The sequence below is a fragment of the Shinella lacus genome, assembly GCF_010994755.1.
Lineage (GTDB): Bacteria > Pseudomonadota > Alphaproteobacteria > Rhizobiales > Rhizobiaceae > Shinella > Shinella lacus.
The window spans coordinates 265,755-321,281 of sequence record NZ_WHSB02000005.1; the positions used below are offsets into that span (position 1 = coordinate 265,755).

57 protein-coding genes and 1 riboswitch (2 of these 58 running past the window's edge) are annotated in these 55,527 nt (G+C 64.8%); of the genes, 35 read left to right on the plus strand and 22 right to left on the minus strand.

Going from position 1 to position 55,527, the window contains the following annotated elements:
* From GB927_RS15705 to mutM, 5 genes are all read right to left on the minus strand, one after another.
* Window positions 1–322, minus strand: partial view of a GNAT family N-acetyltransferase gene (locus GB927_RS15705; protein ID WP_256118107.1) — the 5' portion only. It extends 179 nt beyond the left edge of the window; the window shows 322 of its 501 coding nt (coding positions 1–322); its start codon is at window positions 320–322; the stop codon falls past the left edge of the window.
* A 94-nt stretch (window positions 323–416) separates the two neighbouring features.
* Window positions 417–1,865 carry a chromosomal replication initiator protein DnaA gene (gene dnaA, locus GB927_RS15710; RefSeq protein ID WP_369431659.1) on the minus strand — a complete coding sequence of 483 codons (1,449 nt, stop codon included), beginning with the start codon at window positions 1,863–1,865 and terminating at the stop codon, window positions 417–419.
* Between the two features lie 977 nt (window positions 1,866–2,842).
* On the minus strand, window positions 2,843–3,109 hold the full coding sequence (gene rpsT / locus GB927_RS15715) for a 30S ribosomal protein S20 (RefSeq protein WP_256118109.1): 267 nt from the start codon (window positions 3,107–3,109) through the stop codon (window positions 2,843–2,845).
* A gap of 191 nt (window positions 3,110–3,300) precedes the next feature.
* The gene (locus GB927_RS15720; RefSeq protein WP_256118110.1) at window positions 3,301–4,074 is read right to left on the minus strand and encodes an enoyl-CoA hydratase; all 774 of its coding nucleotides are present in this window, start codon (window positions 4,072–4,074) and stop codon (window positions 3,301–3,303) included.
* 85 nt (window positions 4,075–4,159) lie between these two features.
* Window positions 4,160–5,053 (minus strand): bifunctional DNA-formamidopyrimidine glycosylase/DNA-(apurinic or apyrimidinic site) lyase, encoded by an 894-nt coding sequence (gene mutM, locus GB927_RS15725; RefSeq protein ID WP_256118111.1) that lies wholly within the window; start codon window positions 5,051–5,053, stop codon window positions 4,160–4,162.
* Window positions 5,054–5,234: 181 nt separating this feature from the next.
* Between mutM and ubiE the strand changes: the two genes are divergently transcribed.
* The 6 genes from ubiE to coaBC all read left to right on the plus strand — a co-directional run bounded on the left by ubiE (window position 5,235) and on the right by coaBC (window position 13,904).
* The gene (ubiE, locus tag GB927_RS15730; protein ID WP_256118112.1) at window positions 5,235–6,011 is read left to right on the plus strand and encodes a bifunctional demethylmenaquinone methyltransferase/2-methoxy-6-polyprenyl-1,4-benzoquinol methylase UbiE; all 777 of its coding nucleotides are present in this window, start codon (window positions 5,235–5,237) and stop codon (window positions 6,009–6,011) included.
* 37 nt (window positions 6,012–6,048) lie between these two features.
* Window positions 6,049–7,623, plus strand: coding sequence for a 2-polyprenylphenol 6-hydroxylase (gene ubiB / locus GB927_RS15735; protein WP_256118113.1), 1,575 nt, complete (start codon window positions 6,049–6,051; stop codon window positions 7,621–7,623).
* Between the two features lie 81 nt (window positions 7,624–7,704).
* Window positions 7,705–11,322 (plus strand): FecR domain-containing protein, encoded by a 3,618-nt coding sequence (locus GB927_RS15740; RefSeq protein ID WP_256118114.1) that lies wholly within the window; start codon window positions 7,705–7,707, stop codon window positions 11,320–11,322.
* A gap of 45 nt (window positions 11,323–11,367) precedes the next feature.
* A complete protein-coding gene (locus GB927_RS15745; RefSeq protein ID WP_256118115.1) occupies window positions 11,368–12,171 on the plus strand; it encodes a potassium channel family protein in 804 nt (267 codons plus the stop codon).
* A gap of 137 nt (window positions 12,172–12,308) precedes the next feature.
* On the plus strand, window positions 12,309–12,536 hold the full coding sequence (locus tag GB927_RS15750) for a hypothetical protein (RefSeq protein WP_256118116.1): 228 nt from the start codon (window positions 12,309–12,311) through the stop codon (window positions 12,534–12,536).
* Window positions 12,537–12,698: 162 nt separating this feature from the next.
* Window positions 12,699–13,904, plus strand: a complete 1,206-nt coding sequence (coaBC, locus tag GB927_RS15755) for a bifunctional phosphopantothenoylcysteine decarboxylase/phosphopantothenate--cysteine ligase CoaBC (protein WP_256118359.1) — start codon at window positions 12,699–12,701, stop codon at window positions 13,902–13,904.
* On the opposite strand, the gene GB927_RS15760 is transcribed toward coaBC, so the two are convergent.
* On the minus strand, window positions 13,897–14,718 hold the full coding sequence (locus GB927_RS15760) for a class II glutamine amidotransferase (protein ID WP_256118117.1): 822 nt from the start codon (window positions 14,716–14,718) through the stop codon (window positions 13,897–13,899). The genes coaBC and GB927_RS15760 overlap by 8 nt on opposite strands.
* Before the next feature lie 245 nt (window positions 14,719–14,963).
* Between GB927_RS15760 and GB927_RS15765 the strand changes: the two genes are divergently transcribed.
* The 3 genes from GB927_RS15765 (at window position 14,964) to GB927_RS15775 (ending at window position 16,859) form a co-directional block, all read left to right on the plus strand.
* Entirely contained in the window at window positions 14,964–15,368 is a 405-nt protein-coding gene (locus tag GB927_RS15765; protein ID WP_256118118.1) for a GFA family protein, read from the plus strand.
* A gap of 2 nt (window positions 15,369–15,370) precedes the next feature.
* The gene (locus GB927_RS15770; protein WP_256118119.1) at window positions 15,371–16,171 is read left to right on the plus strand and encodes an AraC family transcriptional regulator; all 801 of its coding nucleotides are present in this window, start codon (window positions 15,371–15,373) and stop codon (window positions 16,169–16,171) included.
* Between the two features lie 73 nt (window positions 16,172–16,244).
* Complete coding sequence (locus tag GB927_RS15775) at window positions 16,245–16,859, plus strand: LysE family translocator (protein WP_256118120.1); 615 nt, start codon at window positions 16,245–16,247, stop codon at window positions 16,857–16,859.
* On the opposite strand, the gene thiD is transcribed toward GB927_RS15775, so the two are convergent.
* Both thiD and GB927_RS15785 read right to left on the minus strand, forming a co-directional pair.
* A complete protein-coding gene (gene thiD / locus GB927_RS15780; RefSeq protein ID WP_256118121.1) occupies window positions 16,856–17,665 on the minus strand; it encodes a bifunctional hydroxymethylpyrimidine kinase/phosphomethylpyrimidine kinase in 810 nt (269 codons plus the stop codon). The genes GB927_RS15775 and thiD overlap by 4 nt on opposite strands.
* 41 nt (window positions 17,666–17,706) lie before the next feature.
* A riboswitch (TPP riboswitch) is annotated at window positions 17,707–17,801 on the minus strand.
* Between the two features lie 58 nt (window positions 17,802–17,859).
* Entirely contained in the window at window positions 17,860–19,440 is a 1,581-nt protein-coding gene (locus GB927_RS15785; protein WP_256118122.1) for a peptide chain release factor 3, read from the minus strand.
* Between the two features lie 93 nt (window positions 19,441–19,533).
* Between GB927_RS15785 and dut the strand changes: the two genes are divergently transcribed.
* On the plus strand, window positions 19,534–20,007 hold the full coding sequence (gene dut, locus GB927_RS15790) for a dUTP diphosphatase (protein WP_256118123.1): 474 nt from the start codon (window positions 19,534–19,536) through the stop codon (window positions 20,005–20,007).
* 4 nt (window positions 20,008–20,011) lie between these two features.
* The gene (locus GB927_RS15795; protein WP_256118124.1) at window positions 20,012–20,902 is read left to right on the plus strand and encodes a GNAT family N-acetyltransferase; all 891 of its coding nucleotides are present in this window, start codon (window positions 20,012–20,014) and stop codon (window positions 20,900–20,902) included.
* Here the strand turns inward: GB927_RS15795 and GB927_RS15800 are convergent, their stop codons facing one another.
* Window positions 20,903–21,535, minus strand: coding sequence for a LysE family translocator (locus GB927_RS15800; protein ID WP_256118125.1), 633 nt, complete (start codon window positions 21,533–21,535; stop codon window positions 20,903–20,905). It abuts the gene before it with no gap.
* 129 nt (window positions 21,536–21,664) lie between these two features.
* Here GB927_RS15800 and GB927_RS15805 point away from each other — a divergent pair, with 129 nt between their 5' ends.
* The 3 genes from GB927_RS15805 to GB927_RS15815 all read left to right on the plus strand — a co-directional run bounded on the left by GB927_RS15805 (window position 21,665) and on the right by GB927_RS15815 (window position 23,837).
* The gene (locus GB927_RS15805) at window positions 21,665–22,282 is read left to right on the plus strand and encodes a LysE family translocator (RefSeq protein WP_256118126.1); all 618 of its coding nucleotides are present in this window, start codon (window positions 21,665–21,667) and stop codon (window positions 22,280–22,282) included.
* Window positions 22,283–22,415: 133 nt separating this feature from the next.
* Window positions 22,416–23,384, plus strand: coding sequence for a cysteine synthase A (cysK, locus tag GB927_RS15810; protein WP_256118127.1), 969 nt, complete (start codon window positions 22,416–22,418; stop codon window positions 23,382–23,384).
* Between the two features lie 54 nt (window positions 23,385–23,438).
* Entirely contained in the window at window positions 23,439–23,837 is a 399-nt protein-coding gene (locus GB927_RS15815; RefSeq protein WP_256118128.1) for a VOC family protein, read from the plus strand.
* Window positions 23,838–23,879: 42 nt separating this feature from the next.
* Here the strand turns inward: GB927_RS15815 and GB927_RS15820 are convergent, their stop codons facing one another.
* The 9 genes from GB927_RS15820 to rsmI all read right to left on the minus strand — a co-directional run bounded on the left by GB927_RS15820 (window position 23,880) and on the right by rsmI (window position 33,229).
* Window positions 23,880–25,412, minus strand: a complete 1,533-nt coding sequence (locus tag GB927_RS15820) for a YifB family Mg chelatase-like AAA ATPase (RefSeq protein ID WP_256118129.1) — start codon at window positions 25,410–25,412, stop codon at window positions 23,880–23,882.
* A gap of 198 nt (window positions 25,413–25,610) precedes the next feature.
* Window positions 25,611–26,555, minus strand: a complete 945-nt coding sequence (gshB, locus tag GB927_RS15825; RefSeq protein WP_256118131.1) for a glutathione synthase — start codon at window positions 26,553–26,555, stop codon at window positions 25,611–25,613.
* A 70-nt stretch (window positions 26,556–26,625) separates the two neighbouring features.
* Window positions 26,626–27,618 carry an endonuclease/exonuclease/phosphatase family protein gene (locus tag GB927_RS15830; protein ID WP_256118132.1) on the minus strand — a complete coding sequence of 331 codons (993 nt, stop codon included), beginning with the start codon at window positions 27,616–27,618 and terminating at the stop codon, window positions 26,626–26,628.
* The gene (locus tag GB927_RS15835; protein ID WP_256118133.1) at window positions 27,615–28,724 is read right to left on the minus strand and encodes a sn-glycerol-3-phosphate import ATP-binding protein UgpC; all 1,110 of its coding nucleotides are present in this window, start codon (window positions 28,722–28,724) and stop codon (window positions 27,615–27,617) included. The genes GB927_RS15830 and GB927_RS15835 overlap by 4 nt, the downstream gene beginning before the upstream one ends.
* Before the next feature lie 12 nt (window positions 28,725–28,736).
* Window positions 28,737–29,579, minus strand: coding sequence for a sn-glycerol-3-phosphate ABC transporter permease UgpE (gene ugpE, locus GB927_RS15840; protein WP_256118135.1), 843 nt, complete (start codon window positions 29,577–29,579; stop codon window positions 28,737–28,739).
* Window positions 29,580–29,592: 13 nt separating this feature from the next.
* Entirely contained in the window at window positions 29,593–30,525 is a 933-nt protein-coding gene (locus GB927_RS15845) for an ABC transporter permease subunit (RefSeq protein WP_439655505.1), read from the minus strand.
* Window positions 30,526–30,542: 17 nt separating this feature from the next.
* Complete coding sequence (locus GB927_RS15850; RefSeq protein WP_256118139.1) at window positions 30,543–31,841, minus strand: extracellular solute-binding protein; 1,299 nt, start codon at window positions 31,839–31,841, stop codon at window positions 30,543–30,545.
* Between the two features lie 103 nt (window positions 31,842–31,944).
* The gene (locus tag GB927_RS15855) at window positions 31,945–32,313 is read right to left on the minus strand and encodes a YraN family protein (protein WP_256118140.1); all 369 of its coding nucleotides are present in this window, start codon (window positions 32,311–32,313) and stop codon (window positions 31,945–31,947) included.
* Window positions 32,303–33,229, minus strand: a complete 927-nt coding sequence (gene rsmI / locus GB927_RS15860) for a 16S rRNA (cytidine(1402)-2'-O)-methyltransferase (RefSeq protein WP_256118141.1) — start codon at window positions 33,227–33,229, stop codon at window positions 32,303–32,305. Before rsmI ends, GB927_RS15855 begins: the two co-directional genes overlap by 11 nt.
* 232 nt (window positions 33,230–33,461) lie before the next feature.
* On the opposite strand from rsmI, the gene dnaN reads away from it, so the two are divergent.
* The 7 genes from dnaN to GB927_RS15895 all read left to right on the plus strand — a co-directional run bounded on the left by dnaN (window position 33,462) and on the right by GB927_RS15895 (window position 38,545).
* A complete protein-coding gene (dnaN, locus tag GB927_RS15865; RefSeq protein ID WP_256118143.1) occupies window positions 33,462–34,580 on the plus strand; it encodes a DNA polymerase III subunit beta in 1,119 nt (372 codons plus the stop codon).
* Window positions 34,581–34,853: 273 nt separating this feature from the next.
* Window positions 34,854–35,456, plus strand: a complete 603-nt coding sequence (pmtA, locus tag GB927_RS15870; protein WP_256118144.1) for a phospholipid N-methyltransferase PmtA — start codon at window positions 34,854–34,856, stop codon at window positions 35,454–35,456.
* Window positions 35,457–35,465: 9 nt separating this feature from the next.
* Window positions 35,466–36,047: a histidine phosphatase family protein gene (locus GB927_RS15875; RefSeq protein WP_256118146.1), complete on the plus strand. Its 582-nt coding sequence runs from the start codon at window positions 35,466–35,468 to the stop codon at window positions 36,045–36,047.
* Between the two features lie 2 nt (window positions 36,048–36,049).
* A complete protein-coding gene (gene pyrF, locus GB927_RS15880; RefSeq protein WP_256118147.1) occupies window positions 36,050–36,748 on the plus strand; it encodes an orotidine-5'-phosphate decarboxylase in 699 nt (232 codons plus the stop codon).
* A 17-nt stretch (window positions 36,749–36,765) separates the two neighbouring features.
* Window positions 36,766–37,053, plus strand: coding sequence for a DUF1330 domain-containing protein (locus GB927_RS15885; protein WP_256118149.1), 288 nt, complete (start codon window positions 36,766–36,768; stop codon window positions 37,051–37,053).
* Window positions 37,054–37,162: 109 nt separating this feature from the next.
* Window positions 37,163–38,143, plus strand: coding sequence for a complex I NDUFA9 subunit family protein (locus GB927_RS15890; RefSeq protein ID WP_256118150.1), 981 nt, complete (start codon window positions 37,163–37,165; stop codon window positions 38,141–38,143).
* 252 nt (window positions 38,144–38,395) lie between these two features.
* Window positions 38,396–38,545: a hypothetical protein gene (locus GB927_RS15895; protein WP_256118151.1), complete on the plus strand. Its 150-nt coding sequence runs from the start codon at window positions 38,396–38,398 to the stop codon at window positions 38,543–38,545.
* A gap of 92 nt (window positions 38,546–38,637) precedes the next feature.
* Here GB927_RS15895 and GB927_RS15900 read toward each other — a convergent pair whose 3' ends face one another.
* Entirely contained in the window at window positions 38,638–39,444 is an 807-nt protein-coding gene (locus tag GB927_RS15900) for an undecaprenyl-diphosphate phosphatase (protein ID WP_256118153.1), read from the minus strand.
* A 188-nt stretch (window positions 39,445–39,632) separates the two neighbouring features.
* Here GB927_RS15900 and GB927_RS15905 point away from each other — a divergent pair, with 188 nt between their 5' ends.
* From GB927_RS15905 to guaA, 13 genes are all read left to right on the plus strand, one after another.
* Window positions 39,633–40,325 (plus strand): glutathione S-transferase family protein, encoded by a 693-nt coding sequence (locus tag GB927_RS15905; RefSeq protein ID WP_256118154.1) that lies wholly within the window; start codon window positions 39,633–39,635, stop codon window positions 40,323–40,325.
* Between the two features lie 10 nt (window positions 40,326–40,335).
* On the plus strand, window positions 40,336–41,481 hold the full coding sequence (queG, locus tag GB927_RS15910; RefSeq protein ID WP_256118155.1) for a tRNA epoxyqueuosine(34) reductase QueG: 1,146 nt from the start codon (window positions 40,336–40,338) through the stop codon (window positions 41,479–41,481).
* Window positions 41,478–42,353 carry an SDR family NAD(P)-dependent oxidoreductase gene (locus tag GB927_RS15915; protein WP_256118156.1) on the plus strand — a complete coding sequence of 292 codons (876 nt, stop codon included), beginning with the start codon at window positions 41,478–41,480 and terminating at the stop codon, window positions 42,351–42,353. Before queG ends, GB927_RS15915 begins: the two co-directional genes overlap by 4 nt.
* 360 nt (window positions 42,354–42,713) lie before the next feature.
* The gene (locus tag GB927_RS15920) at window positions 42,714–43,076 is read left to right on the plus strand and encodes a septal ring lytic transglycosylase RlpA family protein (protein ID WP_256118157.1); all 363 of its coding nucleotides are present in this window, start codon (window positions 42,714–42,716) and stop codon (window positions 43,074–43,076) included.
* A 76-nt stretch (window positions 43,077–43,152) separates the two neighbouring features.
* Entirely contained in the window at window positions 43,153–44,442 is a 1,290-nt protein-coding gene (locus tag GB927_RS15925) for an RsmB/NOP family class I SAM-dependent RNA methyltransferase (protein ID WP_256118158.1), read from the plus strand.
* Window positions 44,443–44,668: 226 nt separating this feature from the next.
* On the plus strand, window positions 44,669–45,946 hold the full coding sequence (locus GB927_RS15930) for an imelysin family protein (protein WP_256118159.1): 1,278 nt from the start codon (window positions 44,669–44,671) through the stop codon (window positions 45,944–45,946).
* 43 nt (window positions 45,947–45,989) lie between these two features.
* Complete coding sequence (locus GB927_RS15935; RefSeq protein ID WP_256118160.1) at window positions 45,990–47,525, plus strand: di-heme oxidoreductase family protein; 1,536 nt, start codon at window positions 45,990–45,992, stop codon at window positions 47,523–47,525.
* Window positions 47,525–48,652: an imelysin family protein gene (locus GB927_RS15940; RefSeq protein WP_256118161.1), complete on the plus strand. Its 1,128-nt coding sequence runs from the start codon at window positions 47,525–47,527 to the stop codon at window positions 48,650–48,652. Before GB927_RS15935 ends, GB927_RS15940 begins: the two co-directional genes overlap by 1 nt.
* A complete protein-coding gene (locus GB927_RS15945; protein ID WP_256118162.1) occupies window positions 48,652–49,749 on the plus strand; it encodes a DUF1513 domain-containing protein in 1,098 nt (365 codons plus the stop codon). The genes GB927_RS15940 and GB927_RS15945 overlap by 1 nt, the downstream gene beginning before the upstream one ends.
* A 46-nt stretch (window positions 49,750–49,795) precedes the next feature.
* Window positions 49,796–50,254 carry a TspO/MBR family protein gene (locus GB927_RS15950; protein ID WP_256118164.1) on the plus strand — a complete coding sequence of 153 codons (459 nt, stop codon included), beginning with the start codon at window positions 49,796–49,798 and terminating at the stop codon, window positions 50,252–50,254.
* Window positions 50,255–50,337: 83 nt separating this feature from the next.
* On the plus strand, window positions 50,338–50,787 hold the full coding sequence (locus tag GB927_RS15955) for a PaaI family thioesterase (protein ID WP_256118165.1): 450 nt from the start codon (window positions 50,338–50,340) through the stop codon (window positions 50,785–50,787).
* Window positions 50,784–51,428, plus strand: coding sequence for a 5'-methylthioadenosine/S-adenosylhomocysteine nucleosidase (locus tag GB927_RS15960; RefSeq protein ID WP_256118166.1), 645 nt, complete (start codon window positions 50,784–50,786; stop codon window positions 51,426–51,428). Before GB927_RS15955 ends, GB927_RS15960 begins: the two co-directional genes overlap by 4 nt.
* A gap of 53 nt (window positions 51,429–51,481) precedes the next feature.
* The gene (guaA, locus tag GB927_RS15965) at window positions 51,482–53,044 is read left to right on the plus strand and encodes a glutamine-hydrolyzing GMP synthase (protein WP_256118168.1); all 1,563 of its coding nucleotides are present in this window, start codon (window positions 51,482–51,484) and stop codon (window positions 53,042–53,044) included.
* A gap of 20 nt (window positions 53,045–53,064) precedes the next feature.
* Here guaA and GB927_RS15970 read toward each other — a convergent pair whose 3' ends face one another.
* From GB927_RS15970 to GB927_RS15980, 3 genes are all read right to left on the minus strand, one after another.
* Window positions 53,065–53,559, minus strand: coding sequence for a hypothetical protein (locus GB927_RS15970; protein ID WP_256118170.1), 495 nt, complete (start codon window positions 53,557–53,559; stop codon window positions 53,065–53,067).
* 108 nt (window positions 53,560–53,667) lie between these two features.
* Entirely contained in the window at window positions 53,668–54,246 is a 579-nt protein-coding gene (locus GB927_RS15975) for a TetR/AcrR family transcriptional regulator (protein ID WP_256118171.1), read from the minus strand.
* A gap of 60 nt (window positions 54,247–54,306) precedes the next feature.
* On the minus strand, window positions 54,307–54,867 hold the full coding sequence (locus tag GB927_RS15980) for a methylated-DNA--[protein]-cysteine S-methyltransferase (protein WP_256118172.1): 561 nt from the start codon (window positions 54,865–54,867) through the stop codon (window positions 54,307–54,309).
* A 136-nt stretch (window positions 54,868–55,003) separates the two neighbouring features.
* On the opposite strand from GB927_RS15980, the gene GB927_RS15985 reads away from it, so the two are divergent.
* Window positions 55,004–55,527, plus strand: partial view of a M14 family metallopeptidase gene (locus GB927_RS15985; protein WP_256118174.1) — the 5' portion only. Its footprint extends 535 nt past the window's final position; only the first 524 of its 1,059 coding nucleotides appear in the window; the start codon lies at window positions 55,004–55,006; the stop codon falls past the right edge of the window.

The window sequence follows — 55,527 nt, forward strand, 5'->3', positions numbered from 1 at the left end:
CCGCCGGAACGAGGCCGAAATGCACGAGTTCGATGTCCTGCTCGTTGGCGGCATCGAATTCGCAGAGGCCGACCGGTTGCCCCTTCTCGCGCAGCACGAAGATGATCGTCGACGGAGCGGACAGGAGTTGCGCCAAGGCATCCTGTGGCATGCGCAGGCGCTGGTCCCAGGTCCACGGCTCGCCGATGGTGCAATAGAGCGACAGATAGTCCTCCAGCGAAAGGCGCTCTGCGCTGACTTCCAGATTGGCGCTTGGGGCCGCTAGCGCCGGCCGGTCCGCTGGCGGTGTGCGGAGTTCCATATAGGTGACGAGCAGGTCCATGCCGGCGGTCTCATCCGTTCTGCCAAAAGCAGAACGCCGTGCGCGACCCGGAGGACGGCACAGCGTTCAGAGCTGTCGAAGGGGCGTGAAAGCCCTATTCGTTGATCAGGCGCTTCAGGAGCTCGATCTCGTGACTGAGCTTGGTGTCGCCCGAGATCAGTTCCTCGATCTTGCGCACGGCATGCAGCACGGTCGTGTGGTCACGACCGCCGAAGCGGCGGCCGATCTCCGGGAAGGAGCGCGGCGTCAGCGTCTTGGACAGATACATGGCGATCTGGCGCGGCTTGACGATGACGCGCGTGCGGCGGTTCGAGACCAGTTCCTGGCGCGAGACGTTGTAGTGTTTCGCCACCACGCGCTGGATGTCCTCGATGCGCACGCGGCGCGGCTCGCCGGCAGCGACCAGATGGCCGAGCAGTTCGTCGACACGCTCGATCGTGAGGTTCGGCTCGAAGGAGCGGCGGAAGAGCAGCTGGTTGAAGGCGCCTTCCAGCTCGCGGCCGCTGGCCGTGATGTTGCGCGCGACGTGGCTGAGGATCTCGACCGGAATATCGAGCGACTGGTCTTCCTGCTGGGCGGCCGCAAGGCGGCGCTTGAGGATTTCCAGGCGCATTTCGTAATCCGGCGCTTCCATTTCGATGGCGACGCCGCCCTGGAGACGCGAACGAACGCGCGGATCGAGCGATTCCAGCTCCCAGGGCGCGCGGTCGGCAGCCACCACGACCTGCTTGGCGGAATCGAGCAGCATGTTGAGCAGGTGGCAGAACTCGTTCTGGATCGAATTGCCCTGCAGGAACTGCATGTCGTCGATGATCAAAAGGTCGATGTTGCGCAGCGTCTCCTTGAGGGAGAGCGCATCATTGTCGCGGATGGCGGTTGCGAAGCGCCACATGAAATATTCGGCCGTCAGGTAGACGACGCGCGGGTTGCGGGCACTGGACAGCGCGCCGAGCGCGATCGCCTGGAGAAGGTGCGTCTTGCCGAGGCCGACGCTCGAATGCACGAAGAGCGGGTTGAAGCGCACGGCGCCGGCACCGGCTTCCGCGATCGTGCGGGCTGCGGCAAGGGCGACGCGGTTCGAGGTGCCCTCGACGAAGGCATCGAACGTGTAACGCTGGTCGAGCGGCGAGCCGAAGAGCGGGCCGGAATGTTGGCGCGGCTGGGCCGCAGCGGTGACGGAAGCGGCCGCGCTGCCGACAGGCTGCGGGCCACCGGCCGGACGGCGCGACGACTGCACCTGCGGCGCGGGCTCGACGGCAATGGCCTCGTCGACGGAACCCGGGCGCACGCCACGGGTCGCGGTGCGCACCAGGATCTCCACCTTGAGGATTTCGGCATCCTCCTGCTGGAACAGGCTGGTGATGAGATCGAGATAACGATTGTTGATCCACGACTTCAGGAACGTCGTCGGCACCGAAAGGCGCACCACGCTCTTGGAAACGGAATGGATCTTCAACCGGCCGAACCAGCTCGCGAAGACGTCCGGACCAACCTGCGCTTTGAGGCGCGCACTGACCCGTTCGAAAATCGCGTCCTGCTTCATATCGGATGGAACCCCCGCCGCCTGCACCCCTTCTGGTGGGAGCGCCTTTAGTGCATTTTCCCCGTTTGCGAATGCACCAGCTGTTCTGGTGGCCGTATTCACCTGCATCTTGCCGCCTTTCATGCTCAATTCGCCACGTCGGCATTCCTGCCGGCGCCTTTCATGTTTGCCATCTCCCGGCCGTGCCGAGCCAATCGCCCGGTCCGGGATCTGGTGCCCCGATTGAACCGGCCCCCTGCTCCGGCACAATCCTGTTTCCCAAACACAATTCAGGTCGGCACGATCCGGTGTCATACCCGATCCCGCGTTCCCGTCTGTGGCCTCGCTGTGCGCCCCCTCGTAGAGCGTCCAGCGGGCATGCCCTCTTCATCGGCAGCCGTCCTCACAGCTGCAACCGGCACAATCAATAGTCGCAAAAACTCACTGCCAGAGTGCCAGGGGCACCTGGGGCAAGCGTTGCCGGTTTGATGATTTTACGAAGCGGAGCCGCTCCGTCACAGGGAACAAACAATCACCGCTGCCTTGTGAGACAGTCTTGTCGGCGATCATTTTCAGGCTTGTTTCCGTGCCCCCTGTGGAAAGCATTTAGGCAGGATCAGGTAGCAAGATCAATCACGAATTTTACGCAAAATTAAGGGGCGGGCGTTGACTCGCAGAGGGCTTCCTGACTCGGAATCAGCTTTCCCGTGGAGAATCTGTTAGGAATCAATGGCTTTGTTTTCGGGTTGTTTTCGGAAGGGCTGGAAAACGAAAAAAATAAAAATTCGCTTGACTCAAATTGCTGTCAAACTCCCGCAACGAAAGGGGGAGTAAGACCACCCAACCTCCCGCAAGTAACTGAATTTAAAGGAATTTTTTCGTCACGGTTTTGACAAGATCGAGCCTTGCACATTAACCATAGCGGGGTCGAAAAACCAAAGAAAAAGCCCGGTGCGAGCACCGGGCTTTTTCTAATATTGCATAGCTCGACGGGTCGATCAGGCCGACATCGTCTTCACGCGGCTCGCCAGACGCGAAACCTTGCGGGATGCTGTGTTGGAATGGAGCACTCCGCGGGTCGCGGCGCGCATCAGTTCCGGCTGTGCTGCCTTGAGGGCGGCGGCGGCCTGAACCTGGTCACCGGAGGCGATTGCCTCCTCGACCTTGCGGATGAAGTTGCGGACGCGCGAGCGGCGCGACTTGTTGACTGCGGTGCGCGCGGCGATCTTGCGGGTCGCCTTCTTTGCCGAGGTTGTATTGGCCATCTATGCCTCTCTTCAGAAATCTGACACAAACTCCGCCCTCGCCGTGCCGGGTCACTGCGACCTGTCATCAAAGCAATTCGGGAGCAATATCGGAAAACCTCAGAATTCGGCTTTCCAAACTGTGGGCGGCGTATAGCTGGAAACCGCGAAGACGTCAACGCGGATTCTGCAAGAAACGCCGGATCGCCTGATCAGCGGTGCTTGAACGCCGGCTTGCGCTTCTCGATGAAGGCCGCCATGCCCTCCTTCTGATCCTCCGTGGCGAAGAGCGCGTGGAACAGCCGGCGCTCCGCGCGCATGCCTTCCGACAGCACCGTCTCATAGGCGCGGCTGACGGCCTCCTTGGCGATCATGACCGAGGGCAGCGAGAAGCTGGCGATCTTTTCCGCAGCGGCGAGCGCCTCCTCCAGCAGCTTCTCCGGCGCCACCACGCGGGCGACCAGGCCGGAGCGTTCGGCTTCCGCGGCATCCATCAGCCGGCCCGTCAGGCAGAGGTCCATCGCCTTCGCCTTGCCGATCGCGCGGGTCAGCCGCTGCGTGCCGCCCATGCCGGGCATGACGGCGAGCGTGATTTCCGGCTGGCCGAACTTTGCCGTCTCCGAGGCGATGATGAAGTCGCACATCATGGCGAGCTCGCAGCCGCCGCCGAGCGCAAAGCCGCTGACGGCCGCGATCATCGGCTTGCGGCAGCCGGCAACATCGTCCCAGCCGGCGGCGAGATCGGCCAGCACGGCCTCTGCAAAACCGTAAGGCTGCATTTCCTTGATGTCCGCCCCGGCGGCAAAGGCCTTTTCCGAGCCGGTGATGACGATCGCGCCGATGCCTTCATCCGCCTCGAAGCCGGCGAGCACGCCCTTCAGCTCACCGAGCAACTGGCTGTTCAGCGCGTTCAGCGCCTGCGGCCGGTTGAGCGTGATAAGGCCGACGCGCCCGCGCGTCTCCACCAGCAGGGTTTCATAAGCCATGTCTCTCTCCTCTTATTGTCTTATGATCTATTTCTGTCGCGCAACGCCGGACGGAAAACCGCTGCACACTTTTCCTGGCGTTGCTTTATTTCTGGCAGGCCGCGCAGTGGAAGGTCGACCGGCCGCTCTGCACGATGCGGCCGATAGTGCCCGTGCAGCCGGGGGTGCGGCAAGGCTCCTTCTCGCGGTCGTAGACGGAGAAGGAATGCTGGAAATAGCCGAGCGAGCCATCGGCGCGGATATGGTCGCGCAGGGTGGAGCCGCCGGCGGCAATCGCATCGGCGATCACCTCGCGGATCGCCTGCGTCAGCACGACGAGTTCCGTCTTCGGCTTGCCCGCCGCCGTCACCAGCGAGCCGGCGAGGCGCTCCGGCGAAAGATGCGCGCGCCACAGCGCCTCGCAGACATAGATATTGCCGAGGCCGGCAATGTTCTTCTGGTCGAGCAGCGCCGCCTTCAGCGGCGTCTGCCGGCCGCGGAACTTTGCCGCTATATAATCGGCGTCGAGCGTATTGCCGGTCGGCTCGGCGCCGAGATCGCGGAAGAAGGCGTGGGCGGTGAGGTTCTCCCGGCGGGCGAGGTCCATGAAGCCGAAGCGGCGCGGGTCGTTGTAGACGACGCGGCGCTCGCCCTCCGGCGTTTCCAGATGGAAGACGACATGGTCGTGGCGCACGTCCTTGCTGCGCGGCATGTGGAAGTCGCCGGGCGCCTCCGTCTGCAGCGCAGGCCCCTCCACCCGGAACGAACCGGACATGCCGAGATGGGCGATCACCACGTCGCCGCCCTCGAGGTCGATCAGCAGATATTTGGCGCGCCGGCCGAGCGAGACGACGCGGCGATCCTTCAGCGCCTCGGAAAAGGCCGGCGGGAAGGGAAAGCGCAGATCCGGACGGCGCAGTTCCGCCTGGCGGATCAGTGCCCCTTCCATGACGGGTGCTAAACCGCGCCTCACCGTTTCCACTTCCGGCAATTCCGGCATATCTGTCTCCTTCGACTTAACCTTGAGCGCATTTGCCGCGGCCCGGCATTTCCCTCTCGGCAATCTATGTCCTATATACCCGGCAAAGCGGCGGACGCGGTGTTCAGATAGCGCGGCCCTTGCCAATTCGCTATGGTCTTTCCGGCAATTCGGCTGCGACAGACCGCCCATGGAGACGACGATGACGGAACAGCGCACATCCGCGGACGGCGGCATGGAAACCTCCTACGGCTTCCGCCAGGTGGCCGAAGGCGAAAAGCAGGCGCTGGTCAACGACGTCTTCCACAAGGTTGCCAAGCGCTACGACATCATGAACGACGTCATGTCCGCCGGCCTGCACCGGGCCTGGAAGGACGCGATGATCGCGAGCCTGAACCCGCGCAAGGACGCTAGCTACAAAGTGCTCGACGTCGCCGGTGGCACGGGCGACATCGCCTTCCGCATCGTTGAGGCCTCCGATCGCCTGGCGCACGCCACCGTGCTCGACATCAACGGCTCGATGCTGGGCGTCGGCGCCGACCGCGCGGCGAAGAAGGGGCTTTCCGCCAATCTCGACTTCGTGGAAGCCAATGCCGAGGAACTGCCCTTCGAAAGCGGCAGCTTCGATGCCTATACGATCGCCTTCGGCATCCGCAACGTGCCGCGCATCGACGTGGCGCTGTCGGAAGCCTATCGTGTGCTGAAGCGTGGCGGACGGCTGCTCGTGCTGGAATTCTCCGAGGTGGAGATGCCGTTGCTCGACAAATTCTACGAGACGTGGTCGTTCAAGGCGATCCCGCAATTCGGCAAGATGATCACCGGCGAGGCGGAGCCCTACCAGTATCTCGTGGAATCGATCCGCAAGTTCCCGAACCAGCAGGACTTTGCGACGATGATCCGCACGGCGGGCTTCTCCCGCGTCAATTTCACCAATTATACCGGCGGCATCGCCGCGCTGCATTCGGGCTGGAAGCTCTGAGCATGACCGCGGTGTCTTCCAAGAATAGCCGTCCCGCATGAGCGTTTTCGGCGCCTATCTTCGCCTTGCCCGCGTGGGCTGGGTTCTCGTGCGCGAGGGTGTTGTCTCGGCGCTGCCGACGGAGGGCATGCCGCCGCTTGCCCGCACCGCGCACGCTTTTGCGGGCCTGCTCGCCCGCCGCAAGGCGGCGAAGGAAGACCGCGGCGACCGCCTTGCCCGCGCCATCGAGCGCCTCGGCCCCTCCTATGTGAAGATGGGCCAGTTCCTGGCGACCCGGCCGGACGTCGTCGGCGCCGAGATCGCCGTTGACCTTTCGGCGCTGCAGGACCGCATGGCGACCTTTCCGCGCGCCGCGGCCGTGGCCACGGTCGAAGGCTCGCTCGGCCGCAAGCTCGACGACCTCTATGTCAGTTTCGACGACCCGATCGCCGCCGCCTCCATCGCGCAGGTCCATCCCGCGACGGTACGCGATGCGAATGGCGAGCGCCGTGTCGCGGTAAAAGTCATCCGTCCCGGCGTGCGGCAGCGTTTTGCGCATGATCTGGAAGCCATGTACGCGGCCGCGCACCTTCAGGAAACGATCCTGCCCAACACGCGCCGGCTGAAGCCCATCGAGGTGACGCGCACGCTGGAGCAGACGACAAAGATCGAGATGGATCTTCGGCTGGAGGCGGCGGCGCTGTCCGAGCTCGGCGAGAACACGGGCGACGACCCTGGCTTCCGCGTGCCGACGGTCGACTGGGAGCGCACCGGCCGCGACGTCGTCACCATGGAGTGGATCGACGGCATCAAGATGTCGGATGTCGACGGCCTGCGCGCCGCCGGCCACGACCTGAACAAGCTCGCCGACACGCTGATCCAGTCGTTCCTGCGCCATACGCTGCGCGACGGCTTCTTCCATGCCGACATGCACCAGGGCAATCTCTTCGTCGACCCGCAGGGCGTCATCGTCGCGGTCGACATGGGCATCGTCGGGCGGCTCGGCAAGAAGGAACGCCGCTTCCTCGCCGAGATTCTCTACGGCTTCATCACGCGCGACTACCAGCGCGTCGCCAACGTCCATTTCGAAGCGGGCTACGTGCCCTCGCACCACGACACGGCAAGCTTCGCCCAGGCGATACGCGCCATCGGCGAGCCGATCCACGGGCAACCGGCCGAGACCATCTCGATGGCCAAGCTTTTGACACTGCTGTTCGAGGTGACGGAACTCTTCGACATGGAGACCCGCACCGAACTCGTCATGCTGCAGAAGACCATGGTGGTGGTGGAGGGCGTGTCGCGCACGCTCAACCCGCGCTTCAACATGTGGAAGGCCTCCGAGGGTGTCGTCGGCGACTGGATCCGGGACAATTTGGGGCCGAAACGCCTTCTGACGGATCTGCGCGACGGCGCGCATGCCGCCCTGCGGCTGGCCGAAGCCGCACCGGAAATCGCCGCCAAGGCGGAGAAATTCTCGCAGGAACTCACGGCCATGACCGAAAAAGGCCTGCGTTTCGATGCGGAAACCGCCGAGGCGATCGGCCGTTCCGAGGCCCGCCACAGCCGATCCGGCCGGCTGGCGCTCTGGGTCATCGCCGCCACGCTCGTCTATATTGCCTGGAAACTCGGCTGATCCGGTTGCCTCCTTCGCGTTGACAACACCGGGAAATTGCATCCATATCGTCGCCTCCGAGGGTGGACGAAACCAAACCACATGCGTGCGTTGCAGCTGGGCGTGAGCGCCCTTGCGATCGTTGGAAGCTTTTTGCCGGCGTCCGCCGAGGTTTTTCCGCGCGGCTCCGTGGCAGACGGCGCCGTCGTCGACCGGAAATCCGGCGAGGAAGTCCGTTTCGTGGACATCGAGGCCTGGCGCGGCGTCGAGGTCAACCAGGACCTCATTGCCGGCGATACGCTGCGCACCAACGCCGTCGGCAGCCTCGCCATCCGCTTTTCCGACAACACGCTGGTGCGCATGGCGCGTGAGACGATCCTGCGCGTGCGCAAGATCGGCAGCACCTCCGACAGCGAACTCAACCTCGAAGGCGGCACGATCTGGGGCCGCGCGGAACGCGGCGGCACCGGCCTGACCGTCGACACGCCGGCAGCCGCGGCCGCCATCCGCGGGACCGACTGGACGCTGCGCGCCGAGGGCGACCGCACGGTACTGACGGTGCTCGAAGGCACGGTCGAGCTTTCCAACGCGCAAGGCACAGTGACCGTCGGCCAGGGCGAAGGCGCCGTCGCCACGATCGGCCAGGCGCCGCGCAAATATATCCTCGTCAATCTGGAAGAGCGCGAGCAGGTCCTGCTCTATGGCGAAATCCGCGGCGTCTTCAACGGCCTGCCGATCAGCGGCGAGGGAACGCGTGACGCGCGCGGCGAGCGGCTCGGCATTCTCGCCAGGCCCGAAGCCGGCCGCAGCCGCGAGGACTGGCTGAAGCTCGCGGAAACCGCGCTCGCCTATGACGGACGGGCAGCGGCAGCCGCCGCCCTCGCGCACCTGCCGCGCCCGCTGCCGGCAGCACTAGAGGCCCGTGCAACGCTGGTCGAGGCGATGATCGCCGGCCAGGCCACGCAGTATGACGAAGCAATCCGGCTCTTCCGCAAGGCCCTGCCGCAGCTTTCCGGCGAGCGGCGCACCATGGCGCGCTACGGCGAATGGATCGCGATCTCGCTGAAAGACCCGGACGCCCGGGTGAAGACCCCTTCGCTGAACCGCACGCCGGCAACCATCGGCGAGGCGATCGCGCAGGCGACCGTCGTCGCCCATATGCAGGGCCAGGTCGAGGCGATCGAGATCCTGAAGAAGGCCGAACGGCGGTTTCCCGAAGAGGCCAGCCTGCCGGCGATGCGCGCCAGCCTCGCCTATGAACTCGATCGGCGCGACGAGGTGCGCGAGGCGCTGGCGCGCGCCCGGTCGCTCGATCCGAGCGACCCGTCCCATCTGCTGGTCAGCGCCCGCTTCCGCGCCACCGTTTCGAGCGACCTCGACGGCGCGCTGGCCGATCTCACGCAGGCCGTGGAGGCAGCGCCGGGCGACGACGCGGTCTGGAACGAGATCGGCATCATCCAGAGCGACCGCAATGCCATCGTCGAGGCGGATGCGGCGCACCGGCGCGCGATCGGCCTCAACCCGGAAAATGCCGTGCTGCATGCCAACCACGCGCGCTTCCTGATGGATCACGACCAGATGGCCGCCGCAAAGCGGGCAATCGATGCCGGCGAGGCTCTCGACCCGACCTCCTATGCCGTGCTCGCCGCCAAGGGCCGCTACCTCCTGCGCATGGGCAAGACGGCCGAGGGCGAAAAGACCCTGCAGGAGGCCGCCGCCGTCAACCCGACCGCCGGCGACGCGCTGATCGGCCTTGCGATCGCCAACTTTCAAAGCGGGGCGACAGAAGAGGCCGCACAGGCCCTCGACAATGCCGATCGCTTCGACCGCGACAATCCGAGCGTCTCGCTGATGCGCGCCGGCATCGCCGTCGAGGAGTTCCGCGCCGACGACGCCATCCTCAACGCCCGCGAAGCGCTCCGCCGCCGTCAGGCCCGCGGCGGGTATTACACCGGGTATGATGCCAACCGGCAGGTTTCGTCCTATCTTGGCGTGACGCTTGACAATGTTGGGCTCGCTGAATGGGGTGACTTCTACGCCGACCGATCCTTCGACCCCTTCGTGTCGACAACCTATATCGATGAGGCGGCAGGCGGCCGCACGAGCCCGTTTGTCGGGGAGCCAGTCTCCGGTCTCGACCGTTTCCCGTCCGGTGGCTCGTCGATTGCGTCCGACCTCCAGGCCCGGCTTCTCGATCCACTGTCGATTGCCTCGGAAGAAAAGCGCAACAGCCTCGAAACGCGGACATTCTTCGAGGCCTCGCTCGGCGGCACGCTGTCGGATTACGGCGCCGACCTCGGCTGGGCAAACGATCTAACCCTCCAGGGCACGACTTATACGTCTCTGCCGATCAGCTACTACATCCGCGGCGATATCAGCCGGCCTCACAGCGCGCGGGATAACGATGCGAACGATCTCGAAGGCGGCATTTTCCAGATCGGCATCAGGCCGACCCTGACGGACAGCATCTATCTGTTCGGCAACAGGATAGACCAGGAAATCGGCTATCCGGGCCAAATCAGCAACCCTGCGCCCTTCAACGAAATCGTGACGGAGGCCACTTTGTACGGCGGTGCATGGAGCCACGTCATCTCCGAGCGAAATGTGATCCAGGTTTTCGCTGTCAAAAGCGACACGGATAGCCGCCGCCAGTTCCGCACGCGGGAATTCATCGACGAGAAGGAAATCGTCTATCGCATCAATGAAAAGTCACGCGACGAATATTTCACCTATGGCGTCGGCCATATGCTGGGCGTCGGCCCGCTGACATTGCGCTACGGCGCGGAAGCCGCCGAGACGAATTTCAAGGTCGCGCAGACTGCTACCAACCTGACGACAGGTGGCACCGAGGATCTAGGTGCCTTCTCCGGCAACAGTTCCGCAACCCGCACCTATGTCGATGGCTATCTGGACCTTTCGGAAAGCCTCCAGTTCCAGGCAGGCGCTTATGTTTCCCGCTTTGATGGCGAAAGCGGGCTCTGGGGACCTGTCGACTTCCGGCTTGGCGTCGCCTGGGCACCCACCGACAAGCATTGGCTGCGCGCCTATTATCGACAGGATACGCAGTTCGTCAGCAACTACACGCTCGCCCCCATCACGACTGTCGGGCTTTCGCCCATGGAATTGCCGCTGTTCTTCAGCGGGCAGACGGAGACGACGGCGGTTCGCTGGGATGCCGAATGGAACGAACGCTTCTTTACCGCGGTCGAATACCAGCACCAGCGCTTCAACGGCCTAACGCTGGCGCCGGAAGACCTGATGACGACGTTCCTGACAGGCACCGGCACTATCGACCGTCTTCAGTTCAGCGCCAACTATTGGGTCGGCGATGGCCTTGGCGTTTTCGGATCCTTCACCTGGAACACCAGCAAAGACACGTCCGAATTCTGGGACCCGTCATTCGACGTGCCGCTGATCCCGGACTATGTCGCGCAGGTCGGCTTTACCTATGTGCATCCTTCACGTTGGACGGCTACAGTAGCTCAAAGTTTCGTCGGCCCGCGCCTTGGCTCGCAATATTATGATGCGGACGGCAACCCGGCCGGTCTCGAACTCGATTCCTATTCTACGACGGACGCCGCGCTTACCTGGAAATCCGAAAGCGGACACCTGGAAGCCGGTCTCAGCGTCTTGAACATCTTCGACAACGATATCGACATGGCCGACCGCCTGCCCGCCCCCGGCCGCACCTTCCTTGCCACGATGAAGGCGCGGTTCTGAGCTGTCCCGCTTGACCGGGGCGGGGCCGGCGCTAGTCTTTCGATCATGGCCGATGAACCGCTGAGCGTAACCCCACCGCAACCCTTTCTCGAACGGGCGCGCCGGCAGTTGCGCGGGCTCTATTTCGGGCGGGACCGGGAGGCGATCCGCTTCCAGGTCGCGATGCTGCTGATCGATATCGCGATCCTCTGCTTCTTCATCGCGGGTCCCTATCTGCGCACCGGGCCAGCCTATATCATCGTCGACTATGCCATTGCCCTGGTCATCGCCTTCGAACTCGCCGCGCGGGCGCTGATCGCGCCGAACCTGCGCTATTTTGCGATGCGCCCGATGACCTGGGTGGACATCATCGTGCTCGGCACGTTGCTCTTTCCCGGCCAGCTGCACAATTTCGCCTTCCTGCGCGTGCTGCGCATCTGGGCGATCAGCCAGAGCAAGCTCGTCACGCTGCTGCTCCGCCGTTTCGGCTATGGCGACCTGGAAGACATCATCCAGGCCTGCGTGAATTTCCTCGTCTTCCTCTTCCTCGTCACCGGCTTCGTCTACAGCAACTTCTTCTATGGCGCGGATGGCTTCGAGGGTTTCATCGATGCGCTCTATTTCTCGGTGGCGACCGTCACGACGACCGGTTTCGGCGATATCGTGCTGCCGGGCACGCTCGGCAAGCTCACCTCCATTGTCACGATGATCATCGGCATTTCGCTCTTCGTGCGGCTCGCGCAGGCGATCTTCCGGCCGTTCAAAGTGACCTTTCCCTGCCCCGAATGCGGTCTCTCGCGCCATGAGGCGGATGCCGTGCACTGCAAGGCCTGCGGCCATGTGCTGAACATTCCCGACGAAGGCGCCTGAAAACCGGAAAACCACCCCGTCTTGGCCCGTTGCAGGCAGTTCACCTCCTGCAGGTAAGGTGGTAATTTAGAAAAGCCGGAATAAGCGGCGCAGTGCAGAGCAGACCGAATTCTCCAAGGGCCAGAGGGGAACGTCCCATGCGCAATATCATTCTATCCGCAGCCATCGCAGTCTTTTCCTTCGGCGCTTTCGCCGCACCGTCGCTCGCCGGCATCATGCCGGATGCAGCAGGCCTGCGGTCGACAAGCCTCGTCGAACCCGTGACGCACTATTACGGCCACAAGCCGAAGTGCTTCTGGAAGAAAATCAAGAAGTACGACTACTACGGCAACCTCGTCATCAAGAAGGTGAAGGTCTGCCATTAAGCCGCGCCTCTTGGCGCGGTAAGCCGCGTCTTGTGACGTGGTGAGGCGGTATCCGGGGGGATCCGCCGCCGGGGCAGACTTGGAAATGCCGCTGCAACGGGGTAGGACGGGATGACCGTCCTCGCCGGGATGGTCGTGCGCTTTAAAAGCCCGGGACCCGCCATGCCGCTTGCAGGAAAACGCATCCTCCTCGTCATCTCCGGCGGCATCGCCGCCTACAAGAGCCTCGACCTGATCCGCCGCCTGCGGGAACGCGGCGCGAAGGTGCGCCCGGTCATGACCGCAGGCGCGTGCGAATTCGTGACGCCGCTCGCCGTCGGCGCGCTTTCGGCGGGCCATGTCTATACGGATCTCTTTTCGCGCGAGGACGAGCAGGATGTCGGGCACATCCGGCTGGCGCGCGATTGCGACCTCATCGTGATCGCCCCCGCCACGGCCAACCTGATGGCCAAGATGGCGAACGGGCTTGCCGACGACCTTGCCTCCACCGTGCTGCTCGCCACCGATCGCCCGGTGCTGCTGGCGCCCGCCATGAACCCGAAGATGTGGGCACATCCGGCGACGCGACGCAATGTCGAGACGCTGCGCAAGGACGGTCTGTCCTTCATCGGCCCCAATGCCGGTGAGATGGCGGAGGGCGGCGAGGCCGGTTTCGGCCGCATGGCGGAGCCGCTGGAAATCGTCGCTGCCTTGGAAGCCCTGCTCGACGGCGGGAAGAAGCCGCTCGCCGGCCGCACCGCCATCGTCACCTCCGGCCCGACCCATGAGCCGATCGACCCGGTGCGCTACATCGCCAACCGCTCCTCCGGCCGGCAGGGTCATGCCATTGCCGCAGCGCTCGCCCGGCTGGGCGCGAAGGTGACGCTCGTCTCCGGCCCCGTCACATTGCCCGACCCGTCAGGTGTGACCGTGGTCGAGGTCGAGCGGGCGGACGACATGTTGCAGGCGGTGCTGGCCGCGCTGCCGGCGGATATCGCAGTGATGGTCGCGGCCGTTGCCGACTGGCGGGTGGCAACGCCGAATGCGGAAAAAATCAAGAAGCAGCCGGGCGAAGGCCCGCCGCCGCTGATGCTGACGGAAAACCCGGATATCCTGAAGACCGTCGGCCATCACGCGAAACGGCCGAAAGTCGTCGTCGGCTTTGCCGCGGAGACGCAGGACGTCGAGAGCAACGGCCGGGTGAAACTTCAGAAGAAGGGCGCCGACCTCATCGTCGCCAATGACGTTTCGCCGGAAACCGGCATCATGGGCGGCACGCGCAACAGTGTGAAGCTGATCACCGCCGCCGGCATCGAGGAATGGCCGGAGCTTTCCAAGGAAGAGGTCGCCGGCCGCCTGGCCGACTGGATTGCCGAAAAGCTTACCTGACGAGGGCGAGCTTGGTGTCCATGCCGCTTGCCGGACGACCGGCGGGCGAGAAGATGCGCACGTCGACGCCGTTTTCGCCCAGCACCACGGCGCTGCCGTCCGGGATTTCCACCCAGGCTTCCGTATCGTCGTTCAGCGGCTCGGAGACAAGGCAATAGCCGCCCGTCGCACCCATGGGGGCGGCGTAGAGCGTGGGCGCTGCGTAGTCGGTCGCGTAGCGCACGGCGTAGAGCTGGTCGCCATCGGTGAAGGCTGCGGTGAAGCGCACGAGCACGCGGCGCTCCAGATGCGCCGCCAGCCGCTCGACGAAGGCGATCGTCTCGGCCATGGCACCGAGCGGGTCGCGCGCCAGGCCGAATTGCAGGGCGAGCAGGAAGAGCAGCTCCGAATCCGTCGAGCCGGTGCGGGCATTGTAGAGATCGTTGTCGAGCATGGTTTCGAGCGGCCGGCGCAGGTGCTCGAAGTCTGCGATCTGGCCATTGTGCATGAAGGACCAGATGCCGTTGACGAAGGGATGGCAATTGTCGCGCCGCGTGCCGCCGCCGGTGGCAGCGCGCACATGGGCGAGGAACAGCGGCGAGCGCACCTGGCGGGCGATGCTGCGCAGGTTGCAATCGGACCAGGCGGGCAGGATATCGCGGTAGCGGCCGGGCTCCGGGCGTTCGCCATACCAGGCGATGCCGAAGCCGTCGCCATTGGTCGCCGTCTTGGCGCGGGTGGCGCAGTGGGATTGTTCGATCAGCGAGTGGGCGGGCGAGGACACCAGTTCCTCGAGGTAAAGCGGTTCTCCGCGATAGGCTGCCCAACGGCACATGAGGCTATTCTCGCTTTCGAAGACCGGCGACGAACCGGCGTTTGACCAGACGCATTAACCATGGCACTGCCCTGATTTTCAACGCAAATGGGTAAAAATGCGTTAACGAATGTAAACGGGCCGAAACCATGCGTGTCATTCTGATGACAGGGCGCGAGGTTGGCAGTTTCTTGCGGAACAGGATGCCCCTGCGGTTGACGGTGCGGCATCGCGGCCTATCCTTTCCGGTGAGAGAAGGATGCAGCATGAAAATCGACGGGCAGTGCCATTGCGGCTTCGTGACCTATGAGGCCGAGATCGATCCGGACAAGGTGGCGATCTGTCATTGCACGGATTGCCAGAGGCTGACCGGCTCGCCCTATCGCGTCACCGCCAGCGTGCCGCGCGATGCCCTGCGCCTTACCGCAAACCCGCCGAAACTCTACACCAAGAGCGCGGAAAGCGGCCGCAAGCGCCTGCTCTATTTCTGCCCGGAATGCGGAACGCCACTCTTTTCGACTGGAACGGGCGAAGCGGCCGAGACCTGGGGCATCCGCTGGGGCAGCATCAACCAACGCGCCGGCCTGAAACCGGTGCGCCAGATCTGGTGCACCTCCGCCACCGACTGGTTCGGCGAGACGGCCGCCCTTCCCGGCGTGCTGCGGGATTGACCATGGCAGAAGAGCGCTTCCAGATCTTCAGGACGGGCATCGACGGCATCGAGGCCGTCATCGCCGACAGTCGCCTGAGTTTCGCGCGCCACACCCATGAGACCTACGGCATCGGCGTTGTCGAGCGCGGTGCGCAGAAATCGGCAAGCGGGCGCGGCATGGTCGAGGCCGAAGCCGGCAACACCATCACCGTCAACCCCGGCGAGGTGCATGACGGCGCGCCGCTGGGCGATGCCCCGCGCGCCTGGCGCATGCTCTACATGCAGCCGGCGATCGTTGCAGCTGCGGCGGAGCATATTTTCGAGGGCCGGCCGCGCGAGGAATTTTACGCGCCGGTGCTGGAGGATGGCCGCATTGCCGGGCTCGTTTCGGCGCTGCTCGCCTCCCTGCTCGACAAGCGTGCCGCTGCCCTCGCCCGGGACGAACGCCTCCTCCTGTTGCTCGCCGCCGCCTTGCAGGAGCGGGTGCCGCGGCGGGAACCCATCGCTTCAGCGGCCATTGCGCAAGCCCGCAACCGGCTTGACGAGGACCCTGCAGCCAGCGTCACACTGGACGACCTCGCGGCGGATTGCGGGCTCGGCCGCTTCAGGTTGGTGCGCGATTTCGCCCGCAGCACGGGCCTGACGCCACATGCCTATCTGCTCCAGCGCCGGACGGAACGCGCGCGGCGGCTGATTGCGACGGGCACCTCGCTTGCCGAGGCCGCCATCGACGCGGGTTTTGCCGACCAGAGCCATATGACGCGCAATTTCACGCGCCGTTACGGTTATACGCCGGGCGCCTATCTCACTGCCCGCGGCTGACTGCAATTTCGTTCAAGACCACGGCCTACCTTCCGGTGTTCCCTGCCGCCTCCCCGCCGCATGGAACCCGGACATGACCACAGAATTCCTCATCACCTCGCTCGTCGTCATCCTCCTGCCGGGCACCGGCGTGATCTACACGCTGGCGCTCGGCATTAGCGGTGGCTTTCGCGCCGGCCTGCTTGCCGCCTTCGGCTGCACGCTCGGCATCATTCCGCATATCGTCGCCTCCGTCGTCGGCCTGGCCGCGGTGCTGCATGCGAGCGCGCTCGCCTTCGAGGTGCTGCGTTATGTCGGCGTCGCCTACCTGCTCTTCATCGCCTGGAGCATGCTGAAGGACAGCAATGCGCTGGATCTCGGGCCGGACCAGGCGCCCGCCGAAAAGGCACTGCGCATCGTGCGCAAGGGCATCCTCACCAATATCTTCAACCCGAAACTCTCGCTGTTCTTCCTCGCCTTCCTGCCGCAATTCGTGCCGGCGGAGGCGCCTGACGCCACGGCGCAGATGCTCTATCTCGGCGGCATCTTCATGCTGCTGACCTTCCTCGTCTTCGCGGTCTACGGCGCGCTCGCCGCGGGCCTGCGCCAGCAGGTGCTGAGCCGGCCAAGGATCATGGTGTGGACGCAGCGCAGCTTCGCTGCCGCGCTCGGCCTGATGGGCTTGCGACTTGCGCTGACCGACCGCTAGTCCCAAAGCGCGTGAAAATGGTGGAGCGGCCCGTGGCCGGAGCCGACGGACAGCGCATCGGACGTGCGCACCGCGCCGGCGATGAAACTCTTCGCCGCCGCAGCGGCATCGGCAAGCGTGCGCCCCTTGCCGAGCTCCGCGGCAATCGCGCTGGACAGCGAGCAGCCGGTGCCATGGGTGTTGCGCGTCAGCACGCGCACGCCTTCGAACCAGTGCAGCCGGTCCGGCGTCGCCAGCACATCCGGGCTCTCGGTCCCCGGCAGGTGCCCGCCCTTGAGCAGCACCGCCTTCGGGCCGAGCGCGAGGAGCCGCCGTGCCTGGTCCTCCATGCCCGCCCGGTCGATGGCTTCGGCTTCGCCCAGGAGGGCGGCCGCCTCCGGCAGGTTCGGTGTCAGCACGGTGGCGCGCGGCAATAGCCGGCGCGTCAGTGCCTCGACCGCCTCCCGCGCCAGAAGCGGCGCGCCACCCTTCGCGACCATCACCGGATCGAGCACGATCGGCAGGCCGCGCCGCGACGACAGGCTGTTAGCAACGGCTTCGGAGATCTCCGCCGAGGCGATCATGCCGATCTTCACGGCATCGACGCGCACATCGCTAAAGACTTCCGCGATCTGCGCCGCGACGAAGGCCGGCGGCACGAGATGCACGCCGGAGACGCCTTGCGTGTTCTGCGCCGTCAGCGCCGTCAGCACGGCCATGCCGTAGGTGCCACGGGCCGCAAAGGTCTTGAGGTCGGCCTGAATACCGGCGCCGCCTGAAGGGTCGGACCCTGCGATCGAGAGAATGTTTGCAATCGTGTCGGCCATCTCGCCTCCCTGCGACGGAGGCGGCCAACGGGCGGCAGCAAGCCGGCACCCGTTCGACTCCCTCCGCCGGCATGATCCGGTTCAGGTTCAAAGGGTGCTTCTCAGCCCGCTTGCGCGGACGCCCCCGTCTCGGGGGCGGTTTTCGCAAATGATGCGGCACCTGTCACGCCGAAAGTGACAGGTGCGCAATCCGATCACGCCTTGGTGACGTGGTACTCCTTGATGGCGACCATTTTGATCGCCGGATAGCGCTCCGATTCGTAGCGCAGCGAGAAGGAATCCTGCGCCAGGAACACCGGATCGCCATCGAGGTCGCGGGCAATATCGCCGCGGCGCTGGGTGACGAACTTTTCAAGTTCGGCCGCGCTGTCCGACGAAATCCAACGGCAGACGGAGAAGCGCGACATTTCGAAGGAGACCGGCAGGCCATATTCCCCCTGGAGCCGCTCCTTCAGCACGTCGAGCTGCAGCGCGCCGACGACGCCGACGATGGCAGGCGAACCATCTTCCGGCGAGAAGAGCTGCACGACGCCCTCTTCCGCCATCTGCTGGAGCGCTTCCTTCAGCTTCTTCGCCTTCATGGCGTCTTCCAGCCGCACGCGGCGGAGGATTTCGGGCGCGAAGTTCGGCACGCCTTCGAAGACCAGCGCCTCGCCTTCCGTCAGCGTATCGCCGATGCGCAGCGTGCCGTGGTTCGGAATGCCCACCACGTCGCCGGCATAGGCCGTATCGGCGAGCTGGCGCTGCGAGGCGAAGAAGAACTGCGGCGCGGAAAGGCCGATCTGCTTGCCGGTGCGGGCAAGCCGCACCTTCATGCCGCGCTCCAGCATGCCGGAGCAGACGCGGGCAAAGGCAATGCGGTCGCGGTGGTTCGGGTCCATGTTCGCCTGGATCTTGAAGACGAAGGCCGTCATCTTGTCCTCGGACGCATGGACCTTGCGCACATCCGCCACCTGGTCGCGCGGCGGCGGTGCGACGGCGCCGAGCGCGTTGATGAGATCGCGCACGCCGAAATTGCGCAGCGCCGAACCGAAGAAGACCGGCGTCAGGTGACCTTCGAGGAAAGCTTCACGATCGAACGGCCGGCAGGCCTCGCGGGCAAGCTCAAGCTCCTCGATGAATGCGGTGCGTTCGTTTTCCGGCAGGTTTTTCGCCACCACCGTCGCATCGTCGATCTTCGTCGGCTGCACCTGCGTATCCGAGCCGCGGAAGGTGCGGTCGGCGAGATGATAGGAGCCGCAGAACGACTTGGAACGGCCGACAGGCCAGGTGATCGGCGCCGTATCGAGCGCCAGCTTCTCTTCCACCTCGTCCAAAATCTCGAACGGGTCGCGGCTCTCGCGGTCCATCTTGTTGACGAAGGTGATGATCGGGATGTCGCGCAGGCGGCAGACTTCAAACAGTTTCAGCGTGCGCGGCTCGATGCCCTTGGCGGCGTCGATGACCATGACGGCCGCATCCACCGCCGTCAGCGTGCGGTAGGTGTCGTCGGCGAAGTCTTCGTGGCCGGGGGTGTCGAGAATGTTGAAGACGTTGCCGTCATATTCGAAGGTCATCACCGAGGTCACGACCGAGATGCCGCGTTCGCGCTCGATCTTCATCCAGTCCGAGCGGGTCTGGATACGGTCCTTCTTCGCCTTCACTTCGCCGGCGAGCTGGATGGCGCCGCCGAACAGAAGCAGCTTTTCGGTGAGGGTGGTTTTACCGGCGTCCGGGTGCGCGATGATCGCGAAGGTGCGGCGGCGGGAGACCGCCTCGGCAAGGGTTTCGGCCATTTTCTGCAATATCCTGTGAGTTGCCGCGGTCTTTACAGGCTCCGCCCGGAAGATGCAATTGACGGGATTGTGCCGTCGCCCGCTTATGGGCGCATGAACGCGCACGCCCCCACCCAGCCCACCCTTTCGCTCGTCCGTCTGCCGCATGGCGAGGGCATCGAGCTTCCCGCCTACGAGACGTCGGGTGCCGCCGGCATGGACCTGCGCGCGGGTGTCGCCGTGGATGCGCCGCTGACGCTGGCACCGGGAAAACGCGCACTCGTGCCGACCGGTTTTATCTTCGAAATCCCGCACGGCTACGAGGGCCAGATCCGGCCGCGCTCGGGTCTCGCCTTCAAGCACGGCATCACCTGCCTCAACACGCCCGGCACCGTGGACAGCGATTATCGCGGCGAGGTGAAGGTGCTGCTTGCCAATCTTGGCGAGGAACCTTTCGTCATCGAGCGCGGCATGCGCATCGCGCAGATGGTGATCGCGCCAGTGACCCAGGTCGCGGTCCGCGAGACGACCGAGGCCAGCGAAACCACCCGCGGCGCCGGCGGCTTCGGCTCCACGGGCGTGCGCTAGAACCATGCCTGCCGACTGGCCGGGGCTGGTCTTCCGCTCCGACTATCTTGGCGACACCGCCGTCTGGCGCGCGCTTGCCGACCTGCTGGAAGAGACGTTCGGCATCGATATCACCGCGCTCGACCGGCTGGGCGGGCCGGACCCGACCAGCGTGCCCTTCGCGTGGTTCGACGCCGCAGGCACCTGCATCGCCAACATCAGCGTCTTCTCGCTGCCGCTCGTCATGAACAGCACCTTCGTACGCGCCGCCGGCCTGCAATCCGGCGCCGTGCAGCCGAGCCATCGTGGCCAGGGGCTTTTTCGCGATGTGATGGAGGCGGCGCTTGCGCATTGCGATGCGGAAGGGTTCGAAGCCGTTGCGCTGTTGACCGACAAGCCGGACCTCTACGCGCGTCTTGGTTTCCGCACACTGGAGCAGCATCGCTTTGTCGGCACTGCACCCGTGGGTGGGCGCGTCAGCCCGGTTCGGCGGCTCGACATCGGGAGCGAAGCCGACATTGCCTTGCTTAGCCGGCTACTGGATGGCCGCCGGCCGGTTTCCGACCGGTTCGCGCCACTGCGGCAGCGGGAAATGTTCCTCTTCAACGCATCGCTGATGCCGGATCTGCGGCTCGACCTGATGGAAGAGCACGATGCCGTCATTGCCTGGCAGGCGGGCGAGGACGGTGGCTATGAACTGCTGGATATCGTCGGCGCTGGCATTCCCGCACTTGCCGATGTTCTGGCAAGCCTGCGGGTCGCACCCTCTCGGGTCACAGTGCACTTCGCGCCCGATCATCTGGGATGGGACGGCGAGGCCGTTGCGGATGAGGGCGATATGGTGCTCATGCTGCGCGCCGCGCCCAATCTGCGGCCGGATGAGCCCTTCGCATTGTCGCCGATGGCGGAGTTCTGATCAGCGGCGGGCTTCCATCGCCATGCGCAGCGCGAGCCCGGCCAGCACCGTCCCCATCAGCCAGCGCTGTATCAAAAGCCAGCGCGGGCGGGCGGCAAGGAGCGCGGCAATCGAGCCGGCCGAAACGGCGATCAGCGCGTTGACGCTGACACTGATGGCAATCTGCGTGCCGCCGAGCACGAGCGATTGCAGGAAGACGCTGCCTTTTGCCGGATCGATGAACTGCGGCAGCAGGGAGAGGTAGAGCACCGCGATCTTCGGGTTCAGCAGGCTCGTCAGGAACCCCATCAGGAAGAGTTTCCGGTTGCCGTCGCGCGGCAGGGCCTTGACCTCGAAGGCGGAGCGGCCGCCGGGACGCAGCGCCTGCCAGGCGAGCCAGGCAAGGTAGAGCACACCGGCAAGCCGCAGCGCATCATAGGCATAGGGCACCGCCATCAAGAGTGCGGTGATGCCGAGCGCCGCCGACAGCATGTAGAAGACGAAGCCGAGCGCTACGCCGCAGAGCGACACGAGGCCGGCGGCCGGCCCCTGGCAGATCGATCGAGAGACGAGATAGATCATGTTCGGCCCGGGGGTGAGCACCATGCCGAGCGCGATGAGGGCGAAGGCGGCAAGGCCGGTCAGGTCTGGCATGGCATGCTCTCCTTGGACGATCTGACGAAGGACTATCCCGCAGCCGCGCTTGCGGCAAGGCGCCCGCCGCAAAACCATTGCCGCAGGATATCGGCGGCGCTAAAAGAGCGTCAGCCCAAGGAGCCTGCCATGACCATTGCCGTGCTGATCGCCTATTGCGGTGCGCTGTTCATCGCCGCCATCATTCCCGGCCCCGGGATCACGGCGATCGTCGCCCGCGCGCTCGGCTCCGGCTTCCGGCCGACCTTCTTCATGGGGCTCGGCCTCATCCTCGGCGACATGATCTATCTCACCGCGGTCATCCTCGGCCTCGCCTTCATCGCGCAGACCTTCACCACGACCTTCATGCTGATCAAGATCGCCGGCGCCCTCTATCTCGGCTACATCGCCTGGAAGCTCTGGACGACCGGCCTCCTGCCGCAGAATATCGAGGCGCGGCGCTCGACCAGCATGACCATGTCCTTCCTGTCCGGCCTGTTCGTGACGCTCGGCAATCCGAAGACCATGCTGTTCTACGTGGCGCTCGTGCCGACGCTGGTCGACCTCGAAGCGATCGGCCTTGAGGAATATGGCGTGCTGCTCGCCGCGACCTTCGTCGTGCTGCTGATCGTGCTGGTGCCCTATATCGCGCTCGCCTCGCGCGCCCGGCTTCTGCTCAAGCAGCCGAAGGCGTTGCAGCGGATGAACCGGGTGGCCGCGGGCATTCTCGCCGGCACGGCCGCCTATATCGCGACCCGCGCGGCCTGAGGTTATCGATCCGGCTTTTCCCGGATCGGTATCCGAATATTCCGCTTCCAACGCTTTTGTCGCGAAATCCGGACTCGTCTCCGGCGGCATTCGCTCCTATCTTCTCCGGTAACGAGAACCGAGGGAGCCCCCGATGACCGACACCCACAAGCCCGGCCGTGGCCGAATCTACGCCTCCATCACCGAGACGATCGGCGATACGCCCATCGTGCGGCTCGACAAGTTCGCCAAGGAGAAGGGCGTCGTCGCCAACCTTCTCGCCAAGCTCGAATTCTTCAACCCGATCGCCTCCGTCAAGGACCGCATCGGCGTCGCGATGATCGAGGCGCTGGAAGCGCAGGGCAAGATCACGCCCGGCAAGTCGACGCTGGTCGAGCCGACCTCGGGCAACACCGGCATCGCGCTCGCCTTCGCCGCCGCCGCCAAGGGCTATCGCCTCATCCTCACCATGCCGGAGACCATGTCTGTCGAGCGCCGCAAGATGCTGGCGCTGCTCGGCGCCGAACTGGTGCTGACCGAGGGGCCGAAGGGCATGAAGGGCGCGATCGCGAAAGCCGAGGAACTGGCCGCCAGCATTCCGGACGCCATCATTCCCCAGCAGTTCGAAAACCCGGCCAACCCGGAAATCCACCGCAAGACCACGGCCGAAGAGATCTGGAACGACACGGAGGGCGCGGTCGACATCCTCGTTTCCGGCATCGGCACCGGCGGCACGATCACCGGTGCAGGCCAGGTGCTGAAAGCGAAGAAGCCCGGCTTCAAGGTCATCGCGGTGGAGCCGGCGGACAGCCCGGTCCTTTCCGGCGGCAATCCCGGCCCGCACAAGATCCAGGGCATCGGTGCCGGTTTTGCCCCGGCGATCCTCGACACCTCGGTCTATGACGAAGTGGTTCCGATCACCAATGACGAGGCCTTCGAAAATGCCCGCCTCGTCGCGCGGCTCGAAGGCGTGCCGGTCGGCATCTCGTCCGGTGCCGCACTCGCCGCCGCCGTCAAGGTGGGCAGCCGTCCGGAAAATGCCGGCAAGACCATCGTCGTCATCATCCCCTCCTTCGCCGAGCGTTATCTTTCGACCGCGCTTTTCGAAGGCCTCGGCGGCTGAGATCGGGCGGCCCGTTGCGCCAGCGCGCGGCGGGCCTTTCCCGTACGGGACAGCATGATCCATCACCTCTCCCTCGGCGTTTCCGATATTGCGCGCGCGGCGGCCTTTTATGACGCCGCGCTCGCGCCGCTCGGCTATGGTCGTGTCTGGTCGGATATCCGGCCCGGCGAACCGGACCAGGCCGTCGGCTATGGACCGCCCGGCGGCGGCGACAAGCTTGCCCTCAAGGAGCATGGCGATGCCGCCGTGGCACCGGGCGCCGGCTTCCATGTCGCCTTTGCCGCGCCGGACCGGCAGTCCGTGGATGCTTTCCATCAGGCAGCCCTTGCGGCTGGCGGGCGCGACAATGGCGCTCCGGGGCTTCGGCCCGATTACGGACCAACCTATTATGCCGCCTTCGTCATCGATCCGGACGGGCACCGTATCGAAGCGGTCTTTAAGGGTCCGGCCTAGTATCAGCGGACGGCTGGCGTTGATTCCGCCCCCGCCGCGCAATCACGCCATTGCCGCCATTCGATCCCCGACAATGCGATAGGAAATCGCTTCCGCTAGGTGGATGCGGCCGACGATTGCGGCTTCGTCGAGATCGGCCAGCGTGCGGGCGACCTTGAGGATGCGGTGGTAGCCGCGGGCGGAGAAGCGCATCTTTTCCGCGGCGTCGCGCAGAAGCTGGAGGCCGCCGGGATCGGGTTCGGCGACCTTTTCGACGAGCGCCGTCGAGGCACGCGCATTGCTCGTCACGCCGCCCATGCCGAGACGGGCGAAACGATCGATCTGCAGGGCGCGGGCGCGGGCGACGCGGCGGGCGACGGTGGCGCTCGCCTCCGCCGCCATCGGGCGGATGAGGTCCGCGGCGGAGACGGCGGGCACGTCGATACGGATATCGATGCGGTCCATCAGCGGGCCGGAGACGCGGGCCTGGTACTCGCTCATGCAGCGCGGCCCGCGGGCGCATTGGCGGCCGGGTTCTCCCGCCATGCCGCAGCGGCAGGGGTTCATGGCGGCGACGAGCTGGACGGCGGCGGGGTAGCTGACGCGGTGATTGGCGCGCGCGATGATACATGCGCCGGTTTCGAGCGGCTGGCGCAGCGCATCGAGCGCCTGCGGCGAGAATTCCGGCAATTCGTCGAGAAAGAGCACGCCATTATGGGCAAGCGAGGCCTCTCCCGGCCGTGCCCGGGCGCCGCCGCCGACGAGGGCGGCCATGGTGGCGGAGTGGTGCGGCGTGCGGAAGGGTCGGCGATCCGACAGGCGGCCACCGGAGAGCTGGCCGGCGATGGAATGAATCATCGAGACTTCGAGAAGCTCCGCCGGCGAGAGCGGCGGCAGGATGGCGGCAAGGCGGGCGGCGAGCATGGACTTTCCCGAACCGGGCGGGCCGACCATCAGGAGATTGTGGTTGCCGGCAGCCGCCACTTCCAGCGCCCGCTTGGCGCTTTCCTGGCCGCGGATATCGGCGAGATCCGGCAAATCGCCGGCAGGCGCTCGGATGGCCGGCGCGGGGCGCGACAGGACCTGCGTGCCCTTGAAATGATTGACCAGCGCGATGAGACTGCGCGGCGCGAGAATATCAAGCCCGCCGCCGGCCCAGGCGGCTTCCGCGCCGTTTTCTGCCGGGCAGATCACGCCCTTGCCGAGCGCATTGGCGCCCATGGCCGCGGGCAGCGCGCCGGCGACCGCCGCGATCGTACCATCGAGATTGAGTTCGCCGATGACGACATAGTCGTCGAGCGCGTCACCCGGCAGGGCGCCGAGCGCCACCATCAGGCCGAGCGCGATGGCGAGGTCGTAGTGGCTGCCTTCCTTGGGAAGATCGGCGGGGGCGAGATTGACCGTCACCCGCTTCGGCGGCAGCGACAGGCCAGAGGCGTGCAATGCGGCCTGCACCCGTTCCCGGCTTTCGGCGACCGCCTTGTCCGCCAGGCCGACGATCTGCATGCCCACCTTGCCGGGCGCCACCATCACCTGCACATCGACGGGCACGCCCTCGATGCCCTGAAACGCAATCGTGCTGACCCGCGCCACCATGATGGACTCCGCTCGCCCTGGCCGAAAATGGCCATCGCAACCGCCCCTGGGTTGCAGCTGGAAATCTGGCATGGAATTCGGAATGAAACAAGAACAATTATAGAACTTGCGCGAAGATTTTCCGCGTGCTGGTTGTGCGCGGTTGCATTTGCGGAACGAAGGCGGGACGTTCGCGAACGGAACGCCCCGCGCGCACCATTAGCGCTTCTTTTCGATGGCGTCCCAGAGCAGGGCGGCGATGTCGGCGCCGCCGAATTTCTTCACTTCGCGGATGCCGGTGGGCGAGGTCACGTTGATCTCGGTCATGTAGTCGCCGATGACGTCGATGCCGACCAGCAGGAAGCCGCGCTCGCGCAGCGCGGGGCCGATGCGGGCGCAGATCTCCTTTTCGCGCGCCGTCAGCTCCGTCGGCTCGGGGCGGCCGCCGGCATGCATGTTGGAGCGCGCGTCGTGTTCGGCAGGCACACGGTTGATGGCGCCGACGGGCTCGCCATCGACGAGGATGATGCGCTTGTCGCCCTTGCGCACGTCCGGCAGGTATTGCTGGGCGATGAAGGGTTCGCGGAACATCTGGCCGAACATTTCCAAGAGCGACGAGAGGTTGCGGTCGTCCTTCGTCGAATGGAAGACGCCGGCGCCGCCATTGCCGTAGAGCGGCTTCAGGATCATGTCGCCCATCTCGTCGCGGAAGCGGCGGATTTCGGCCGGATCACGGGTGATCAGCGTTGCCGGCATCAGGTCGGCGAATTCGGTGACGAAAATCTTCTCCGGCGAGTTGCGCACCCAGGCCGGGTCGTTGACGACGAGCGTCTTGGGGTGGATGCGCTCCAGCAGGTGCGTCGAAGTGATGTAGGACATGTCGAAGGGCGGGTCCTGGCGCAGCAGCACCACATCCATGGTCGAGAGATCGACGCGCTCCGGGGTACCGAGCGTGTAGTGGTCGCCCTTGACGTCGCGCAGCTCCATCGGCTCGACGGTGGCGTAGACCGTGCCGTCGCGCAGGCTCAGGCGATCCGGCGTGTAGTGGAAGAGCTTGTAGCCGCGGCTTTGCGCCTCGATGCTCATGGCGAAGGTGGAATCGCCGGCGATATTGATGGTCGACACATGGTCCATCTGGACCGCGACGTTCTTGATCTTTGCCATGAAAAGTCCCCTCAGGAATGCCTGACACATTTAAGGTGCCCGAGGGGCGAGCGCAACGGGCGCGCGACGCTCAGGCGAAACCGTCGATGCGGCAGGTGATGAGGTCGTGGTCGGAGAGCGGGCGGCCGGCCGGCGAGAGCGAGGAGACGATGCGCGTATCCGACACCGCAAGGCCGCGCGACAGGAACCAGTCGAGCTTCATCGAGCGTTCGGGCCAGCGGGTGATGAGGCTCGGGCGCGTCGTCATCACATCGAGCGGGCCGCCGTGGCGCGTGAAGCCGCGCTCGGCTGCGCGGGCGAACAGGCCTTCCGCTTCGAAATCGCCGTCGGCGTGGTTGCCGGTGTTGAGGTCGCCGCCGATGAGCATGGGGCGTCCGGGGAAGGCCGCCTCCAGCGCATCGATGAGGCCGACCATCTGGCGCTCGCGATAGGCCGCCGTGGTGGCGCTTTCGAAATGGGTGGAGGCCAGCACGAGCGGGCCGGATTCGGTGTTGATCACCGCGCCGATCGCCATGCGCTCGCCAAACCGCGGCTGGTCGACCTCGCCTGTGAACCACAGGCGCTCGCCCGGCAGGCGCAGCAGGAAGGCTTCGTGCAGCGGCACGGTGGAGAGCAGGCTGTTGCCGTGCAGGCCGCGACGGTTGAACTGGTCCTTGCAGAATTCCAGTTCGGTATCGGAGCCGAGGCCGAGCTCGACGAATTCGACGCCGTAGAGATAGGCCATGCCGAGTTCTTCGGCGACTTCCGCCGTGGTGTGGCGCTGGCGGGTGCGGGCCATGCCGTCGTCCATCTCGGAGAGGAGCACGATCTCCGCGCCTGTGGCACCCAGATGTTCGGCGCTTTCCATCGGAAACAGGCAGCGCTCCAGGTTCCAGGCGGCAACCGTGAAGGGGAAGGGCAGCGGCTCGGCGCGTTCGGCGCTGCCGCCGGCCTCCACCGCATTCATGCAGGCGAGATCGGCCATGTGGGCGTCGTGCGCGGCGATGGATTTTTCGAGGCCGGCAATGGCGGCGCGTTCCACGCTGGTGGGAGCGGCCAGCCGGTCGACGGTTTCGCGGATCATGATGCGGCGACCTCCATGGCAGGAATGCTGGCTGCGATGGCGCCCTCGCCCACCCAGTCGATGCGCTGGCCGCTCTTGCTGTCGAAGAAGTGCAGCTTGGCTGTGGCGATGGAGAGCGAGGCGGTTTCCGGCAGCGGGATTTCCGACGGGATGGCCGCGACGAGCGGCTGGTCGCCGACGACGCCGTGCACGAGGCGCTGCGAGCCCAGTTCCTCGACATAGTCGATGCGGAACGGCAGGTCGCCCTTCGTGCCGTCGTGGATATGCAGGTCTTCGGCGCGGAGACCCACGGTGACCGCGCCCTGGGTCGGCACCGTTGCGCCGAGATCGATGAGGGCGGGGCCGAGGGCGAGCTTGCTGCCGTGCAGTTCGCCGGTGACGAGGTTCATGGCAGGCGAGCCGATGAAGCTCGCGACAAAGGTGGTGGCGGGGCGGTGGTAGACGTCGAGCGGGCGGCCGATCTGCTCGATCTTTCCGCCGGAAAGCACGACGAGGCGGTCGGCAAGCGTCATGGCTTCGAGCTGGTCGTGGGTGACGTAGATCGAGGTCGTGCCGACGCGGCGTTGCAGGCGCTTGATCTCGCCGCGCATGGAGACGCGCAGCTTGGCATCGAGGTTGGAGAGCGGCTCGTCAAAGAGGAAGGCCGATGGCTTGCGCACGATAGCGCGGCCCATGGCGACGCGCTGGCGCTGGCCGCCGGAAAGCGCGCGGGGCTTGCGCTCCAGATAGGGCTGGAGCTCCAGCATGCGGGCGGCTTCCGCCACACGAGCGTCGATCTCGGCCTTCGGCGTGCGACGGTTTTTCAGGCCGTAGGCGAGGTTTTCGTAGACGGACATGTGCGGGTAGAGCGCGTAGTTCTGGAAGACCATGGCGATGTCGCGGTCTGCCGGGTCTACCTCGTTGACGACGCGGTCGCCGATCGTCACGCTGCCCTCGCTGATCGCCTCCAGCCCGGCGACCATGCGCAGGAGCGTCGACTTTCCGCAGCCGGACGGGCCGACCAGCACGATGAACTCGCCGTCGGCGATGTCGATCGAGACGGAGCTGACCGCGGTGACGCCGCCATTGTAGATCTTGGATACGTCCTTGATACCGATCGATGCCATGGGACAGGCTCCTTATTTGTCGCTTTCGGTGAGGCCCTTGATGAACCACCGCTGGAAGATCATCACGATCATCACCGGCGGCAGCATGGCGAGGATCGCCAGCGCAAAGGCCTCGTTATAGTCGGGAATGTTGGAGCCGACCCAGACGAGCAGGATCTGCTTGATGCCGCGCACCAGCGTGAAGAAGCGCTCGTCGGTGGTCATCAGCGTCGGCCAGAGATACTGGTTCCAGCCATAGACGAACATGATGATGAAGATCGCCGCGATCATGGTGCGCGAGAGCGGCACGAGAATGTCGATGAAGAACTTGAACGGCCCGGCGCCGTCGATGCGCGCGGCCTCCAGCAGTTCCTCCGGCACGGACTTGAAGAACTGGCGGAAGTAGAATGTGCCGGTGGCCGACGCCAGCAGCGGCACGATGAGGCCGGTATAGGTGTTCGTGAGCGAGAGCTTGTTCATCACCTCGTAGGAGGGAAGGATGCGCACTTCGAGCGGCAGAAGCAGCGTGGTGAAGATCATCCAGAAGAACAGCGTGCCGAGCTTGAAGCGGAAATAGACGATGGCGTAGGCGGCAAGCATCGACAGGATGATCTTGCCGGCGGCAAAGCCGATACCGAGGATCAGCGAGTTCCAGATCATGCGTGCGCCGGTGATTTCGCCGGTAAAGCCGCCCTTGCGCGTCAGCACGGTGTTGTAGGTCTCGGTGAAATAGCCGCCCCAGGTGAGAGACAGGCCGTTCCGATGAATGTCGGCCGCCTCGTGGGTGGAGGTCATGAAGGCCACCACCACGGGGGCCACCATGATGAAGACGCCGATCAGGAGAATGACATGGTCGAGCAAACGGGTGCGGTACATGGCGGGCGCCCTCTCAATTGTAATGGACGCGCCGCTCGATGAAGCGGAACTGGAAGATGGTGAGCACGAAGACCACGATCATCAGGATGACGGATTGCGCCGAGGAGCCGCCGAGGTCGTTGCCGCGGAAGCCGTCCATGTAGACCTTGTAGACGAGCGTGATCGGGTTGTTGGCCGCCTTGTCCTTCACCATCACGTCGATGACGCCGAAGGTGTCGAACAGCGAATAGGTCATGTTGATGATGAGCAGGAAGAAGGCGGTGGGGGCGAGCAGCGGCAGCGTCATCGTCCAGAAGCGCCGCATGCCGGAGCGGCAATCGATGGCGGCCGCCTCACGGATGGAAACCGGAATACCCTGCAGGCCGGACAGGATGAAGATGAAATTGTACGGGATCTGCTTCCACACCGACACGATGATCATGGCGATTGCCGTGTCGTTGTAGTTGAGGCCGACCTTCATGTCCCAGCCGAAGAAGGCCGCGAGCTTCACCAGCGGGCCGATATGCTGGTCGAAGAACATCATGCCCATGAGGCCCGCGACCGGCGGGGCGATGGCATAGACCCAGATCAGCAGCGTCTTGTAGGTGGAGCTGCCCTTCAGCACCGCATCCGCCTTCACCGCGAGCAGCATGCCGATGCCCAGCGACAGGAAGGTGACGAGCACCGTGAAGAGCAGCGTGAAGCGGGCGATCGACTGGTACTGCACGGAGCCCAGCGCATCGGAATAGTTGGAAAGGCCAACGAAGGTGGAGCCGAAGCCGAACGGGTCTTCGAGGTAGAAGGACGACTGGATCGCCTGCACGGACGGCCAGTAGAAGAACACGAAGATGATCGCCATCTGCGGCGCGATAAAGAGATAGGGCAGATAGGGCGACGAGAATTGCACGCGCTTCATGGAGCCACCTTCATAGCGGCGTGCCGGGAGCAGGACGCCCCCGGCACGAATTTCAGCGGATGGCAGTATCAGCCGGCGGTCTTGGCGAAGCGGGCGAGCAGTTCGTTCGCTTCGGTCTCGATCGTCTTCAGGGCTTCTTCGACCGTGGTTTCGCCGGCGAAGATGCGGCCGTATTCACGCTCCATGATCTCGCGGATCTGCGGGTAGAAGCCGAGGCGGTAGCCCTTCGACCATTCACCCGACGGCAGCATGAGCTGCTGGATCCCGACTTCGGCCGCCGGCTTCTCCTTGTAGTAGCCTTCGGACTTGGTGAGTTCGTAGGCAGCCGTGGTGATGGCGACGTAGCCGGTTGCCTCGTGGTAGAACTTCTGGATTTCCGGCGAGGTCAGGAACTGGAAGAAGTCGGCCGTGCACTTGTTTTCGGCTTCCGGCTTGCCGGACATGGCGAAGAGGGCAGCGCCGCCGATGAAGGTGTTGGTGCCGGCACCCTGGATGCTGTTCCAATAGGGCAGGAAGGTTGCCGAGAACGGCTTCTGCGCGGTCTTCTGGAGGCCGCCGAACGATCCCGAGGAGCCGATCCAGAAGGCGGCCTTGCCGTCTTCGAAGAGCTTCTGGTTGTCGTTCCAGCCGGCACCGTAATAGCCGAAGTAGCCTTCGTCAGCCCAGGCCTTGAGCTTGGTGAACATCATGACGAGGTTCGGGTCCGTCATGTTGATCTTGGTATCGACGACCGTGTCGTAACCGTTGTTGTTCGTCGCGAACTGGATGTTGTGGCGCGAGAAGAAGTTTTCGGTGAACTGCCAGGTCAGCTGCGACTGGACGAGCGGCAGGTAGCCGGCTTCCTTGAGCTTCGGCGCGATCGCCTCGAACTCTTCCCAGGTCTTCGGGGCTTCGACGCCGACCTTTTCCAGGGCTTCGGTGTTGACATACATGATCGGCGCCGAGGAGTTGAACGGCATGCCGACGAACTTGCCGTCCGGGGCGGCGTAGAAGTAACGCACGCCCTCGATGAAGGCTTCGCGGTCGAACTTGTAGCCGGCACCGTTGATCAGGTCTTCAGCCGGGATGACGGCGCCAGGCGCGTTGATGATCGTCGCCGCACCGGCGTCGAAGACCTGGAGGATGTTCGGCTGTTCGCCCGAACGGAAGGCGGCGATGCCGGAAGCCAGCGCTTCTTCGTAAGTGCCCTTGGAAACCGGCGTCAGCGCGCAGGCGGACTGCGCAGCGTTGAACTTCTGGGCGACTTCGTTGATGACTTCGCCGTTGCGGCCGGCCATGCCGTGCCACCAGGTGATGTTGGTGGCGGCCATCGAGGCCGAGGCGGAAACGGCGAGTGCGAAACCTGCGAGGGAAAGCGGCTTGAACATGGGTTGCTCCTCTTCACCGGATTTGGTGTGAGGGGTGCACTAATGAGCGACCGTGACGGGCGCGTTACGGTTTCGTGTCAGTTTCGTTACATTTTCCTTTTGCTCAGAACGCATCCACAAGGTGCTTGGGAAAACGCCAGGGCCGCACGGCGACGATGTCATAGCGCAAAGAGAGGCGATGGCCGTCCGGCTGGCGGGAAAGCCAGACTTCGCTCGCCGCGCGGATGCGGTTCTGGGTGGTTGCGGTGACGGCGAAGACGGCGCTGTCGACATCGCGCCGGGCTTTCACTTCGACGCAGACGACGAGATCGCCGCGCCGCGCGATGATGTCGATCTCGCCGAGCTTGGTGCGGTAGCGGATGGCGCGGATGCGGTAGCCCTTGGCCATCAGGTAGAGCGCGGCAATATATTCGGAGACATGTCCGCGGCGGAAGGCTTTGAGCCGGTTCGGATCGGCCGCCTTATCCCGCATCGCCACCCTTCAGGTCGATAAGGCGCTGGTAGAGGTCGCGGCGCGGCAGGCCGGTCTGGCGCGCCGCTTCCGTTGCCGCCTTGCCGGCCGACATGTCCTTCACGAGCGCCGTAAGCAGCCGGTCGACATCCGCCGCCTCGGGTGCGGCCGCCTCGCCCGGCGGCGCGATGACGAAGACGATCTCGCCCTTGACGGTGTGGCCGTCGCCATAGAAGGCGGCGAGATCGCCGAGCGGGCCGCGGCGGAATTCCTCGAAGGTCTTGGTGATTTCGCGACACACACAGGCCGCCCGTCCCTCGCCCAGCACGTCGGCTGCGGCAGCGACGGTCGCGGCAATACGGTGTGGTGATTCAAAGAAGAGCAGCGTTGCCGGCACACTTGCCAGTTCCGCAAGACGGTCGCGTCGCGCCTTGTCCTTGGAGGGCAGGAATCCGGCGAAGAAAAAGGCATCGTTCGGCAGGCCGGAGCCGACGAGGGCGGCGAGCGGCGCGGAGGCGCCGGGGATCGGCACCACACGGTGGCCGGCTTCGATGGCCATCAGCGCCAGGCGATAACCGGGATCGGAGACGAGCGGCGTGCCGGCGTCGGAGACCAGCGCCACGGATTTGCCGGCTTCGAGCGCCGCGATGAGGCGCGGACCGGCCTCGTCCGCATTGTGCTCGTGATAGGCATAGGGCCGGTTGACGATGCCGTAGCGATCGAGCAGCACGCGGGTGACCCGGGTGTCCTCGCAGGCGAGCACATCGGCGCCGGCGAGCGTTTCGAGCGCCCGAAGGGTGATATCCGAGAGATTGCCGATGGGGGTGGCAACCAGGTAGAGCGCCGGCTCCTGCGGCCGGGCCGGGATCACGGCATTGTGCAGGCGAAAGGTTTTCGCACTTGCACCCGCCCCGCTTGCCGCACCTTCATCCCGCATCGTCCGTCACCTTTCCAGCCGCTGGACGGCCGCATTTCCCCTCCTTATGGGCGAGCGCCGATGCCCTCGCAAGGTCCGGCGGTTGACTATCCTGTGTCCGGCGCCGTTAGCACTTGCAATCGTCCGCCTGTTTCTGCCATTTTGCCCGTCCACATCCATCCGGCGCCTGCCGGAATTCCAAGGCAATGCCGCGCCGGCCTCCGGCGTGCAAGCGGTCGAAAGCGATACATCCATGCGCATTACTCTCGAGCGGTCCAATCTCCTGAAGTCGCTGAACCACGTTCACCGCGTGGTCGAGCGCCGCAACACGATCCCGATCCTCTCGAACGTGCTCCTGCGCTCGGACGGCGCCAGCCTCGACATGAAGGCGACCGACCTCGACCTGGAAATCACCGAGGCGACGCCGGCGCAGGTCGAGCAGGCAGGTGCCACGACCGTTCCCGCACACCTCCTCTACGACATCGTGCGCAAACTCTCCGACGGTTCGGAAGTGGCGCTCGCCACCAATGCCGACGGCTCTTCGATGACAGTCACGTCCGGCCGCTCGAAATTCTCGCTGCAATGCCTGCCGCAGTCCGACTTCCCGGACCTCACCGCCGGCAGCTTTTCCCACACGTTCCGCCTCAAGGCGACGGACCTGAAGATGTTGATCGATCGCACGCAGTTCGCGATCTCGACGGAAGAGACCCGCTATTACCTGAACGGCATCTTTATCCACACGATCGAGAGCAATGGCGCGCTGAAACTGCGGGCCGTCGCCACCGACGGCCACCGCTTGGCCCGCGCCGATGTCGAAGCCCCGTCGGGCTCGGAAGGCATGCCGGGCATCATCATTCCGCGCAAGACGGTCGGCGAACTCCAGAAGCTGGTCGACAATCCGGAACTCGTCGTCACGGTCGAAGTGTCGGATGCGAAGATCCGCTTCACCATCGGCTCGATCGTGCTGACCTCCAAGCTCATCGACGGCACCTTCCCGGATTACCAGCGCGTGATCCCGACCAACAACGACAAGGAACTGAAGATCGACTGCCAGTCCTTCGCGCAGGCCGTCGACCGCGTTTCCACCATTTCCTCAGAGCGCGGCCGCGCCGTGAAGCTGGCTCTTGGCGAAGGCCAGCTGACGCTCACCGTCAACAACCCGGATTCGGGCAGTGCGACGGAAGAACTGGCGGTCGGCTACGACAACGATCCGCTAGAAATCGGCTTCAACGCGAAGTACCTGCTCGACATCACCTCGCAGCTTTCCGGCACGGAAGCCGTGTTCATGCTGGCCGATCCGGGCTCGCCGACGCTGGTGCGCGATCTCGCCGGCGACGACGCGCTCTATGTGCTCATGCCGATGCGCGTATAGGCGGCCGGCAGCATCGGGAAACCGTTCACGGAACCCGCCGGCTATCCGGCGGGTTCTTTTTTACCTGGCAACGCCGCCTTCTTTGTTTTTACGCAATTCCGGACGCAAAACCGCTTCGCACTTTTGCTGGAACTGCTCTAGAAACTTGCGGGCGACGGCGCAATCAGACTTGTTTTTGACGCAAACCGCGTCACATATTCGCCATGGTCGAATGCGCGGACGGGAATGACGCCCGCCGCCGGCCGGAAAAGCGATACCATGAAGGGGGACGGCATGACGCTGCGTGTGAAGGTCAAGGAACGGCTCGGCAAGAAATTCGACGACGAGATTCGCTTCTTCAAGGGCTGGATGAGCAATACGCGGGCGGTCGGCTCGATCATCCCCACCTCCTCCATCACCGCGCGCCGCATGGCGAGCGTCGTCAATCCCGCCTCCGGCCTTCCCGTGCTCGAACTCGGTCCCGGCACCGGCGTCATCACCAAGGCGATCCTCGGCACCGGACTTGCCCCGGAAAAGCTGACCTCCGTCGAATTCTCCACGGATTTCTACAACCACCTCGTCGAGCGCTTTCACGGCGTGAACTTCATCAACGGCGATGCCTTCGATCTCGACAAGACGCTCGGCGACCTGCGGGAGACGACCTTCGACAGCGTCGTTTCCGCCGTGCCGCTGCTGAACTTCCCGATGCACAAACGTGTCTCGATGATCGAGGACCTGCTGACGCGCATTCCCGTCGGCCGCCCCGTCGTGCAGATCTCCTACGGTCCGCTCTCCCCCGTCATCGCCATGCCGGACCGCTATCAGATCAGCCATCTCGACTTCGTCGTGCGCAACATCCCGCCGGCGCAGCTGTGGACCTACCGCCGCACGCACTGAGCGGCGGCGATGTTCGCGCTCTATATTACCCACCCGCAGGTGCTGATCGACCCGGCCGTGCCCGTGCCCGACTGGGGGCTTTCCGAGCGCGGCCGCGAGCGGGCCTTGCTTGCTGCCGACGCCGACTGGGCGCGGCAGATCGGCCGCTTCGTCGCGAGCACCGAGCGCAAGGCGATCGAGACGGCGGACATTCTTGCCGGCGGCCGCATCCCGGTCGAGACCGACCATGCCATGGGCGAGAACGACCGCTCCGCCACGGGTTTTCTGCCGCCTCCCGCCTTCGAGGCGGCAGCAGATGAATTCTTCGCCCATCCGGAGACGAGCTTTCGCGGCTGGGAGCGGGCGGTGGATGCGCAGGCACGCATCGTTGCCGCCGTCGAGCGCGTGCTGGCCGGCCACGACCCGACCGTCCCCATCGCCTTCGTCGGCCATGGTGGTGTCGGCACGCTGCTGAAGTGTCATCTCAAGGGCACGTCGATCCGTCGCGACGGCGACCAGCCGGGCGGGGGCGGCAATCTTTTCGCTTTCCGGCTTGCAGACCGCGCTGTCACATGCGACTGGACGCCAATCGAATCTTGGAAAGGGTTTTGACCATGTCCGCGCGCGACCGCCTGATCGTTGGCCTCGATGTTCCAACCATCGCGGAGGCGGAAAAGGTGGTTCGTACCCTCGGCAGTACCGCCCTCTTCTATAAGATCGGCTACCAGCTGGTCTTCGCCGGCGGCCTCGAATTCGCCCGCGACCTTGCCAAGGACGGCAAGGAGGTCTTCCTCGACATGAAGCTGCTCGACATCGACAACACGGTGGCAAAGGGCGTGGAAAACATCGTCAAGATGGGCATGTCCATGCTCACTCTGCATGCCTATCCGAAGGCCATGGCCGCCGCGGTTTCCGCCGCCAGGGGGTCCGACCTCTGCCTGCTCGGCGTCACGGTGCTCACCTCCATGGATGCCAAGGACGTCATCGACGCTGGCTATGAATATGATCCGCACACGCTGGTGCTGCGCCGCGCCGAACAGGCGCGCATCGCCGGCATGGGCGGCGTCGTCTGCTCGGCCGAGGAGGCGAATGCGGTGCGCAAGATCGTCGGCGCCGACATGGCGATCGTCACGCCCGGCATCCGCCCGGCGGGCGCCGAACTTGGCGACCAGAAACGCGTGATGACGCCGGCCGATGCGCTGAAGGCCGGCTCCAGCCACCTCGTCGTCGCCCGGCCCATCGTCAACGCCGCAGACCCGCTTGCCGCCACCAGGGCGATCCTCGCCGAGATGGACGGCGCGCTGAACGCCTGAAACCAAGGGAGAGAGACATGCCGAAGGGCTACTGGATTGCACGGGTCGATGTGCGCGATACCGAGCGCTACAAGGACTATGTCGCCGCCGCCAAGCCGGCCTTCGAAAAATACGGCGCGAATTTCATCGCCCGCGGCGGTGCGTTCGAGCGTCTCGAAGGCGATGTTCGCGCCCGCAACGTGATCATCGAATTCCCCTCGCTGCAAGCCGCCGTCGACTGTTACAACTCGCCGGAATACCAGATCGCCGCCGCCATCCGCCAGGAAGTGGCGGATGCGGAAATGGTGGTCGTCGAAGGCATCTGAGTTACCGCGAAAACCCCGGCAGGAGAGACGCTTCGCCGCGCTTCACCTTGCCGGCGCTTTGGGCTATGTAGGCCCTACCCACCTTTCCTATCCTTCAGGAGCTGCCCGCATGACCTTGTCCAACCTTCCGCCGCTCGTCACCGTCTTCGGCGGCTCGGGCTTCGTCGGGCGTCATGTGGTGCGCGCGCTGGCGCGCCGCGGCTACCGCATCCGCGTCGCCGTGCGCCGGCCGGATCTCGCCGGCTTCCTCCAGCCGATCGGCGGCGTCGGCCAGATCTCCTTCGTCCAGGCGAACCTGCGCTACCGCCAGTCCGTCGACCGCGCCGTCGAAGGTTCCGACCACGTCATCAACTGTGTCGGCGTGCTCTTCGAGGCCGGCCGCAACACCTTCGACGCCGTCCAGGATTTTGGTGCCCGCGCCGTGGCCGAGGCGGCCCGGGCCGCCGGTGCCAAGCTCACCCATATTTCGGCGATCGGCGCCAACGAGAAGTCGGAATCCTCCTACGGCCGCACCAAGGGCCGCGGCGAAGCGGCCGTGCTGCGCACGGTGCCGGACGCCGTCATCCTCCGCCCCTCCATCATCTTCGGGCCGGAGGACGGCTTCTTCAACAAGTTCGCCACCATGGCACGCTATGCGCCGGTCCTGCCGCTGATCGGCGGCGGTCACACGAAGTTCCAGCCGGTCTATGTCGCCGACGTCGCCGAAGCCGTCGCCCGCTCCGTGGACGGCACGATCGAACGCGGCCGCATCTACGAACTCGGCGGCCCGGAAGTGCTGACCTTCCGCCAGTGTCTGGAATTGATGCTCCGCGTCGTCGATCGCAAGAACCCGCTCGTGTCGCTGCCCTTCGGCATCGCTTCGCTGATCGGCTCCATCGCCTCGCTGGTGCCCTTCATCGCACCGCCGCTGACCTCCGACCAGGTGACGCTGCTGCGCTCGGACACCATCGTCTCCGAAGCGGCCCGCAGCGAAGGCCGCACCCTTGAGGCCATCGGCATCCAGCCGACCCTCGTCGAAGCGATCCTGCCGAGCTATCTCGTGCGCTACCGCCAGCAGGGCCAGTTCACCAAGATCGACAAGACGGCCTGACGCATCCGTCGCCGAAATGAAAACCGGCCGCCGCAGGGTTTTGTCCCGCGGCGGCCGGTTCTTTTTCGAAAGCGCTTTGAGCACTCTGTTGCACTTATGCAGCGGTTAAAAAAAGCTGCGTGGCATTTACCCGTGATTCAGCATGACGCGATATTGATTGTCGTCGGACCAGCGAATAAACACCGCCCCCGTCGCGTCGTACTGATGACAGTTCTGCGGCGTATTTTCAGGACTTTGAGAGGCTCCCGGCCCATGGGCAAGGCAATTGCAATCTTCTTCGGATTTTCGGCTCTGATCATCGTGGCCGGATCCTTTGCCGCGCCGGGAACGGTGTCTGCCGGCAAGCACGGCTGTTCGCCGGCTTACGGCGTCGACCCCTGCACGACTGCATCGGTCAAGTAAGCTTCGGCCGATCGAAAGACCGGCCAAAGCGATTCTTCGTTTTGCGCAATTCCGGACGGAAAACCGCTACACACTTTTCCTGGAATTGCTCGTCAGCCGAAGACCAAGAGGCCGATCAGGCCGAGCGTGCCCACGACGATTCGCCAGATGGCAAACAACGTGAAGCCGCGACGCGATACGTAGTCGAGCAGTTTGCGCACGACGAAGAGGCCCGCGACAAAGGCGGCCGCAAAGCCGACGCCGATCATCAGGAGATCATCCGAGGACAGCGCGTCGCGGTTCTTGTAGAGATCGAGTGCGAAGGCGCCAACCATCGTGGGCATGGCGAGGAAGAACGAGAACTCCGCCGCCGAACGCTTGTCGGTGCCGAGCAGCAGGGCGCCGGCGATCGTCGCACCCGAGCGCGAGGTGCCGGGAATCATCGCCAGGCACTGGCAGAGGCCGATCTTGAAGGCAAGCGACGGCGGGTAGGTCATCGCATCCGTATAACGCGGCGTCAGCGGCAGGCGATCGACCACATAGAGGATGACGCCGCCGATGATCAGCACAATGCAGATCAGCATCGGCGTCTCGAAGAGCACCGTCTTGATGAAATCATGCGCGATGGCGCCGATGACGGCGGCCGGCAGGAAGGCCACCAGCACGCTGGCGACGAAGCGGCGCGCCTCCGGGCGCGATGGCAGGTCGAAGGCGATGCGCAGCAACTTGGCCGCATAGACGGACAGGATCGCCAGGATGGCGCCGAGCTGGATGAGGACGGCAAAACTGTTGCCCGGCGACTTGAAGCCGAGAAAGTGCCCGGCAAGCAGGATATGGGCGGTGGAGGACACCGGGATGAATTCGGTCAGGCCCTCGATGAGACCGAGAATGAGGGCGCTGACAATCGATTGGTCTGCCATGAAAGTTCCTTGATGCTGGGAAAGGAAAGCATGAAAACGAAGCGGCCTTACGGCAAAAAGCCCGATTCGCTTGTGTTTGTACCACCAAATTTCTATAGGTTCGTCAAATCAGCCGTCGCCAAATCAGCTCCGCGTCAAGCGGCAGGCCCGGCATCGCCCCTTCCGCAAGACGAGTAAAAGCAGCGTTCATGCCCACACTCTATCATCACCCGATGTCTTCCGCCTCGCGCTTCGTCCGCCTGATTCTGGCCGAATACGGCTTCCAGACGGAGCTTGCCGAAGAGGCGCCGTGGGAAAACCGACGCGATTTCCTGGCCCTCAACCCGGCCGGAACCCTGCCCGTCTATGTCGACGACAGCATGCGGGCGCTCTGTGGCGCGAGCATCATTTCCGAATATCTCGACGAGACCCACGGCGTGCTGAAGCGCGATCGCCGCCTGCTCGCCGAAGACCCTTTTCAGCGCGCGGAGATCCGGCGACTAACGGAGTGGTTCCTGCAGAAGATGGAGCAGGACGTGACGCGCCCGCTGGTGCGCGAGCGTGTTTTCAAACTGCAGATGACGCCGGACCAGGGCGGCGGCCCGCCGGACAGCAAGATCCTGCGCAACTCGCGCGCCAATATCCGCCAGCATATGAAGTATCTCTCCTGGCTTGCCGGCTCGCGCACCTATCTCGCCGGCGACCGCCTCAGCTATGCCGACCTCGCCGCCGCCGCGATGATCTCGGTGCTCGACTATATGGGCGAGATCAACTGGGCGGATGCGCCGCAGGCCAAGGACTGGTATCAGCGGCTGAAATCCCGCCCCTCCTTCCGCCCGCTGCTGGCCGAGCGCGTGCGCGGCGTCACCCCGGTCTCGCACTACGCGGACCTGGATTTCTAAGGACGGACACATGTCGGGCGACGAGAGGATCCGGCACCGCCTGACCGATTTCGTCAAGGCGGAGGCCGCCGACAAGGGCTTCGATCTCTGTCGCATCACCGGCCCCGATTCCATTCCACAGGCGCCGGCCCGGCTCGCCGATTTTCTCGCCGCCGGCTATCACGGCACCATGGACTGGATGGCGGAGACGGAAGCCCGCCGGGCCGATCCGCGCGTGCTGTGGAGCGACGTGCGCTCCGTCATCCTGTTCGGCATGAATTATGGGCCGGAGCACGATCCGCGCGACGTGCTCGCCATGCCGGACCGGGCGGCTATCTCCGTCTATGCCCAGAACCGCGACTATCACGACATCATCAAAGGCAAGCTCAAGGAAGTGGCGACGCGGTTTGCCGCGCGCGGCGGGGCGGATGTGAAGGTCTTCGTCGATACGGCGCCGGTGATGGAAAAGCCGCTGGCCGCCGCTGCCGGGCTCGGCTGGCAGGGCAAACACACCAACCTCGTCAGCCGCACGCACGGCTCCTGGCTCTTCCTCGGCAGCCTGTTCACCACCGCCGACCTCTTTCGCGACGAGCCGGAGCGCGACCATTGCGGCTCCTGCCGCGCCTGCCTCGACGCCTGCCCGACGGATGCCTTCCCCGCTCCCTACAAGATCGATGCGCGGCGCTGCATCTCCTACCTCACCATCGAGCACAAGGGCACGATCGATCCGGAATTCCGGGAGAAAATCGGCAATCGCATCTATGGCTGTGACGATTGCCTGGCCGCCTGCCCCTGGAACAAGTTCGCCGCCAGCGCCTCCGAAATGAAGCTCAAGGCGCGCGATGAGCTGAAGGCGCCGGCGATTGCCGACCTGCTGACGCTCGACGATCCCGGCTTTCGCGCGCATTTCTCCGGCTCGCCCGTCAAGCGCATCGGCCGCGACCGCTTCGTGCGCAACGTGCTGATCGCCGCCGGCAATTCCGGCGACCGCGGCCTGATTGCTCGATGCGCCCAACTCGCCGACGATACCGCACCGGTGGTGCGGGGCATGGCCGCATGGGCGCTCTCCCGGCTGATGACCGCTGGCGAATTCGAAGAATTTGCGGCAGGAAGGGCGGACGACGCGGACGCGGATGTGCGCGCGGAATATGAAAGAGCGAAGGCGGACTGTCGATGACGCATCTCCTGATCCTCGGCGCCGGTTTTTCCGGCAAGGCCATCGGCGACGTTTTCAAGGAGGCCGGCTTTTCCGTCTCCGGCACGACGCGCTCCGCCGAAAAGGCCGAGAGCCTGCGCACCCTCGGCATCGAGCCTATACTCTATGATGGCGGCGCGATTTCGGAAGCGCTTGCCGCCGACATGGCGCGCGCCACCCATGTCGTGCAGTCGATCGCGCCCGGCAAGGATGGCGATCCGTTGTTTCGCATAGGTAGCCCCGCGCTGTCCGTCCTGATGCCGAAGCTCGAATGGGCCGCCTACCTCTCCACTGTCGGCGTCTATGGCGACCACAAGGGCGCCTGGGTGAACGAGGAGACGGTGCTGAACCCCGTGTCCGCCCGCTCGGTCGAACGGGTCGAGGCGGAGAACCACTGGCTCGACTTCGGCAAGGCCTCCGCCCTGCCCGTCGCCGTGCTTCGCCTTTCCGGCATTTACGGGCCGGGACGCAATGCGCTGCGCAACATGGAAGACGGCACCGCCCGCCGCCTCATCAAGCCGGACCAGGTGTTCAATCGCATTCGTGTGGAAGACATCGGCCGCTCGGCGCTGTTCCTTGCGGGCAAGCGCCTGGGCGGCGTCTGGAACATTACCGACCACGAGCCCGGCCCGCCGCAGGACGTGGTTGCCGAGGCCGCCCGGCTGATGGGCCTGCCGGTGCCGCCGGATATTCCGTTCGAGACGGCGGAACTTTCCCCCATGGCACGGTCTTTCTACGGAGAGAACAAGCGCGTTTCGAACGCAAAGCTGCGTGCTGCCGGCTTCGAATTCCGCTTCCCGAACTACCGTCAATCGCTCGCCGACCTGTGGTCTTCCGGGCGCTGGCGGGGCTGAGGGTGGCGGGCCGGCAGGCTTGGCTTTTGCGCTTTTATACAACCATAAATTTATCTGCCCCAATTTTGCCGCCGGATTCATGCGCAGCGATTGCTAATATTGAAAGTTTTTTCCGAAAATTTGCACGAATGCCGCATGGCCATTCCAGCTTTACAGTCGATCCAGTTTAGCAACTGATTCCGAAGAACTTTTTCTGTCATCTTAACGAAGATTAAAAATCCATCGCGGGCGATGGACTGTATAGCCGCACGGGTTTTGACAGAATTGCGGCCGGTTGAGGCACGTTTTCGCCACTTTTGCTTCCTCATAGGGCAAGCATAGCAGCGGAAATTCACAACTCGCCCGGAAGGTCATCCGAACATGGTGCTCAAACTCTCCAGTGTGGCTCTTGCCTCCCTCGTCGCCGCCTCCTCCACCTTCGTTACATTCACCGATGCTCAGGCAGCCGGTTGCGGCCGCGCCTCGTGGTATGCGCTGCACTCGCGCACGGCCTCAGGTGAACGCATGAACCCCAGCCTCATGACGGCCGCCCACCGCAGCCTGCGCTTCGGCACCAAGGTGAAGGTCACCAACGCGAACAACGGCAAGAGCGTCGTGGTGCGCATCAACGATCGCGGCCCGTTCATCCGCGGCCGCGTGCTCGATCTGTCCAAGGCGGCCGCCTCCAACATCGGCATGATCCGCTCCGGCCATGCCAAGATCTGTTACGAGGTCATCGGCTGATCAGCCGCTAATCTGACCGCGCCGGCTTGCCCTCGGCGCGTTCCGCCGCTACCACGACGCAAAACGGAGTAAACGTATGCGATTGGGTGGGCGGCTTTCGGGAGCCATCGAGGTTCTGACGGATATCGAGACGCGGCGGCGCCCCGTCGCCGATGCGCTCAAGGACTGGGGTCTCTCCCATCGCTTCGCCGGCTCCGGCGACCGTGCCGCGATCGGCAACATCGTCTATGATGCGTTGCGCATGAAACTGTCGCACGCCTATCTGATGGACGACGACAGCCCCACGGCCCTTGGCCACGCCGTGCTGCTGCGCCAATGGAGCCTGACGCCCGAGGCGATCGCCGCCGAACTCGACGGCGACCGGTTTGCCCCGGAACTGTTGTCCGAAGAGACGCTTGCCGCCTTCCGCGCCCGCAACCTCGATGCGGCGGCCCCGCATGTGCAGGGCGACATCCCGGAATGGATTCAGCCCTCCTTCGAGGAAAACTTTTCCGACAAATGGCTGGACGAGGCCAAGGCGCTGGCCGGACGCCCGACGCTGGACCTGCGCGCCAACACGCTGAAGGCGGGCCGCGACAAGGTGCTGAAGGCGCTGGAACGCAACGCCGCCGTCGCCTCCCCCATTGCCCGGCAGGGCATCCGCATTCCCGCCGGTGAAGGCCCGTCGCGCCTGCCGAACGTCACCGCCGACCTCGCCTTCCAGAAGGGCTGGTTCGAGGTGCAGGACGAAGGCTCGCAGATCGTCGCCGATCTCGTGCTGCCGCAGGAGGGCGAGCAGGTGCTCGATTTCTGTGCCGGCGGCGGCGGCAAGACGCTCGCCATGGCGGCCGCGATGAACAACAAGGGCCAGGTGCACGCCTACGACACCGACCGCAAGCGCCTCGCCCCGATCATCGAGCGGCTGAAGCGCGCCGGCACCCGCAATGTCCAGGTCCACCAGGACATTACGAGCCTCGCCGCCCTCACCGGCCGTTTCGACCGTGTGCTGGTTGATGCGCCCTGCACCGGCACCGGCACCTGGCGCCGGCGGCCGGATACCAAGTGGCGTCTCACCGAAAAGAACCTGGAAGAACGCCTCGGCCAGCAGCAGGAGGCGCTTGCCAATGCCAGCGCCTATGTGCGCCCCGGCGGTTCGCTGCTCTACGTCACCTGTTCGATCCTGCCGCAGGAAAACGAGAACCAGGTCCACGCTTTCTGCGAGAACAACCCGGAATTCGAGATCCTTTCTGCCGCCAAGGCCTGGCAGGAGCTGTTCGGCACCGACAAGCCGCAGCCCTGGTCGACGGACAAGAAGACGGTGACGCTGACGCCCGCGTCCACCGATACGGACGGCTTCTTCTTCTGCGCCATGGGCCGCCGGGCCTGACGGCTGCGGCGTCCCCACTGTTGCGCTCTGTCAAATGTGTGGAACAGCTTGAAACCGTTCTAAACTATACACTTTGACACCAGTTTTTATTTGGTCCATGACAATGACGCCTGAATAAACCCGGGTCCGGCCTGCCTGCCGGGCCATCCGGGCGACGGTCGCCAAGGGAGGCGCACCGCCACGTCCGGTGTCGGGGGACACATCGAACAGGACACCAGGAGACGTCATGACCACTTCCTTCCTTCGCGCGGCTGCCTTCGTGCTCGCTGCCGCGACGTCGAGCCTTGCCATCGGCACCGCCCATGCGGCGGCCGATCCGGCTGCGATCGTCAAGCACTATGCTGAAATTGCCCATGCCAAATATTCCGACTCGCTGGCGGCCGCCAAGGCGCTCGACGCGGCGGTCGACGCGCTCATTGCCACGCCGAACGACGAGACGCTGAAGGCTGCGCGCGAAGCGTGGCTGAAGTCCCGCGTGCCCTACCAGCAGACGGAAGCCTACCGCTTCGGCAACCCGCTCGTCGACGACTGGGAAGGCAAGGTCAATGCCTGGCCGCTCGACGAAGGCCTGATCGACTATGTCGACCCTAGCTACGGCACGGAAAGCGACGAGAACGCGCTGTTCGTCGGCAATGTCATCGCCAATCCGAAGCTCGAGATCGCCGGCAAGACGATCGATGCGACCACGATCACCCCGGCCGTGCTGCAGGAACTGCACGAGGCGGGCGAAGTCGAGGCGAATGTCGCCACCGGCTACCACGCCATCGAATTCCTGCTGTGGGGCCAGGACCTGAACGGCACCGGCAAGGGTGCTGGCAACCGCCAGGCCTCAGACTATGACAAGGCCAATTGCACCAACGGCAATTGCGACCGCCGCGGCGCCTACCTGAAGGCCGCCTCGTCGCTGCTCGTCACCGATCTCGAAGAGATGGTCGCCGCCTGGGCGCCGGAAGGCGAGGCCACGAAGAACGTGACCGCCGACCCGAAGGCCGGCATCACCGCCATGCTGACCGGCATGGGCTCGCTCTCCTATGGCGAACTTGCCGGCGAGCGCATGAAGCTCGGCCTGCTGCTGCATGATCCGGAAGAAGAGCACGATTGCTTCTCCGACAACACGCACAACTCGCATTACTACGACGTCGTCGGCATCCAGACCGTCTATACGGGCGAATATACCCGTGCGGACGGCTCCAAGCTGACCGGCCCGTCGCTCTCGGAACTGGTCGCGGAAAAGGACGCCGCGCTCGACACCGAGATGAAGGGCAAGCTTGATGCGAGCCATGCCGCCTTCAAGGCGCTGGTGGACCGTGCCGAAGGCGGCGAGGCCTATGACCAGATGATCGGCGAAGGCAATGCCGAGGGCAACAAGGTGGTGCAGACCGCCGTCGACAGCCTGATCGACCAGACCAAGACGATCGAGCGCGTCATTGCGTCGCTCGATATCGGCAAGATCGAGCTTGAAGGCTCCGACAGCCTGGATAATCCTAACGCTGTCTTCCAATGATAGAAGGCGGGCCGCGTCTTCGCGATAGCGGCCCGATTTCGCAATGACAGAACGCCCCGCCCGTCGCCTGCTCGCGGTTTTCGCCGCGGTCTCCGTCGTGGCGGGCGTTTTTGTTCTTGGGAAGGCCTATTCCGCCGGCCAAGACCGGGACGACCTCTCGGAAAAGGACCGCAAGCGCGTGGCCGCCGTTACGCGGCTCACCACGGATTTTTCCGCCGCCGAACAATATGAGGCGATGTCCGGGGGGGCGGCCACCTCGCTTGCCTCGGTCAACCTGAACAGCTTTTCGCATTTTTCCGAAAACATCAGCTTTGCCGAGGAAGAGACGTTCAAGCTCGGCAATGCGCTGTTCCAGAAACTCTGGGTGTCCTCGCCCTCGTCGACACAAGCGTCCGATGGGCTTGGGCCGTTCTACAATGCGCGCTCCTGCCAATCCTGCCACATCAAGGACGGTCGCGGCCATCCGCCGGAAGGCGCTGACAACGCGACCTCGATGTTCCTGCGCCTCGCCCGCGCCGCGGTGACGCCGGAGGAAGAAGCGGCGCTCAAAGATTTCAGCGAAATGAGCCTGCCGGACCCGGTCTATGGCCGCCAGTTGCAGGACCTCGCCGTTCCCGGCTTGAAGGCCGAAGGGCGCATGGTGATCGACTATACCGAGGAAGCGGTGACGCTGGCCGGCGGCGAAGTCGTGATGCTGCGCCGGCCGACCTATTCCGTCGCCGACCTCGCCTATGGCGACCTCGGCAGGACGACGACGCTCTCGCCGCGCGTCACCCAGCCGATGCTCGGCCTCGGCCTCGTCCAGGCGATCCACGAGGCGGATATCCTGGCGCTTGCCGACCCGGACGATGCGGACGAGGACGGCATCAGCGGCAAGGCGGCCGTGGCGATCGACCCGAAGACCGGCAAGAAGACGCTCGGCCGCTTCGGCTGGAAGGCGCAGTCCGCCTCCGTGCGCCAGCAGAGCGCCGATGCCTTCACCCACGATATCGGCATCTCGACGCCGGAAGTGCCGCTGCACCAGGGTGACTGCATGGCTACCGAGGCCGCCTGCCTGGAGCGTCCGAATGGCGTACAGGCGCGGCTCGGCGATGTGGAAGCACCGCCGCCGATCATGGACCTCGTGACCTTCTACGCGGAAAACCTTGCCGTTCCGGCGCGGCGCAAGGCGAGTTTTGCCGAGACGCTTTCGGGAAAACGCGTCTTCTACGAGACCGGCTGCACGAGCTGTCATCAACCGAAATTCGTGACCCGGCGCGATGCTGAAAACAAAGCCCATGCCTTCCAGCTTATCTGGCCCTATTCCGATTTCCTGCTGCACGACATGGGCGAAGGCCTTGCCGACGGGCAGGCGGTCGGGGTTGCGACCGGCCGGGAATGGCGCACGCCGCCGCTCTGGGGCATCGGCCTTACAAAAACCGTCAACGGCCATACGTTCTTCCTGCATGACGGGCGCGCCCGCAACCTCACCGAGGCCATCCTCTGGCACGGCGGCGAGGCAAAGGCGGCGCGCGACCGCTTCACAACGCTGGAAAAACAAGACCGCGACGCCCTTCTGACCTTCCTGGAGAGCCTCTGATGCAGACCCGGCGCCATCCCTTCCGCTTCGCTTCCCTCATCGCCGCTGGCCTGATGCTTTCGGCGAGCCCGCCGGTCTTCGCCCAGGAGAGCAGCACGCCGGTGCCGCCGGAGCTGACGGAGCAGATCGTCACCGGCATCATGACGCGCGCCGTCGATGACGTCATCCGCCCCAGCTACCGCGCCTTCCAGGCCTCTGCCGGCAAGCTGGCGGAGGCGACCGGCGCCTTCTGCAAGGCGCCGTCCGACGCCAGCCGCAAGGCCGTCGACGATGCGTTCCGACAAGCGGTCACCGACTGGGGGCATATCGAGATCGTGCGCATCGGCCCGGTGATCGACGACAACCGCTTCGAGCGCATCCTGTTCTACCCGGACCGCAAGGGCACCGGCCTGAAACAGGTGCAGGCACTGCTCCAGAAGCAGGAGGAGAAGGATACCGATGCCGCGACGATGGGCGGCAAAAGCGTGGCGATCCAGGGTTTTGGCGCCATTGAATTCGCCCTCTACGGCACGGGCGCCGAAACGCTGATGGACAAGCCGGACGGCTTCCGCTGCCGCTACGCCGCCGCCGTCGCCACCCATATCGAGACGACGGCCGGCCAGCTCGTAGCGGCTTGGGACGCGCCGGACGGCGTGCAGGACGACTGGAAACATCCGGGCCCGCAAAACCCCGTCTTCCGCACAGGCCGCGAGGCGATCACCGCGCTGCTCGGCATTCTCGTGCATGGTGCCGAGGCCGTGCGCGACCAGCGTATCGAGACCTTTTACCGCAATGGCGGCATCGCGCGGCCGAAATCGGCGGTGTTCTGGCGCTCCGGCAACACCTGGACGTCGATTTCCGCCAATATCGAAGGCCTGCAAGTGCTGTTCGACACGTCCGGCATGCGGGAGCTGGTCGATCCGAATTTCGCGTCGATCAACGAGAATATCGACTTCGTGTTGAAATCACTCGGCCACATCGCGCCGATGGTCGATCCCGACGTGGAGAAGGCCGTCTCGACGCCTGAGGAGCAGCAGAAGATCAACTTCCTCCTCGTCAACACGCGCGACCTGATCCTGCGCCTCGACGCCGGCTATGGCGGCGCCATCGGGCTCGGCTCCGGCTTCTCCTTCTCGGACGGCGACTGATGCGGGGCGCTGGCGTCCATAGCGCGCTGCTCGACCGGCGCAGCTTCCTGCGCATGGCGGGGGCTGCCTGGGCCGCGAGCCTCGGCGCCCGCCAGTCCTTCGCGCTGTCGCGCACCGACGCCGTCTTCGCCTCCGGCTACCGGGATCGCGACGGCAGCTTTGGTATTGCCGTGCTTGCGGAAGACGGGTCGATCATCGACAGGACGCCGCTGCCCGCCCGCAGCCACGGCATGGCCTTTTCGCCCGCCACCGGCCATCTCGTCGCCTTCGCAAGGCGGCCGGGCACTTTCGCGCTGGTGATCGACCAAAGCGGCAAGGCAGCCCCCGTGACGATCGCCGCCGCCGAAGACCGGCATTTCTTCGGCCATGGCTGCTTCTCGCCCGACGGCCGGCTGCTCTATGCCAGCGAGAACGATTTCGACGCCAATCGCGGCGTGATCGGCCTCTACGACGCCCGCGAAAACTATCGCCGCATCGGCGAATATGCGACCTACGGCATCGGAACACATGATCTGTCCGTCAGCGATGACGGCCGGATGTTGATCGCCGCCAACGGGGGTATCGAGACCCATCCGGATTTCGGCCGCACCAAGCTCAATCTCGACCATATGGAGCCGTCGCTCGCGCTCATCGATGCCGCGACCGGTGCGCTCATCGAGCGCCACACGCTGCCGGAAAAGCTCCGCCAGCTTTCCACGCGCCATATCGACCTCGACGACAAGGGCCGCATCTGGTTCGCCTGCCAATATGAAGGCCCGCGCAACGACCTGCCGCCGCTCGTCGGCTCTTTCTGCAAGGGCGAGGACCTGCGCTTCCTGTCGCTCCCCGAGGAAACCACCCTCGGGCTTGCCAACTATGTCGGCGCCATCGCCGTCAACCGCCGCGAGAACCTCGTCGGCCTGACCTCGCCGAACGGCGGCCGCTTCGTCGTGCTCGATGCGAAGACGGGCAGCGTGCTGCGCGAAGAGACCGTCGCGGACGCCGCCGGCATTGCGGCTGCACCACACGGCTTTGCTGTCTCCTCCTATGACGGCCGCTTTGCCGAACGCCGCGGGGATATCGCCTGGGACCAGCATATCGCCGGCCTGCGCCGATGACCGCACCCCCTGGACGGCGGCGCGCGGCGCGCTAGTTGCAGGCAACATGAACAACAAGCCCCTCATCTATCTCGCCTTCATCATCCTCGTCCTAGGCGGCGGCCTCGTTATCGGCGCCAACAACGTGCCCGGCGACTGGTATCAGTCGCTGGCAAAACCCTCGTTCAATCCGCCGAACTGGGTTTTCGCGCCGGTCTGGAGCATCCTCTACGTCATCATCGGCGTGGTCGGAGCGCGCACCTGGCTTTCGCCCCTTCGCCGATCGATCGCGATGCGCCTGTGGTTTGCGCAACTCGTCTTCAACTTCGCCTGGTCTCCCGCCTTCTTCGGCCTGCAGGACCTGATGTCGGCGATGATCATCATCCTCGGCCTGCTGGTCTCCGTCGCGGGCTTCATCCTGGTCTCCTGGCGGCAGGACCGGACGGCGGCGCTGCTCTTCCTGCCCTATCTCGCCTGGGTCGCCTTCGCGACGGCGCTCAATGCGGCAATTCTCGCGCTGAACTGAAAGACGCTTGCAGTGCAGCAAGCGCCATGCAAACGTCGGCCACCCTCGTTCCAGGCCGGCGCGCCGGCAGACATGTGTGCACCATGACCGATTTCCCGCCGGCCGATTTCGCCGGCCGCATCACCCGAAGCTTTGCGCGCCAGCCCGCGATGGCGCTGATCGGCGCCGAGCTGACCCGCGTCGAGCATGGCACGGTAGAGATCGAGCTGCCCTTCGACGAGAAACTGACGCAGCAGCACGGTTTCCTCCATGCCGGCATCATCTCCGCCGCCCTCGACGCCGCCTGCGGCTATGCCGCCTATTCGGTGATCGATGCCGACGCCTCGATCCTGACGATCGAGTTCAAAGTAAACCTCATGTCACCCGGGCGCGGCGAGCGTTTCCTGTTCCGCGGCGAGGTCACCAAGCCGGGCTCCAACATCATCGTCGCCGACGGGCGCGGCTATGCGATCTCCGACGGCCCGGCAAAGCTCATCGCCTCCATGACGGGCACGATGATGGTGGTGCGCGGCCGGCAGGACATCGCCGAATGAGCGTTACCCTCAAGACCGTCGGCAGCCACCGCATCCTCTATGTCATGGCCGTCGATGCCGAATATGGCCCGCACCTGAAAGCCCGTATCACGCCCTTCATGACCGGCGTCGGCCCCGTGGAGGCCGCCGTGCAGCTTACGCTGGCGCTCAGCCACCTGGAATCCGAGGCGCAGCTGCCCGATTTCGTCGTCTCGCTCGGTTCCGCCGGATCGGCGGCGCTGGAACAGACCGGCGTCTACCAGGCGATATCGGTCTCCTACCGCGACATGGACGCCTCGCCGCTCGGCTTCACCAAGGGCGCCACGCCCTTCCTCGACCTGCCGGTGGAGGTGAAACTGCCCGTCCGCATTCCCGGCATCCCGGAAGCCCGGCTTTCGACCGGCGCCAACATCGTCTCCGGCCCAGCCTACGCGGCGATCGACGCGGACATGGTGGAGATGGAGACCTTTGCCGAACTGCGCGCCTGCCAGGCTTTCGGCGTACGGCTCATCGGGCTGCGTGGCATTTCCGACGGCAAGGCCGAGCTCACGCATATCGGCGACTGGACGGAGTACCTGCATGCGATCGACGAGAAGCTCGCCGCCGCCGTCGACATTCTGGAAGCGGCCATCGCCAGCGGAACGATCGTGCGCAACGGCTGAAAATCCGGCCGTCCCCGGTTGCGCGGCGCGAGGTTTTTCATTAAAGGCTCGCCATGACCCAGACAGCTCATCCCGACAGCGTTCTCATCATCGATTTCGGCAGCCAGGTGACCCAGCTCATCGGGCGGCGCGTGCGCGAAGCAGGCGTCTATTGCGAGATCATCCCCTTCCAGTCGGCGGAAGAAGCCTTCCACCGCATGCAGCCGAAGGCGATCATCTTCTCCGGCGGACCCGCCTCGGTTCTCGACCAGGGCAGCCCCCGCGCACCGCAGATCGCCTTCGATTCGGGCCTCCCGATCCTCGGCATCTGCTATGGCCAGCAGACGCTCGCGACCCAGCTCGGCGGCACCGTCGAGGGCGGTCATGCCCGCGAATTCGGCCGCGCAGACGTGGAAATCCTTAAAAGCAGCCCGCTGTTCGACGGCTTCTGGGAAGTCGGCCAAAAATATCCGGTCTGGATGAGCCACGGCGACCGCGTCACCGTCGCGCCCGAAGGCTTCGAGATCATCGGCACCTCGGAAAACGCCCCCTTCGCGATCTGCGTCAACGAGGCGAAGCGCTACTACACGACCATGTTCCACCCGGAAGTGGTCCACACGCCGGACGGCGCCAAGCTGCTGTCCAACTTCGTACACAAGATCGCCGGCATCAAGGGCGACTGGTCGATGTCGGCCTACCGCGCGCGCGCCGTGGAAGCCATCCGCGAGCAGGTCGGCGACAAGCGCGTTATCTGCGCCCTTTCGGGCGGCGTCGACAGTTCCGTTGCGGCCCTCCTCATCCATGAGGCGGTTGGCGCGCAGCTCACCTGCATCCTCGTCGACCACGGCCTGATGCGCAAGAACGAGGCGGCCGACGTCGTCGCCATGTTCCGCGAGCACTACAACCTGCACCTCATCCATGTCGATGCCGTCGATCGTTTCGTCGGCGAGCTGGAAGGCGTCTCCGACCCGGAAACCAAGCGCAAGATCATCGGCCGCCTGTTCATCGAGGTGTTCGAGGACGAGGCGAAGAAGCTCGGCGGCGCGGAATTCCTCGCCCAGGGCACGCTCTATCCGGACGTCATCGAAAGCGTCTCGTTCACCGGCGGCCCCTCGGTCACCATCAAGTCGCACCACAATGTCGGCGGCCTGCCGGACCGCATGAACATGAAGCTGGTGGAGCCGCTGCGCGAACTCTTCAAGGACGAAGTGCGCGTGCTTGGCCGTGAGCTCGGCCTGCCGGACTCATTCATCGGCCGCCACCCCTTCCCGGGTCCGGGCCTCGCCATCCGCTGCCCCGGCGGCATCACCCGCGACAAGCTGGAGATTCTCCGGGAGGCCGACGCCATCTATCTCGACGAGATCCGCAAGGCCGGCCTCTATGACAAGATCTGGCAGGCCTTCGCCGTGCTGCTGCCGGTCCAGACCGTTGGCGTGATGGGTGATGGCCGCACCTACGAATTCGTCTGCGCGCTGCGCGCCGTCACCTCCGTCGACGGCATGACCGCCGACTTCTACCACTACGACATGAACTTCCTCGGCCGCGCCGCCACCCGCATCATCAACGAAGTCCGCGGCATCAACCGCGTCGTGTATGACGTGACGAGCAAGCCGCCCGGCACGATCGAGTGGGAATGACTGCGGCAGGCTGCGCGATACTATGACCGTTTCGCGCGGCCTTGGCCTGCCCTGCGCAGATAGATGATCTGAGCGGTCAAGCCAACGATCAGAAGAGCCAGCAGCGCGCCCTGGGCTCCAAGAAGCAGCGGCGATTTCAGGTCGGTGACCAGGGGGTGGCCGTCCGGGACGCGGCGCAGGATCTCCGTGACGGTCGGCAGCATCAGAAGAAAGACGCTGAGCGTCAGACAGATGATTTCAACATATCTGGCTGCCGGTGACGGCCGCAGAACGCGTTCGGCGCCATAACCTGCCAGCAGGAGCAGGATCGTCGCGATGCCGATGCCATAGCTGACCGGCTGATGCGCAACGAGGAACACGGTCGCGGCACCGATCAGCATGGACACAAAATAGAGAGCACCCAATCCGGACCTCGGAACGATACGGCCATGCCGTGCGATCATGTAAAGGGCGGCGGGGATGGCTGGCAGGCTGCCGATCGTGTGGACCCAGCCAAGGGTGGAAATTCCGAACATGGGGATGACCTTTCTCGTCAAGTGGACGATGTGAGCTTTGCGAAAGAAAACTATCTACTAGTTGATAGGTTGTTAGGGCGCGTAGGCATCCGTCGGCGAAGCTCCGGTTTAAACTGCGATGCGCTTCAGCAACGGCTTTGTTATCACGCCAAAAATTGCAGGGTCGCCATAGGCGCGCGCCGAAAGCATGGCGCCATGCACGGTGGCCATGAGCATTTCGGCGTTTTCCCTGGCGGTCCCGATCGAAGCGAAACGGCCTTCTGCAATGCCGCGCTCCAGGATGGATGTGAGCCACTCCGAGAGCGTTTGAAAATGCCCGCGCACTTCGAGCGCGACGTCTTCGGGTAGAACCTGGATTTCACTGGCCAGCAGGGCGCAGACGCAGAACGGGTGCGATGCGTCTGCGATACACGCCTCCCAGTAGCCGACATAGGCACGAAGTTGATCGAGCGGATCGGGAACATTGCGTTCCAGTGCGGCGATCCCCGCTTCACCCTCCTCCCGGTACTGTTTGACGACTGTGCGGACGAGATCCGCTTTGGCGGGAAAATGATGGTGGATGCTCGCCTTGCGAATGCCGACCACGCTGGAAATATCGGCATAACTGAAGCTGTTGTAGCCACCCTTGATGATCAGAGCGCGGGCGCAACTGACAATGTCTTCGGCTTTGGTCGATACGTTTCCCATTTCGAAAACCTACCAACTAGTAGGCAGTCCGTCAAGGCGGATGATTTCGAACAGCCGTGCTCAAAACCCGAACGATTGCTGCGCGGGCTCGGGTTGCTCGAACGAAATGCCCTCCAGCGCCAGCATCTTCAGCTTGGACGAGGCGCCGCCGGGGGCGGAGAAGCCGCCGACCTTGCCGCCGGCGGCGAGCACGCGGTGGCAGGGGATGATGAGGGCGACGGGGTTCTTCGCCATGGCCTGGCCGACCTCGCGCGCCATTTCGGGGCCGGCGCCAAGGTCGCGGGCGATCGTGCCGTAGGTCGTCGTCTCGCCCCAGTGCACCCGGCGCGCGGCATCGTAGATCGCGCGGAAGAACGCGCTCTGGCCGGCAAGGTCGAGCGGGACCTTCGAAAAATCCGCCTGTTCGCCGGCGAAGTAGCGTTTGACAGCCGCGACCGTCTCGGCGATGGCCGGAGGCGGGTCGGCGGCCTCCGCCTCGGGCAGGTGGCGCAGCAGGAGGCGGCAGGTTGTGGCCGCATCGTCGCCGGGCAGCTGGAAGCGCACGACGCCGGCGGCCGTCCAGGCGATGCCGCAGGGGCCACCCTCGGTGTCGAAGATCAGAAAATGGGTCTTGCCGGGCATGATCGGCTCCTCCGTTCCCGTTTTGTCACAAGATCGGGCTTTGCCCGGCCGCTTTCAACCCGTTTCTTGCCGGGACTTGCGTCATCCGCCGCCAATTCGCATAAACCGTCGCAAAATATATCAGCGAGGAAACGACGTGGAGCATTCGGAGATCATCATCGGCGGCGATACCGCAGGCATCGAATGGCGCCTGCCCGTCTTCCGCTTCAAGGGCAGCGACGCCAAGGCGCCGTCCGTCTACATCCAGGCGGCGCTGCATGCCAACGAGCTGCCGGGCACGGCGCTCGCGCATTTTCTGCTGGAAATGCTGCGCAAAGCGGAGGCCGATGGCGCGATCCTCGGCGACATCACCGTTGTTCCGCAGGCCAACCCGATCGGCCTTGCGCAATCGCATTTCGGCGAGATGCAAGGCCGGTTCGAGCTTGGCTCGCGCACCAATTTCAACCGCGACTTCCCGCTGGTGGCGCTTGCCGAGCGCGAGACGCTGTTGGAAAATCTCGACCGCCGCAGCGCCGCCGACCGGCTGAAGCGCACGCTGCTGCACGCGGCACTCGGCGCCGATCTCGTGATCGATCTGCACTGCGACGACGAATCCCTGCAATATGCCTATATCGACGATGCCTTCTGGCCGGAAGCGGCCGACCTCGCCGCCGCGCTCGA

Coding starts and splice junctions, on each gene's coding strand:
- dnaA (WP_369431659.1), bottom strand. CDS start 1,865: ATGAAGCAGGACGCGATTTTCGAACGGGTCAGTGCGCGCCTCAAAGCG.
- rpsT (WP_256118109.1), bottom strand. CDS start 3,109: ATGGCCAATACAACCTCGGCAAAGAAGGCGACCCGCAAGATCGCCGCG.
- GB927_RS15720 (WP_256118110.1), bottom strand. CDS start 4,074: ATGGCTTATGAAACCCTGCTGGTGGAGACGCGCGGGCGCGTCGGCCTT.
- mutM (WP_256118111.1), bottom strand. CDS start 5,053: ATGCCGGAATTGCCGGAAGTGGAAACGGTGAGGCGCGGTTTAGCACCC.
- ubiE (WP_256118112.1), top strand. CDS start 5,235: ATGACGGAACAGCGCACATCCGCGGACGGCGGCATGGAAACCTCCTAC.
- ubiB (WP_256118113.1), top strand. CDS start 6,049: ATGAGCGTTTTCGGCGCCTATCTTCGCCTTGCCCGCGTGGGCTGGGTT.
- GB927_RS15740 (WP_256118114.1), top strand. CDS start 7,705: ATGCGTGCGTTGCAGCTGGGCGTGAGCGCCCTTGCGATCGTTGGAAGC.
- GB927_RS15745 (WP_256118115.1), top strand. CDS start 11,368: ATGGCCGATGAACCGCTGAGCGTAACCCCACCGCAACCCTTTCTCGAA.
- GB927_RS15750 (WP_256118116.1), top strand. CDS start 12,309: ATGCGCAATATCATTCTATCCGCAGCCATCGCAGTCTTTTCCTTCGGC.
- coaBC (WP_256118359.1), top strand. CDS start 12,699: ATGCCGCTTGCAGGAAAACGCATCCTCCTCGTCATCTCCGGCGGCATC.
- GB927_RS15760 (WP_256118117.1), bottom strand. CDS start 14,718: ATGTGCCGTTGGGCAGCCTATCGCGGAGAACCGCTTTACCTCGAGGAA.
- GB927_RS15765 (WP_256118118.1), top strand. CDS start 14,964: ATGAAAATCGACGGGCAGTGCCATTGCGGCTTCGTGACCTATGAGGCC.
- GB927_RS15770 (WP_256118119.1), top strand. CDS start 15,371: ATGGCAGAAGAGCGCTTCCAGATCTTCAGGACGGGCATCGACGGCATC.
- GB927_RS15775 (WP_256118120.1), top strand. CDS start 16,245: ATGACCACAGAATTCCTCATCACCTCGCTCGTCGTCATCCTCCTGCCG.
- thiD (WP_256118121.1), bottom strand. CDS start 17,665: ATGGCCGACACGATTGCAAACATTCTCTCGATCGCAGGGTCCGACCCT.
- GB927_RS15785 (WP_256118122.1), bottom strand. CDS start 19,440: ATGGCCGAAACCCTTGCCGAGGCGGTCTCCCGCCGCCGCACCTTCGCG.
- dut (WP_256118123.1), top strand. CDS start 19,534: ATGAACGCGCACGCCCCCACCCAGCCCACCCTTTCGCTCGTCCGTCTG.
- GB927_RS15795 (WP_256118124.1), top strand. CDS start 20,012: ATGCCTGCCGACTGGCCGGGGCTGGTCTTCCGCTCCGACTATCTTGGC.
- GB927_RS15800 (WP_256118125.1), bottom strand. CDS start 21,535: ATGCCAGACCTGACCGGCCTTGCCGCCTTCGCCCTCATCGCGCTCGGC.
- GB927_RS15805 (WP_256118126.1), top strand. CDS start 21,665: ATGACCATTGCCGTGCTGATCGCCTATTGCGGTGCGCTGTTCATCGCC.
- cysK (WP_256118127.1), top strand. CDS start 22,416: ATGACCGACACCCACAAGCCCGGCCGTGGCCGAATCTACGCCTCCATC.
- GB927_RS15815 (WP_256118128.1), top strand. CDS start 23,439: ATGATCCATCACCTCTCCCTCGGCGTTTCCGATATTGCGCGCGCGGCG.
- GB927_RS15820 (WP_256118129.1), bottom strand. CDS start 25,412: ATGGTGGCGCGGGTCAGCACGATTGCGTTTCAGGGCATCGAGGGCGTG.
- gshB (WP_256118131.1), bottom strand. CDS start 26,555: ATGGCAAAGATCAAGAACGTCGCGGTCCAGATGGACCATGTGTCGACC.
- GB927_RS15830 (WP_256118132.1), bottom strand. CDS start 27,618: ATGATCCGCGAAACCGTCGACCGGCTGGCCGCTCCCACCAGCGTGGAA.
- GB927_RS15835 (WP_256118133.1), bottom strand. CDS start 28,724: ATGGCATCGATCGGTATCAAGGACGTATCCAAGATCTACAATGGCGGC.
- ugpE (WP_256118135.1), bottom strand. CDS start 29,579: ATGTACCGCACCCGTTTGCTCGACCATGTCATTCTCCTGATCGGCGTC.
- GB927_RS15850 (WP_256118139.1), bottom strand. CDS start 31,841: ATGTTCAAGCCGCTTTCCCTCGCAGGTTTCGCACTCGCCGTTTCCGCC.
- GB927_RS15855 (WP_256118140.1), bottom strand. CDS start 32,313: ATGCGGGATAAGGCGGCCGATCCGAACCGGCTCAAAGCCTTCCGCCGC.
- rsmI (WP_256118141.1), bottom strand. CDS start 33,229: ATGCGGGATGAAGGTGCGGCAAGCGGGGCGGGTGCAAGTGCGAAAACC.
- dnaN (WP_256118143.1), top strand. CDS start 33,462: ATGCGCATTACTCTCGAGCGGTCCAATCTCCTGAAGTCGCTGAACCAC.
- pmtA (WP_256118144.1), top strand. CDS start 34,854: ATGACGCTGCGTGTGAAGGTCAAGGAACGGCTCGGCAAGAAATTCGAC.
- GB927_RS15875 (WP_256118146.1), top strand. CDS start 35,466: ATGTTCGCGCTCTATATTACCCACCCGCAGGTGCTGATCGACCCGGCC.
- pyrF (WP_256118147.1), top strand. CDS start 36,050: ATGTCCGCGCGCGACCGCCTGATCGTTGGCCTCGATGTTCCAACCATC.
- GB927_RS15885 (WP_256118149.1), top strand. CDS start 36,766: ATGCCGAAGGGCTACTGGATTGCACGGGTCGATGTGCGCGATACCGAG.
- GB927_RS15890 (WP_256118150.1), top strand. CDS start 37,163: ATGACCTTGTCCAACCTTCCGCCGCTCGTCACCGTCTTCGGCGGCTCG.
- GB927_RS15895 (WP_256118151.1), top strand. CDS start 38,396: ATGGGCAAGGCAATTGCAATCTTCTTCGGATTTTCGGCTCTGATCATC.
- GB927_RS15900 (WP_256118153.1), bottom strand. CDS start 39,444: ATGGCAGACCAATCGATTGTCAGCGCCCTCATTCTCGGTCTCATCGAG.
- GB927_RS15905 (WP_256118154.1), top strand. CDS start 39,633: ATGCCCACACTCTATCATCACCCGATGTCTTCCGCCTCGCGCTTCGTC.
- queG (WP_256118155.1), top strand. CDS start 40,336: ATGTCGGGCGACGAGAGGATCCGGCACCGCCTGACCGATTTCGTCAAG.
- GB927_RS15915 (WP_256118156.1), top strand. CDS start 41,478: ATGACGCATCTCCTGATCCTCGGCGCCGGTTTTTCCGGCAAGGCCATC.
- GB927_RS15920 (WP_256118157.1), top strand. CDS start 42,714: ATGGTGCTCAAACTCTCCAGTGTGGCTCTTGCCTCCCTCGTCGCCGCC.
- GB927_RS15925 (WP_256118158.1), top strand. CDS start 43,153: ATGCGATTGGGTGGGCGGCTTTCGGGAGCCATCGAGGTTCTGACGGAT.
- GB927_RS15930 (WP_256118159.1), top strand. CDS start 44,669: ATGACCACTTCCTTCCTTCGCGCGGCTGCCTTCGTGCTCGCTGCCGCG.
- GB927_RS15935 (WP_256118160.1), top strand. CDS start 45,990: ATGACAGAACGCCCCGCCCGTCGCCTGCTCGCGGTTTTCGCCGCGGTC.
- GB927_RS15940 (WP_256118161.1), top strand. CDS start 47,525: ATGCAGACCCGGCGCCATCCCTTCCGCTTCGCTTCCCTCATCGCCGCT.
- GB927_RS15945 (WP_256118162.1), top strand. CDS start 48,652: ATGCGGGGCGCTGGCGTCCATAGCGCGCTGCTCGACCGGCGCAGCTTC.
- GB927_RS15950 (WP_256118164.1), top strand. CDS start 49,796: ATGAACAACAAGCCCCTCATCTATCTCGCCTTCATCATCCTCGTCCTA.
- GB927_RS15955 (WP_256118165.1), top strand. CDS start 50,338: ATGACCGATTTCCCGCCGGCCGATTTCGCCGGCCGCATCACCCGAAGC.
- GB927_RS15960 (WP_256118166.1), top strand. CDS start 50,784: ATGAGCGTTACCCTCAAGACCGTCGGCAGCCACCGCATCCTCTATGTC.
- guaA (WP_256118168.1), top strand. CDS start 51,482: ATGACCCAGACAGCTCATCCCGACAGCGTTCTCATCATCGATTTCGGC.
- GB927_RS15970 (WP_256118170.1), bottom strand. CDS start 53,559: ATGTTCGGAATTTCCACCCTTGGCTGGGTCCACACGATCGGCAGCCTG.
- GB927_RS15975 (WP_256118171.1), bottom strand. CDS start 54,246: ATGGGAAACGTATCGACCAAAGCCGAAGACATTGTCAGTTGCGCCCGC.
- GB927_RS15980 (WP_256118172.1), bottom strand. CDS start 54,867: ATGCCCGGCAAGACCCATTTTCTGATCTTCGACACCGAGGGTGGCCCC.